The sequence below is a fragment of the Furfurilactobacillus curtus genome, assembly GCF_045862785.1.
In the GTDB taxonomy this organism is placed as follows: domain Bacteria; phylum Bacillota; class Bacilli; order Lactobacillales; family Lactobacillaceae; genus Furfurilactobacillus; species Furfurilactobacillus curtus.
Window position 1 is genome coordinate 1 of record NZ_BQXO01000006.1, and the last position, 57410, is coordinate 57410.

The 57410-nt window shown below is 44.0% G+C and carries 59 protein-coding genes, 1 pseudogene and 2 riboswitches (1 of these 62 running past the window's edge); of the genes and pseudogenes, 41 read left to right on the forward strand and 19 right to left on the reverse strand.

Annotated elements, in window-relative coordinates:
- From ACKTR2_RS08755 to ACKTR2_RS08765, 3 genes are all read left to right on the forward strand, one after another.
- Positions 1-304: MarR family transcriptional regulator (locus tag ACKTR2_RS08755; protein WP_407884558.1), on the forward strand; the 304-nt coding region annotated here is incomplete at its 5' end.
- 214 nt (positions 305-518) lie between these two features.
- Positions 519-2438 (forward strand): ABC transporter ATP-binding protein/permease, encoded by a 1920-nt coding sequence (locus tag ACKTR2_RS08760; RefSeq protein WP_407884560.1) that lies wholly within the window; start codon positions 519-521, stop codon positions 2436-2438.
- A 155-nt stretch (positions 2439-2593) separates the two neighbouring features.
- Entirely contained in the window at positions 2594-3616 is a 1023-nt protein-coding gene (locus tag ACKTR2_RS08765; RefSeq protein WP_407884561.1) for a lipoate--protein ligase, read from the forward strand.
- A gap of 64 nt (positions 3617-3680) precedes the next feature.
- Here ACKTR2_RS08765 and ACKTR2_RS08770 read toward each other — a convergent pair whose 3' ends face one another.
- A complete protein-coding gene (locus ACKTR2_RS08770) occupies positions 3681-4586 on the reverse strand; it encodes a LysR family transcriptional regulator (protein ID WP_407884562.1) in 906 nt (301 codons plus the stop codon).
- 1207 nt (positions 4587-5793) lie between these two features.
- Here ACKTR2_RS08770 and ACKTR2_RS08775 point away from each other — a divergent pair.
- The 14 genes from ACKTR2_RS08775 (at position 5794) to ACKTR2_RS08840 (ending at position 20332) form a co-directional block, all read left to right on the forward strand.
- The gene (locus ACKTR2_RS08775) at positions 5794-7065 is read left to right on the forward strand and encodes a NupC/NupG family nucleoside CNT transporter (RefSeq protein ID WP_407884563.1); all 1272 of its coding nucleotides are present in this window, start codon (positions 5794-5796) and stop codon (positions 7063-7065) included.
- Positions 7066-7623: 558 nt separating this feature from the next.
- Positions 7624-8184 carry a VanZ family protein gene (locus tag ACKTR2_RS08780; protein WP_407884565.1) on the forward strand — a complete coding sequence of 187 codons (561 nt, stop codon included), beginning with the start codon at positions 7624-7626 and terminating at the stop codon, positions 8182-8184.
- A 169-nt stretch (positions 8185-8353) separates the two neighbouring features.
- Positions 8354-9088: a 16S rRNA (guanine(527)-N(7))-methyltransferase RsmG gene (gene rsmG, locus ACKTR2_RS08785; RefSeq protein WP_407884567.1), complete on the forward strand. Its 735-nt coding sequence runs from the start codon at positions 8354-8356 to the stop codon at positions 9086-9088.
- Positions 9089-9114: 26 nt separating this feature from the next.
- On the forward strand, positions 9115-9957 hold the full coding sequence (noc, locus tag ACKTR2_RS08790) for a nucleoid occlusion protein (RefSeq protein WP_407884569.1): 843 nt from the start codon (positions 9115-9117) through the stop codon (positions 9955-9957).
- A 68-nt stretch (positions 9958-10025) separates the two neighbouring features.
- On the forward strand, positions 10026-10793 hold the full coding sequence (locus ACKTR2_RS08795) for a ParA family protein (protein ID WP_407884571.1): 768 nt from the start codon (positions 10026-10028) through the stop codon (positions 10791-10793).
- Positions 10783-11679, forward strand: coding sequence for a ParB/RepB/Spo0J family partition protein (locus ACKTR2_RS08800; protein WP_407884573.1), 897 nt, complete (start codon positions 10783-10785; stop codon positions 11677-11679). The genes ACKTR2_RS08795 and ACKTR2_RS08800 overlap by 11 nt, the downstream gene beginning before the upstream one ends.
- A 28-nt stretch (positions 11680-11707) precedes the next feature.
- A complete protein-coding gene (locus ACKTR2_RS08805; RefSeq protein ID WP_407884575.1) occupies positions 11708-11899 on the forward strand; it encodes a DUF951 domain-containing protein in 192 nt (63 codons plus the stop codon).
- 25 nt (positions 11900-11924) lie between these two features.
- Positions 11925-13028 carry a redox-regulated ATPase YchF gene (gene ychF, locus ACKTR2_RS08810; RefSeq protein ID WP_407884577.1) on the forward strand — a complete coding sequence of 368 codons (1104 nt, stop codon included), beginning with the start codon at positions 11925-11927 and terminating at the stop codon, positions 13026-13028.
- A gap of 29 nt (positions 13029-13057) precedes the next feature.
- Positions 13058-13810: a DUF1129 domain-containing protein gene (locus ACKTR2_RS08815; protein WP_407884579.1), complete on the forward strand. Its 753-nt coding sequence runs from the start codon at positions 13058-13060 to the stop codon at positions 13808-13810.
- Positions 13811-13984: 174 nt separating this feature from the next.
- Entirely contained in the window at positions 13985-14674 is a 690-nt protein-coding gene (locus ACKTR2_RS08820) for a response regulator transcription factor (protein WP_407884581.1), read from the forward strand.
- Between the two features lie 5 nt (positions 14675-14679).
- Positions 14680-15843, forward strand: a complete 1164-nt coding sequence (locus tag ACKTR2_RS08825; RefSeq protein ID WP_407884733.1) for a sensor histidine kinase — start codon at positions 14680-14682, stop codon at positions 15841-15843.
- 252 nt (positions 15844-16095) lie between these two features.
- A complete protein-coding gene (locus ACKTR2_RS08830) occupies positions 16096-18894 on the forward strand; it encodes a YhgE/Pip family protein (protein WP_407884735.1) in 2799 nt (932 codons plus the stop codon).
- Positions 18895-19197: 303 nt separating this feature from the next.
- The gene (locus ACKTR2_RS08835; protein ID WP_407884583.1) at positions 19198-20025 is read left to right on the forward strand and encodes an AzlC family ABC transporter permease; all 828 of its coding nucleotides are present in this window, start codon (positions 19198-19200) and stop codon (positions 20023-20025) included.
- The gene (locus ACKTR2_RS08840; RefSeq protein WP_407884585.1) at positions 20018-20332 is read left to right on the forward strand and encodes an AzlD domain-containing protein; all 315 of its coding nucleotides are present in this window, start codon (positions 20018-20020) and stop codon (positions 20330-20332) included. The genes ACKTR2_RS08835 and ACKTR2_RS08840 overlap by 8 nt, the downstream gene beginning before the upstream one ends.
- A 69-nt stretch (positions 20333-20401) precedes the next feature.
- On the opposite strand, the gene ACKTR2_RS08845 is transcribed toward ACKTR2_RS08840, so the two are convergent.
- Complete coding sequence (locus tag ACKTR2_RS08845; protein WP_407884587.1) at positions 20402-21601, reverse strand: class I SAM-dependent methyltransferase; 1200 nt, start codon at positions 21599-21601, stop codon at positions 20402-20404.
- 494 nt (positions 21602-22095) lie between these two features.
- Between ACKTR2_RS08845 and ACKTR2_RS08850 the strand changes: the two genes are divergently transcribed.
- The 3 genes from ACKTR2_RS08850 (at position 22096) to ACKTR2_RS08860 (ending at position 25253) form a co-directional block, all read left to right on the forward strand.
- Positions 22096-23250, forward strand: coding sequence for an ROK family protein (locus tag ACKTR2_RS08850; RefSeq protein ID WP_407884589.1), 1155 nt, complete (start codon positions 22096-22098; stop codon positions 23248-23250).
- 156 nt (positions 23251-23406) lie between these two features.
- Positions 23407-24474, forward strand: a complete 1068-nt coding sequence (locus ACKTR2_RS08855) for an AI-2E family transporter (RefSeq protein ID WP_407884591.1) — start codon at positions 23407-23409, stop codon at positions 24472-24474.
- Positions 24475-24566: 92 nt separating this feature from the next.
- Positions 24567-25253, forward strand: coding sequence for a 2,3-diphosphoglycerate-dependent phosphoglycerate mutase (locus ACKTR2_RS08860; protein WP_407884593.1), 687 nt, complete (start codon positions 24567-24569; stop codon positions 25251-25253).
- Positions 25254-25667: 414 nt separating this feature from the next.
- On the opposite strand, the gene ACKTR2_RS08865 is transcribed toward ACKTR2_RS08860, so the two are convergent.
- Positions 25668-26042, reverse strand: a complete 375-nt coding sequence (locus ACKTR2_RS08865) for a winged helix-turn-helix transcriptional regulator (RefSeq protein ID WP_407884595.1) — start codon at positions 26040-26042, stop codon at positions 25668-25670.
- A 141-nt stretch (positions 26043-26183) separates the two neighbouring features.
- Between ACKTR2_RS08865 and ACKTR2_RS08870 the strand changes: the two genes are divergently transcribed.
- The 6 genes from ACKTR2_RS08870 to ACKTR2_RS08895 all read left to right on the forward strand — a co-directional run bounded on the left by ACKTR2_RS08870 (position 26184) and on the right by ACKTR2_RS08895 (position 31161).
- Entirely contained in the window at positions 26184-27365 is a 1182-nt protein-coding gene (locus ACKTR2_RS08870; protein ID WP_407884597.1) for an NADH-dependent flavin oxidoreductase, read from the forward strand.
- Positions 27366-27763: 398 nt separating this feature from the next.
- Entirely contained in the window at positions 27764-28408 is a 645-nt protein-coding gene (locus ACKTR2_RS08875; protein WP_407884599.1) for an NAD(P)H-binding protein, read from the forward strand.
- A 14-nt stretch (positions 28409-28422) separates the two neighbouring features.
- Positions 28423-29133, forward strand: coding sequence for an SIR2 family NAD-dependent protein deacylase (locus tag ACKTR2_RS08880; RefSeq protein ID WP_407884601.1), 711 nt, complete (start codon positions 28423-28425; stop codon positions 29131-29133).
- A gap of 10 nt (positions 29134-29143) precedes the next feature.
- Positions 29144-29512, forward strand: a complete 369-nt coding sequence (locus ACKTR2_RS08885; protein ID WP_407884602.1) for a MerR family transcriptional regulator — start codon at positions 29144-29146, stop codon at positions 29510-29512.
- A 311-nt stretch (positions 29513-29823) separates the two neighbouring features.
- The gene (locus ACKTR2_RS08890; protein WP_407884604.1) at positions 29824-30708 is read left to right on the forward strand and encodes an NAD(P)H-binding protein; all 885 of its coding nucleotides are present in this window, start codon (positions 29824-29826) and stop codon (positions 30706-30708) included.
- Positions 30709-31161 (forward strand): hypothetical protein, encoded by a 453-nt coding sequence (locus tag ACKTR2_RS08895; RefSeq protein WP_407884606.1) that lies wholly within the window; start codon positions 30709-30711, stop codon positions 31159-31161.
- Between the two features lie 183 nt (positions 31162-31344).
- Here the strand turns inward: ACKTR2_RS08895 and ACKTR2_RS08900 are convergent, their stop codons facing one another.
- On the reverse strand, positions 31345-32838 hold the full coding sequence (locus tag ACKTR2_RS08900; protein WP_407884608.1) for an MDR family MFS transporter: 1494 nt from the start codon (positions 32836-32838) through the stop codon (positions 31345-31347).
- Between the two features lie 118 nt (positions 32839-32956).
- Here ACKTR2_RS08900 and ACKTR2_RS08905 point away from each other — a divergent pair, with 118 nt between their 5' ends.
- Both ACKTR2_RS08905 and ACKTR2_RS08910 read left to right on the forward strand, forming a co-directional pair.
- Positions 32957-33544, forward strand: coding sequence for a TetR/AcrR family transcriptional regulator (locus ACKTR2_RS08905; RefSeq protein WP_407884610.1), 588 nt, complete (start codon positions 32957-32959; stop codon positions 33542-33544).
- Positions 33545-33635: 91 nt separating this feature from the next.
- Positions 33636-34289 (forward strand): endonuclease III domain-containing protein, encoded by a 654-nt coding sequence (locus ACKTR2_RS08910; RefSeq protein ID WP_407884737.1) that lies wholly within the window; start codon positions 33636-33638, stop codon positions 34287-34289.
- A gap of 590 nt (positions 34290-34879) precedes the next feature.
- Here the strand turns inward: ACKTR2_RS08910 and ACKTR2_RS08915 are convergent.
- Positions 34880-35296 carry a pyridoxamine 5'-phosphate oxidase family protein gene (locus tag ACKTR2_RS08915; protein ID WP_407884612.1) on the reverse strand — a complete coding sequence of 139 codons (417 nt, stop codon included), beginning with the start codon at positions 35294-35296 and terminating at the stop codon, positions 34880-34882.
- 271 nt (positions 35297-35567) lie between these two features.
- Here ACKTR2_RS08915 and ACKTR2_RS08920 point away from each other — a divergent pair, with 271 nt between their 5' ends.
- The 5 genes from ACKTR2_RS08920 to ACKTR2_RS08940 all read left to right on the forward strand — a co-directional run bounded on the left by ACKTR2_RS08920 (position 35568) and on the right by ACKTR2_RS08940 (position 40153).
- Positions 35568-36536 carry a S66 family peptidase gene (locus ACKTR2_RS08920; RefSeq protein ID WP_407884614.1) on the forward strand — a complete coding sequence of 323 codons (969 nt, stop codon included), beginning with the start codon at positions 35568-35570 and terminating at the stop codon, positions 36534-36536.
- A gap of 234 nt (positions 36537-36770) precedes the next feature.
- Positions 36771-37679, forward strand: a complete 909-nt coding sequence (locus tag ACKTR2_RS08925; protein WP_407884616.1) for an ABC transporter ATP-binding protein — start codon at positions 36771-36773, stop codon at positions 37677-37679.
- Positions 37663-38409 (forward strand): ABC transporter permease, encoded by a 747-nt coding sequence (locus tag ACKTR2_RS08930; RefSeq protein ID WP_407884618.1) that lies wholly within the window; start codon positions 37663-37665, stop codon positions 38407-38409. The genes ACKTR2_RS08925 and ACKTR2_RS08930 overlap by 17 nt, the downstream gene beginning before the upstream one ends.
- A 4-nt stretch (positions 38410-38413) precedes the next feature.
- Positions 38414-39544 carry a sensor histidine kinase gene (locus ACKTR2_RS08935; RefSeq protein ID WP_407884620.1) on the forward strand — a complete coding sequence of 377 codons (1131 nt, stop codon included), beginning with the start codon at positions 38414-38416 and terminating at the stop codon, positions 39542-39544.
- A gap of 3 nt (positions 39545-39547) precedes the next feature.
- Positions 39548-40153 (forward strand): response regulator, encoded by a 606-nt coding sequence (locus tag ACKTR2_RS08940; RefSeq protein WP_407884621.1) that lies wholly within the window; start codon positions 39548-39550, stop codon positions 40151-40153.
- Between the two features lie 242 nt (positions 40154-40395).
- On the opposite strand, the gene ACKTR2_RS08945 is transcribed toward ACKTR2_RS08940, so the two are convergent.
- The 10 genes and pseudogenes from ACKTR2_RS08945 to ACKTR2_RS08990 all read right to left on the reverse strand — a co-directional run bounded on the left by ACKTR2_RS08945 (position 40396) and on the right by ACKTR2_RS08990 (position 46173).
- On the reverse strand, positions 40396-40866 hold the full coding sequence (locus ACKTR2_RS08945) for a phage tail protein (protein WP_407884623.1): 471 nt from the start codon (positions 40864-40866) through the stop codon (positions 40396-40398).
- Between the two features lie 581 nt (positions 40867-41447).
- A complete protein-coding gene (locus ACKTR2_RS08950) occupies positions 41448-41582 on the reverse strand; it encodes a helix-turn-helix domain-containing protein (RefSeq protein ID WP_407884625.1) in 135 nt (44 codons plus the stop codon).
- Between the two features lie 120 nt (positions 41583-41702).
- Complete coding sequence (locus tag ACKTR2_RS08955; RefSeq protein ID WP_407884627.1) at positions 41703-42140, reverse strand: nucleoside-diphosphate kinase; 438 nt, start codon at positions 42138-42140, stop codon at positions 41703-41705.
- A gap of 81 nt (positions 42141-42221) precedes the next feature.
- The gene (locus ACKTR2_RS08960; protein WP_407884629.1) at positions 42222-42569 is read right to left on the reverse strand and encodes a DUF2178 domain-containing protein; all 348 of its coding nucleotides are present in this window, start codon (positions 42567-42569) and stop codon (positions 42222-42224) included.
- 5 nt (positions 42570-42574) lie between these two features.
- The gene (locus tag ACKTR2_RS08965; RefSeq protein ID WP_407884631.1) at positions 42575-42796 is read right to left on the reverse strand and encodes a helix-turn-helix transcriptional regulator; all 222 of its coding nucleotides are present in this window, start codon (positions 42794-42796) and stop codon (positions 42575-42577) included.
- Positions 42797-42922: 126 nt separating this feature from the next.
- Positions 42923-43696: an ABC transporter permease gene (locus ACKTR2_RS08970; RefSeq protein WP_407884633.1), complete on the reverse strand. Its 774-nt coding sequence runs from the start codon at positions 43694-43696 to the stop codon at positions 42923-42925.
- Positions 43683-44600: an ABC transporter ATP-binding protein gene (locus ACKTR2_RS08975; RefSeq protein ID WP_407884635.1), complete on the reverse strand. Its 918-nt coding sequence runs from the start codon at positions 44598-44600 to the stop codon at positions 43683-43685. The genes ACKTR2_RS08970 and ACKTR2_RS08975 overlap by 14 nt, the downstream gene beginning before the upstream one ends.
- A gap of 2 nt (positions 44601-44602) precedes the next feature.
- The gene (locus tag ACKTR2_RS08980; protein ID WP_407884637.1) at positions 44603-44842 is read right to left on the reverse strand and encodes a DUF1048 domain-containing protein; all 240 of its coding nucleotides are present in this window, start codon (positions 44840-44842) and stop codon (positions 44603-44605) included.
- Between the two features lie 111 nt (positions 44843-44953).
- A pseudogene (locus ACKTR2_RS08985) lies at positions 44954-45264 on the reverse strand (PadR family transcriptional regulator).
- 165 nt (positions 45265-45429) lie between these two features.
- Positions 45430-46173 carry an SDR family NAD(P)-dependent oxidoreductase gene (locus ACKTR2_RS08990; RefSeq protein ID WP_407884639.1) on the reverse strand — a complete coding sequence of 248 codons (744 nt, stop codon included), beginning with the start codon at positions 46171-46173 and terminating at the stop codon, positions 45430-45432.
- Between the two features lie 102 nt (positions 46174-46275).
- On the opposite strand from ACKTR2_RS08990, the gene ACKTR2_RS08995 reads away from it, so the two are divergent.
- The 4 genes from ACKTR2_RS08995 (at position 46276) to eno (ending at position 51433) form a co-directional block, all read left to right on the forward strand.
- A complete protein-coding gene (locus ACKTR2_RS08995; RefSeq protein ID WP_407884641.1) occupies positions 46276-46731 on the forward strand; it encodes a MerR family transcriptional regulator in 456 nt (151 codons plus the stop codon).
- Between the two features lie 50 nt (positions 46732-46781).
- Complete coding sequence (locus tag ACKTR2_RS09000) at positions 46782-47327, forward strand: GNAT family N-acetyltransferase (protein WP_407884643.1); 546 nt, start codon at positions 46782-46784, stop codon at positions 47325-47327.
- A 62-nt stretch (positions 47328-47389) separates the two neighbouring features.
- Positions 47390-47449, forward strand: a riboswitch (Fluoride riboswitch).
- 288 nt (positions 47450-47737) lie between these two features.
- Entirely contained in the window at positions 47738-50098 is a 2361-nt protein-coding gene (locus tag ACKTR2_RS09005) for an HAD-IC family P-type ATPase (protein WP_407884645.1), read from the forward strand.
- A 54-nt stretch (positions 50099-50152) separates the two neighbouring features.
- On the forward strand, positions 50153-51433 hold the full coding sequence (eno, locus tag ACKTR2_RS09010; RefSeq protein WP_407884647.1) for a phosphopyruvate hydratase: 1281 nt from the start codon (positions 50153-50155) through the stop codon (positions 51431-51433).
- 100 nt (positions 51434-51533) lie between these two features.
- Here the strand turns inward: eno and ACKTR2_RS09015 are convergent, their stop codons facing one another.
- The 3 genes from ACKTR2_RS09015 to ACKTR2_RS09025 all read right to left on the reverse strand — a co-directional run bounded on the left by ACKTR2_RS09015 (position 51534) and on the right by ACKTR2_RS09025 (position 53409).
- Complete coding sequence (locus ACKTR2_RS09015; protein WP_407884649.1) at positions 51534-51905, reverse strand: rhodanese-like domain-containing protein; 372 nt, start codon at positions 51903-51905, stop codon at positions 51534-51536.
- 2 nt (positions 51906-51907) lie between these two features.
- Complete coding sequence (locus ACKTR2_RS09020; protein WP_407884651.1) at positions 51908-52435, reverse strand: MarR family winged helix-turn-helix transcriptional regulator; 528 nt, start codon at positions 52433-52435, stop codon at positions 51908-51910.
- Between the two features lie 221 nt (positions 52436-52656).
- On the reverse strand, positions 52657-53409 hold the full coding sequence (locus ACKTR2_RS09025) for a matrixin family metalloprotease (protein ID WP_407884653.1): 753 nt from the start codon (positions 53407-53409) through the stop codon (positions 52657-52659).
- A gap of 183 nt (positions 53410-53592) precedes the next feature.
- Positions 53593-53692, forward strand: a riboswitch (TPP riboswitch).
- 53 nt (positions 53693-53745) lie between these two features.
- On the opposite strand from ACKTR2_RS09025, the gene thiW reads away from it, so the two are divergent.
- Positions 53746-54306: an energy coupling factor transporter S component ThiW gene (gene thiW / locus ACKTR2_RS09030; RefSeq protein ID WP_407884655.1), complete on the forward strand. Its 561-nt coding sequence runs from the start codon at positions 53746-53748 to the stop codon at positions 54304-54306.
- 120 nt (positions 54307-54426) lie between these two features.
- Positions 54427-55467: a zinc-binding dehydrogenase gene (locus ACKTR2_RS09035; RefSeq protein ID WP_407884657.1), complete on the forward strand. Its 1041-nt coding sequence runs from the start codon at positions 54427-54429 to the stop codon at positions 55465-55467.
- 200 nt (positions 55468-55667) lie between these two features.
- Here the strand turns inward: ACKTR2_RS09035 and ACKTR2_RS09040 are convergent, their stop codons facing one another.
- Positions 55668-55943: an SHOCT domain-containing protein gene (locus ACKTR2_RS09040; RefSeq protein ID WP_407884659.1), complete on the reverse strand. Its 276-nt coding sequence runs from the start codon at positions 55941-55943 to the stop codon at positions 55668-55670.
- Positions 55944-56120: 177 nt separating this feature from the next.
- Between ACKTR2_RS09040 and ACKTR2_RS09045 the strand changes: the two genes are divergently transcribed.
- Together ACKTR2_RS09045 and ACKTR2_RS09050 are read left to right on the forward strand one after the other, a co-directional pair.
- Complete coding sequence (locus ACKTR2_RS09045; RefSeq protein ID WP_407884660.1) at positions 56121-57068, forward strand: quinone oxidoreductase family protein; 948 nt, start codon at positions 56121-56123, stop codon at positions 57066-57068.
- A gap of 254 nt (positions 57069-57322) precedes the next feature.
- Positions 57323-57410, forward strand: partial view of an EAL domain-containing protein gene (locus ACKTR2_RS09050; protein WP_407884662.1) — the 5' portion only. Its footprint extends 722 nt past the window's final position; 88 of the gene's 810 nt are visible here — the first part of the coding sequence; the start codon lies at positions 57323-57325; its stop codon lies beyond the right edge, outside the window.

The window sequence follows — 57410 nt, forward strand, 5'->3', positions numbered from 1 at the left end:
TTTGAATGAGAGTGCCTGGCGAATTTTGTTCACGGTCTATCAAAATGATAGTGTATTTGGTGTCAGTGAATTGGCCGACAAGTTACAGGTTCGTCGTTCTGTATTATCTAGCCAATTAAAGCGTTTATTACAAAGTGGTGCGTTAATTACAGAGCGTAGTGAAGTTGATCGTCGACGTGAGCAAGTTCATTTAACCGATGATGGCAAAGAATTAGTGTTGGATGGAATTAAGCGAACAGATGCGCGGTTGAATCAATTAACTGAAGATCCTCTTCAGCCCGTCGCTGATTATATTGGTAAATAGTTATTGAATATAGATAGATTGAATAATAAACCGCCCACCATGTGTGGACGGTTATTTGTTTAATCGGGTTAGATATCTTTCCTAAGGAAACAATTAATTAAGAAAGGGTAAGGGTTTGCGATCTCGTGGTCGATTATTTGTTTACCAACGGTGAGTTTGCTACTGTTAATGTCAATGGAATTTTAAACTTATAAAGGATTGTGAGGGCAATATTGTGAGCTTTCTGGAATTGAAGGACATTCACAAGTCCTATTATGTGAATAAAGAACCATTTCCTGTCTTAAAAGGCATCAGCTTAAAATTCGAACGTGGCGAATTTGTGTCGATTTTGGGTGAATCCGGTGGTGGGAAGTCAACGCTGATGAATATCATCGGTGGCTTAGACCGTAATTATGAAGGCGACGTGTTATTAGACGGAAAGTCAATGCATGCAGCTAATGATCGAGAGCTGGATAACTATCGCCGGCAAACGATCGGGTTTGTTTTCCAAAGTTTTAACCTTATTAGTCATCTGACACTCTTAGATAATGTCATGGTAAGCTTGGAAATGACGAATCTATCACATAATGAGCAGGTCAAACGCGCGACAGGTTTGCTAGAACAAGTCGGTTTGAGCGAGCACATCCACAAATATCCAAATCAAATTTCCGGTGGTCAAAAACAACGAGTGGCGATCGCTCGGGCATTGGCATCTGATCCAGACGTCATCATTGCTGATGAACCAACTGGCGCGTTAGATTCACAAAACACCCAAGAAATTTTGGAGTTGATGGACGGGATTGCTGAAAGCGGCAAGTTAGTCATCTGTGTGACTCATAGTGAAGCGGTAGCGGAACATGGGACGCGCATTGTCCACATGGAAGATGGCAAGATCAATGAAGATCGAGAATTAAAGCCGGCCTTTCCAGTTGAGGGTAAACAATTATCGACCCAGACTAAACATCTGAGTTTCCGTTCAACATTAAAGATGAGCTTGAAACATATGCAATATAATACCAAGCGCAATCTGTTGATTATCTTTGGTGGTTCAATTGGGATCTTTAGTGTCATTTTGATGTTGGCACTTGGCAACGGGGTCAAGGCCTATATGAATGATCAAATAACGAGTCAGATCAATCCAACGACCATTCAAGTGGCGAAGAAGACAAATCAAGAATCTCTCAAAGCAGTGGAAATGACTAAGGCGGATCGTGCTCGAATTGATAAAGTTAGCGGTGTCACGAACGTTGTGCCTGGTAGTTACGTCGCTAATGGGGTTCAAGTTGCTTATCAAGGCAAGACTCAAAAGATTTTCCAGTTCCAGACATGGAATAAAACGGAAAAAGTTCGCGATATCAAATTAGGTCATAAACCAGGAACCAATGAAATTTTGATCACTAAGACGACGGCTAAAAAGTTGAGTAAAGACTATAAATCGTTGGTTGGCAAAACTTTGAATTTCAGCATGACAACTGTTGATGATAATAATCAACCCGTTGGCTTACAACGCAACTTAAAAGTTTCGGGAATTATTAATTCTGGTACCGATGCTGTTTCTTATGGGACATTACAGAACATGTATACGGAAAAGCACGTGACTTTGCGGCCAAACTTTGCGGCTGTTTCTACGAAGGATGTGCAAACAACAAAGTCCGTTCAAAATAAGATCAAAGCATTAAAGACTAACGGTAAGACAGCCTTTACGATCACTGGGGTTGGGGCAATCTTAGATAGCCTAAATACCTATATTTCTTTAGCCTTCTATGTTTTGGCAGGGATTGCAGCTATTTCGTTGTTAGTTTCTGCGATCATGATTATCGTCGTGCTTTACATCAGTGTTTCCGAACGAACCAAAGAAATTGGGGTACTACGGGCATTGGGTGTTCGACGCAGTGACATTCGGAATTTATTTGTTTCAGAAGCCTTCTTTATTGGGTTATTCAGCGCTATCCTGGGCGTTATCCTCGCCTGGCTGGTTGAGTTGTTGATTAATCACTTTGCCAGTGGTGCCATCCACTTCGCAATCATTCAGATGACAGGTGGTTATGTGATCTTCGGTCTGTTGATTAGCGTCATTATCAGCTTGTTGGCTGCTTTGGCACCATCACATCAGGCGGCTAAGCTTGATCCGATTGAATCATTAGCTGTGGAATAAGCAAAGTTAACATTTTTAAAACGGCACTCGATCCAATCACCACTGTTAGTGGGGTTCAAATCGAGTGCCGTTTTTAATTTGAGCAAATGAAAGAACATTATTTTCGACCATTGTGGTAAAAAGTAGCCTACAATACCAGCAGAGGTGAATGATACATGAAATATTTAGCGAGCCAAAGTCGCGATATTCGTGAGAACTTAGCGATTGAAACCTATTTAATGGAACATGCTGACTTATCAGAGCCGATCCTTTATTTTTATATCAATGATCCTTGCATTATTGTTGGACGTTACCAAAATGTGTTGGAAGAAATTAATCAAGACTATGTTGATCAACACCACATTATTTTGACCCGGCGAACCTCCGGTGGTGGTGCTGTGTATGATGACTTGGGGAATGTGAGCTTTAGCTTTATTGCCCAAGATGACGGGGACGCGGTCGGTAACTTCAAGCGGTTCACTGATCCAGTGATTAAGGCACTCCATGAACTAGGCGCCACTGGAGCAGCGATGACAGGGCGCAATGATTTGACGAACGATGGCAAGAAGTTCTCTGGCAATGCGATGCACGCCGAAAACGGGCGAATGTTTTCTCATGGAACACTGATGTACGACGTGGATCAGTCGGTCCTAGCTAAAGCGTTAAAGGTGCCGGCGGATAAAATTGCGTCTAAGGGAATCAAATCCGTCCGGAGTCGTGTAACTAATCTAAAACCATACTTCAAACCGGCATATCAACAACTGACGATTGAATCATTTCGTGACACACTTGCTAAGCAAATCCTTGGTGTTAGCGATTTAAGTCAAGCCACGCCTTATGAATTAGACGCGCAAGGCCAAATGGGGGTACAACAACTGGTAACCGATTATTTCAAGAATTGGGATTGGATTTACGGCAAATCACCAGTGTTTAGCGTTCAGCGGCGCCGTCATTTTCCAGCAGGTACGGTAGAATTTTCATTTGACGTGGATGAAGGTCGCATCACCCAGATGTTGATTAGTGGTGATTTCTTCGGGCAGGCAGCGATCGGTGAAGTAGAAAAGCAGTTAGTCGGGACTCGCTATGATCGGCAAAGTGTTGCTGACGTTTTAAACAAACTGCCATTGACTAATTACTTCGGCAAGATTAGCGCTGATGAGTTGGTGGATTTATTGACAAAACAAGCACCGGTCGTTTAAAGCGCGATGGGTGACCAAAAAATCCGTTTCTTCGTCTTAATTACATTGCGAAGGAAACGGATTTTTATTTTTGCCAAAGTAATTGTTGTCCATATTGGGCTAACAGTTGTTGATGGATGACCTGCATCATTTTGGTCGTCGTAGGCGCTGTTGCTAAAGACTTATTTGCGACCACACACAAGGTGCGGTAGTGAGGCTCATCAAAGGGATAAATATTAACATCGCCAGTCACTCGCTTTAAGGCTAGATCAGGCAATACACCAAAGCCAAGACCAGCTTCGACCATGGAAATAATCGAGGCATCGTCGACTGAATAAGTGAGTGAGTTCGGGGTCACATTGTAACGATCAAGCGTCAGCTTTGTGTCACGGTCATAATCGGACTGCTGTAAAATGAAGGTCTGATTCGCAACGTCATTACTGGTCACGACCTGACCATTTTTGGGGACATAGTCTTTTGGGGTGATACAAAAAATTTCATCCTTAATTAAAGCGTGAATTTGCACGTTTTCTTCAATAGGAAGAGCAGAAAAGCCCACATCTAACGTGCCTAAACGAACTCGTTCGGCAATGTCATTGAAATTACCTTGATAGATACTGACATTGATTTCTGGATAAGCTTGATGAAACTCACGGATGATTCCGGGTAACCAATTCAGTAAGACCGATGAGAACGCACCTAGACGCAATGTCCCTTGGGTTAAGCCGTTGATGTTAGCCGCCTCTTGAGTCAGTCGATGTTCAGAATTAAGTATATCCTGAATAATCGGATAGACCGTTTCACCATCTGCGGTCAGCGTGACACCTGTTCGTCGTCGAATAAATAGTGGAAAGCCAAGCTGATTTTCCAACTGGCTGATTGAATGGCTGACAGCGCTAGGGGTAATATTGAGCGCTGTTGCGGCGGCTAAGAACGTATGCCGCTCAACGACTGTCGCAAAAACTTGGTACGCAAAAGATGAAACTGCCATGATCTGCCTCACTTGTCGTTTGTTTTCCTGATCATACCAAGAATGAGCGTAAACAAAAAGCCCTAGGATTTATATTTCCCAGGGCCTTTCTTAATGACATCAGTCACCGGTGTATCGGCCGAATTAACGAACGATAACCTTCACGTTGGCTGATGCCTTAAGATTATCTCCAATAGTCAAAGGGCATCACCTCCTTTTTTGATGTACACACTGTAACGCGTGGATGAATGGAAGTCAATTGATATGAACTCAGAGAGCGTGAACCAGTACGGGTGAGCCCGAGCACCAACGGACAATCGCAATTGGGCGCATTTTGCCCGGTTGTGGTTGTTGGTTGGACACAGGACTCAGGCCTAGCGAGCACGTTTACATTTAGGTTAGTGCTGGATTACTTAGATTGGCCTGCTACAGTTTTATTCACTGCCGACCAATCTGAACTTCACGGGCATTCGGCTGGAACGCCGTGGGCCTGCTATGAACCCGGAAGTACACCGGTTTCACAGTCAGGCCTTATCGTAAGCGAAGACCGCTAACGATAACGACACAGGCTGAGCCGATACCCGCTCCGTTCAGATTGGCCTACTTTTCGGTTTACTAACTTATATTTTGAAGCTAGACGCCATTTGAAGTCTACCAAGATTGACGCATCCTTGTGTCTGCAAAATAAACTGATCAGCGACTCAGTTGAATATTTTGCCAATTGAGCCTGGAGAATATAGATCGGGCAGAGAGTTCCCAACATTGGTGAAACGGCTTTGCTTTATTAACAATCATGAATTTCCATCACATACCTCAAAGATAAACATAACAGGTGAGTTGCGACGGATAAGCTCATTATTAACGGAGTTGTAAGTTTGGACAAATGTTAAAAATAAATGATAAAGGGCGATACTTGCCTTAGTTCGGAAATTACTAGTCGCAAGCGGTTTCAAACGGCTTTTTGGGCCACCAAAAATGGCTAGTCGTTAAAAAATGAGGGCACCCCCCGAATCAATGTTTACACATTCTGAAAATAACGGTACTATGAATTGGTCAGGATGGGTGTATCAGTTACTTCTTTACGGCGTGAACGACCTGCCATTATTTTGCTTTTTCTGATACGGTCATCTGTTCAAAGAGGGGTGAGATCTAAGCTGCGGTAGTTAGCTTGAATGGGAGCATTCAAGTGGAACATATCTCCAATCATTTTAGAAAGAAGGATATATTGATGTACTTAGTTGTTAACATCATTGGTGTGCTCGTTTACCTCTGTATTGCATGGGCACTTTCCAAGAATCGTTCCAAGATTAAGTGGCGTTCAGTTGGGATTATGGTGGTCTTGAACTTAGTCATTGCTTGGTTATTGACGAGTTTCACCGGTGGTCGTGATGCGGTTAAAGGTGCTGCTGACGGCTTTAACTGGTTGGTTCAAGTGGCTTACCAAGGGATTAACTTTGCTTTACCTAACTGGGTTGGGGCAACCGGGACGCATCCAGCACCGGTTAACTTCATCACTAGTGCACTACTGCCAATCTTATTGATTGTGCCAATGTTTGATATTCTGACTTACATCGGGGTATTGCCATGGATTATCAAATGGATTGGTCGTGGCTTAAGCTTTATTACAGGCCAACCAAAGTTCGAATCATTCTTTGCCGTTGAAATGATGTTCTTAGGTAACACTGAAGCGTTAGCCGTTTCAAAGTTACAATTGACAACCATGAAAGCAGAACGTGATGTCACTTTGGCAATGATGTCCATGAGTTGTGTGACAGCTTCCATTTTGGGTGCTTATACGCAAATGGTTCCAGGTCAATTTGTTTTAACGGCCGTACCGTTGAACTGTATCAACGCGTTGATCGTAACGAACATGTTGAACCCTGTTGACGTTGCACCAGAAGAGGACACGATTGCTAAAATCGGGAACGTTGCTGACGAACCTGGCGAAAGCGAAGCTGCTGCGCAAGAAACTGGCGCTGTAGAAGCTAACGGCAAACGTGAACCATTCTTCTCATTCTTAGGGGATTCGATCCTCGGTGCCGGCACGTTAGTATTGATTATTACTGCTAATGTTATTGCCTTCGTGGCTTTGGCAGCTTTAATCGATCGCTTATTGGGTTTGATTTGGAAGCCATTATCACTAGAAAGTATTCTTGGGGTTGTGATGTTTATTCCAGCTTGGTTGATGGGATTAAACGTTCACACTGCCTGGGACTTCTCTCAATTAATGGGTTTGAAGTTAGTAACGAACGAATTCGTTGTTATGGGTCAAGTGACTGGCAAGATTAACCATTTTGCTCCTCACTACCGTGCCGTATTAACGGTCTTCTTAACCTCGTTTGCCAACTTTGGGACTACCGGGATGATTATCGGTGCCTTCAAAGGAATGGTTGATAAAGAAAAGAACGACATGGTTTCCAGCAATGTTGGTTACATGCTCCTCTCAGGGATTTTAGTTTCACTACTTTCTGCCGGGATGGTTGGTTTATTCATCTGGTAAACTGATTTTCGTTAAGCTTAGATCAAAACTTACTCGTCAAAAATGTCCTCGATTATGGAGGGCATTTTTTGTTGGCTCAAATTAGGACAATCTTTTAACTATCAACCGCTGAAGTTAAATAATTTCTCAAAGCCAGACTCAAATTCAGACATTTTTAGGGACACGCGGTAAGCTTGAATTGTGGAAACGCGCTCGCCATCACTGAAACCTGTGCCCAACCCAAAATCCTGTTCGGGCTAAGACCGCCCGCTCATGATTTCCCGTTGGTGCTCGGCTTCACCCGTGATGGCTCACGCTCTAAAAAACGCGCTCGCAAGTCTTGAGTCCTGTGCACAATCAACAATTACTACTGGGTGAAGCCCAGCCGTCCGTAATTGTCCATTGTTGCTCGGACTCAAGGCGGTCCTGCTCACGCTCTAATCAAAACGCGTTCGCAAGACCTGAGTCCTGTGCCCAACCAACAATCACTACCGGGTGAAGCCCACCCGTCCGTGCCTGTCCGTTGTTGCTCGGACTCAAAGCAGCCTTGCTCACGCTCTAAAAAATGGAGGTGGCATCATGACCATTTTTAATGAACACGGAATGATCACGAGTGCCAGCTTGTGGTTGCCTTTAGGGATCTTATTTATTGGACTCGTCGTCATGGACTGGCGACACCAGCGGATCAGCTTCACGCGCTTGCTATTTGAAGGTTTGCTTTGCGTGTACTTATGGGTGTTGTTCGACATGACCTTGTTCCCGATTAATATCAGCCGCAGCACCGCCACACTAATTGCCAGTGGTGAAACATTTCAAGGGGCGATTGCAACCCATCCTTTGGCGCTTTGGTATAATTGGCAACAGCCAAGTAGTTTGTACCAAATTATTGGCAATGGTTTGATGCTAGCACCTCTGGTTTTGTTAGTCGGTGCACTTAGCGTCCGGATCCGGCAACTTCGACGAAGCCTGACACTGGCCTTCGCGACTTCATTATTTATCGAATGTACCCAACTATTGATGAATTATTTCAATCTTGGCGATCGAACTTTTGACGTCAATGATTTAATTTTAAATACCTGTGGCGGCCTAATCGGTTGGTTATTCTTACAGCTCGGGCTGTTAATCTGGCGGCGAATTTAGTTCGGCAATCTGTAATCAAATTGAGATATCAAAAACAATCGTTAACTGGTGCTAAAACAAGGTATAACCTGGTTTTGTCGCATCGGCTGACGGTTGTTTTATTATGTTTTTTTCGGTAAACTTAACAAGTACGTGAAACATGGAAGTTGTTTCACATTAAGGAGTTTAGATGAATCCAGAACAATTTGTCACTGCGTTGCAAGATCACGGCCTGACTGTGACCGAACAACAACGGACACAATTTGACCAGTATCTAAAGCTATTATTAACAACCAACCAGAAGTTTAATCTCACCACCATCACGGAACCAGGCGATGTTTACTTGAAACATTTTTATGATTCATTGACCGTCGCGATTTATGTGCCGCAACTCCAAACACAAGCTGCTTCGCTATGTGATGTTGGCGCTGGTGCCGGATTTCCGTCGATTCCATTGAAAATCATGTTTCCTAAATTGCAGGTAACCATTGTAGATTCACTGAATAAACGAATTGGTTTCCTGCAAGAACTTGTCGACACATTAGGGTTAACTAACGTAACGTTGGTGCACGATCGTGCCGAAACGTTTGGCGCCAAAAATGCGCCAGCGCGCGAGACCTTTGACTATGTCACAGGCCGCGCCCTGGCACGCATGAGTGTGTTAAGTGAACTCTGTCTACCACTTGTTAAGGTTGGCGGACAATTATTGGCGATGAAAGCTAGTGGAGCTGATGACGAATTAACACAAGCCTTGTTTGCCATTAAAACTCTCGGTGGCAAGGTGGCTCACAGTGATCAGTTTGAGTTACCTCTATCAGGAGATCCTCGTGAAATTATCGTGATTGACAAAATTGCGTCAACACCTAAGCGATACCCACGGCGACCGGGTACGCCGAATAAAGAGCCATTATTAAGCCGTCATTAGTGTGATTTGGAAAGGAAAGCAACGTCATGGCGTTTTCATTGTTCGGAAATCGCGGTAAGAGTGAAGAGAAACCGCAACAACGAATTGAACAAATTCCACTGACCGATATTGTGCCAAATCGGTTTCAGCCTCGACATACGTTTGATGATCAGGCGATTGTCGAGCTGGCCCAAACGATTAGTGACCATGGGCTTTTACAGCCGATTGTGATTCGTGAGTACGAGGATCATCAGTATGAAATTATCGCTGGTGAACGGCGTTTTCGCGCTGTCTCAATGTTGGGGTGGGCGACCATTCCCGCAATCGTCGAAACCATGGATGATCACGAAACCGCGTCATTAGCTTTGATTGAAAATTTACAGCGAGAAGCGTTGTCAGCGGTTGAAGAGGCGCAAGCTTATCAACAATTGATGAAGCTAAATCAGCTAACGCAGACTGAGTTAGCCAAAGGTGTTGGTAAGAGTCAATCCGCAATTGCCAATAAATTGCGATTACTAAAACTCAGTGATCCAGTTCAAGTGGCCATTAGTCAGCACAAAATTTCTGAACGCCATGGGCGGGCTTTACTACCGCTCAATGCTGAACAACAAAAAACAATTCTTCAACAGATTGAAGAGCGGGACCTCAATGTTAAAGCAACGGAACGCCTCGTCACTGATCTGTTGACAGAACATCCAGTGACACCGCGGCGACCGAAGAAACGATTACGCGGCTTAACCGCTGATACCCGGATTGCCGTCAACACGATTAAAGAGTCAGCAAAGATGGTTCGTGATGCAGGCCTAGACGTACATGTGCATGAAGAGGCCACCGCTGATGGCTATCGAATCGTGATTGATTTACCAAAAGATGGCGGGCATCAGGCATAAACAGGAAGTTATTTTTTAGAAGCTGAGTTATCAAATTAGGTTACAAAGGATATGAGGAGTAAACGTTGATGGGATACGTAATTGCACTCGCCAACCAAAAAGGCGGAGTGGGGAAAACAACGACTAGTGTTAACCTAGGCGCCTGTTTGGCTGACCAGGGGCAAAAAGTCTTGTTAATTGATACGGACGCACAAGGAAATGCCACGAGCGGTAGTGGCATTCAAAAGGCCACCATTCAAAGAGATATTTACGATGTTTTGGTCAATGAAACGCCGATCTCAGAAGTGATTTTGGCGACCTCACATCAAGGAATGGACATCGTTCCGGCAACCATCCAACTTTCTGGTGCGGAAATCGAATTGACCAACCTAATGGCCCGTGAAACGCGACTGAAGGATGCCTTGCAGGAAGTTATTGATGACTATGATTTCATTCTCATTGATTGCCCACCGTCGTTAGGTCTGCTTACGATCAATGCGTTTACGGCAAGTGATTCCATTTTGATTCCTGTACAAAGCGAGTATTATGCATTGGAAGGGCTGAGTCAGTTGTTAAACACGATTAAATTGGTTCAAAAGCACTTCAATCGTAGTCTGCGCATTGAAGGTGTCTTATTAACGATGTTTGACGCCCGCACCAATTTAGGAGCAGAAGTTAACGCCGAAGTGCAAAAGTACTTCGGGGATCGTGTTTATAAGACGATTATTCCGCGAAATGTGCGTTTATCAGAGGCACCAAGTCATGGATTAGCCATTATTGACTATGATCCGAAGTCACGTGGGGCAGAAGTGTATTCAGAATTAGCAGAGGAGGTCCTCGAAGCGCATGGTAAGTAAGAAAACAACCAGTAAAGGTTTGGGGCGTGGGATTGAGGCGCTCTTTGAAGATAATGGGCTAACGGAAAACCTAAATGATGTCACCGCCGAAAATGTCCAAGAATTAACGTTAACGGACATTCGACCAAATCCTTACCAACCGCGGACAAATTTTGATCAAAAGACATTAAAAGAACTGGCGAGCTCAATTGAGAAATCGGGGGTTTTTCAACCGATCATTGTGCGTCAACCGGACGCTAACTTAGCCCGTTATGAAATCATTGCCGGGGAACGTCGATTTCGTGCCTCAAAGTTAGCTAACAAAGCCACAATACCAGCGATCATTCGGACCATGAATGAGCAAGAGATGATGGAAGTAGCTGTTCTAGAAAACTTACAGCGAGAGGACTTAACCCCACTCGAAGAGGCAGAAGCTTACCAGACCTTGATGACTAAGCTCAACCTGACTCAGGCTGAAGTTTCCGCCCGTTTAGGTAAGAGCCGTCCATATATTGCGAACTACTTACGCTTATTGGGACTACCGGAAGCAATTAAGACGATGTTAGCCAATGAAGAGTTATCAATGGGGCAAGCAAGAACGTTGCTTGGTTTAAAGGATAAACGTAAAGTGGTTGCACTCGCTCGCCGGGTCGTTAGCAATGGGATGACTGTCCGTGAACTTGAAAAAGTGGTTGCGGAAATGAACAGTAATAAACCCGCGAAAACAACCAGGGCGCAAAAAAAGTCGCCTTATGTCCAAGCTTCTGAGAATCAGCTTCAAGAAAAGTTTGGGACAAAAGTGCAAATTTCTAATAGCACGGCTGGGCAAGGACATATCGAAATTGACTACATGTCTAACGATGACCTGACCCGAATCTTGGAAATTCTTGGCATCTCGCTGGATTAATGATGTGAAAAGCAACGGAGGAAAGTAAATGTACGATAAAGGCGACGTTGTGGAAATGAAAAAGCCGCATCCGTGTGGCGCCAACGAATGGGAAATTATGCGGATGGGTGCGGATATTAAAATTAAATGTTTAGGTTGCGGTCATCTCATTATGATGCCACGGCGTGAATTTGAGAAAAAGCTCAAAAAGATTCTCAAAAAAGCGCCTACGACCGACTAAATTAAGGAAAGTGTGAGTTTTAAACATGGCTTTAACAGCAGGAATTGTGGGGTTACCCAACGTCGGGAAATCAACGCTCTTTAACGCGATCACCAAGGCCGGTGCCGAAATGGCTAACTATCCATTTGCGACGATTGAACCAAACGTAGGCATGGTAGCGGTTCCGGATAACCGTTTGGATCGCATCCAGGCGATTGAACCAGCCGACAAAGTGGTGCCAACGACTTTTGAATTTACGGATATCGCCGGAATCGTCAAAGGAGCCAGTAAGGGTGAAGGACTGGGTAACAAGTTCTTAGAAAATATTCGGCAAGTGAATGCGATTGTCCATGTCGTTCGTGCATTTGACGATGATAATATTACCAGTGTGACAGGTACTGTTGATCCCTTAGAAGATATCGATACGATCAATACCGAGTTAATCATCGCTGATTTGGATGCCGTTAATAAACGGTATGCCAAGGTGGAAAAAGCAGCCACGAACGCTAAAGAAAAAGATGCAATGGCTGAATATAACGTGCTTAAGCAGATCAAGCCCGTGTTAGAGGCTGGCAAATCAGTGCGAACCCTGGAATTCGACAAGGACGAGCAGAAGATTGTCGATGGCTTATTCCTGCTGACATCAAAGCCAGTCTTATATGTCGCTAATATTGCTGAAGATGATATGGCTGATCCTGAACAATCAGCCTATGTTCAACAGATTGAAACTTTTGCAGCGACTGAAGGTAGCGGCGTGGTGGCTGTTTCTGCCCGAACGGAAGAAGAAATTGCTGAGATGCCTGATGAAGATAAACCAGAATTCTTAGCAGCTGAAGGTGTTGATGAACCTGGCTTGAATAAACTTATCCGCGCTTCCTATAAGTTACTTGGTTTAGAAACTTTCTTCACGGCTGGTGGTAAAGAGACGCGTGCATGGACGTTTAAGGCTGGTACTAAAGCACCACAGGCCGCTGGGATTATTCATTCAGATTTCGAACGTGGTTTTATTCGCGCTGAAGTGATGTCATTTAGCGATCTGGATGAGCTAGGCTCTGTGCAAAAGGTTCGAGAAGCCGGTAAGCTACGGGTTGAAGGTAAAGATTACGTGATGCAGGATGGCGATATTGTGGAATTCCGCTTTAACGTTTAGTCTGTTTGGCAAGGGAAAGGAAGAACAACGTGAGTGAAGAAAATCGGGAACGAAATGCCAATGCGAAGCAAACTCATCATGGTCAAATTCGCACAGATACAGAACAGTACAATAGCCTTGGTTTAACCAAACGTAATCAAGAATTTATGCATCAATTGAATAAAATTCTAGATCAGCGTGGTTTTGGCGGGGATAAACGAAGTGTTGGTGTGACTGACACATTGGCTAAATTACAAGAGGGTCAAAAGACTGGGCAGACGGCTAAACAGCTATTTGGCACGCCAACTGCATATGCGGAAATTTTGATCAATGGACCAGAAAAGGCTTCAGCAGCGGCTGGTGAACAGGCCGGCTTTTGGCCGACAATGGCAGATAGCGCATTGAGTATTTTGGCGATTTTCTCCGCGATGTATGGAATATTGGGCCTGTTTTCTAAGAGCCCAGCAGCTAGTTCTGGCCAAATGGGAATCGTCGGGATTCTGCTGGTTTCGGTTGTCTTCGGACTAGGTTGGGCTTGGTTAACGCCCATTTTGAACCCAAATGACAAACGCAAACGCTTGCCATTGTGGCGAATTTTGCTCTATATGGCCGCGCTATTGGTTGGAATTTTAGTCTTGTTTGCGGCGGTTAGCTTGCTACCACCAATGCTCAATCCAATTCTCCCAGCTGCCCTCTATATTGTCTTAGCAGTGGCCGCTTTTGGTGGCGATTTATGGATACGGCGACGGTTCAATGTAACCGGTGGGATGTTTGCCAGTCAGCGGAATCAACGGCGTCGGTAATTTTGTAGCGGCAACGATATGAATTAAGAAAGAGGAAGGATCCCGCCGATAACAGGGTATTCCTTCCTCTTTCTTAATTTGTCGACCACCGCAAACTCTAGTAGAATGAAACAAAAGGGGCTGTGCTCCGCAAGGCGTTGAGCACCCCTTAGGAATTCGGTGGAGGAAATAACCATGAAGATTTTAGTTGTTGATGATGATAAAGAAATCGCCCAGTTGCTGGAAATTTACATTAAGAATGAAGGCTATGAGCCAATCTCAGCATACACGGGCAAAGATGCCCTAACCAAGTTGAATACGAATCCGGATATTGGTTTGATGATACTTGATATCATGATGCCAGAAATGAGTGGTATTGAAGTTGTGAAACAAGTTCGCAAAGACTCACAAATTCCGATCTTGATTTTGTCGGCTAAAACGGGCGACATGGATAAGATTCAGGGACTGATTTCCGGAGCGGATGACTATGTGACTAAGCCATTTAACCCACTGGAAATCATGGCGCGGGTTAAATCACTATTGCGTCGCTCTGAAGATCATGTCACCTCAGACACACCAGATGTTTTAGACATTGGTCCTTTAACAATCAATAAAGATTCTCATGAAGTTAAGACGATTGATGGGCAAACCATTCAACTAACGGCCTTAGAATTCGGAATCTTATACTTATTGGCTAGTCACCCGAATCGGGTGTTCTCAGCCGACGATATTTTCGAACGGGTTTGGCAACAAGAGTCTGTTGTTTCGGCCAAGACGGTGATGGTGCACGTCAGTCACCTACGCGATAAGATTGAGGAAGCAACGAACGGCGAAAAAGTGATCGAAACTGTTTGGGGTGTCGGCTACAAAATTGAGGCGCACTAATCATGATGAAATTAACACCACGCGAGAAGTGGTCACTAATCTTTGAAGGGGTGGTAACCGTCGTGTTGCTGCTCCTTTTAAATCTATCATTAGTCATTATTCTAAATGATGTCTTACATTCCAATCCAGGAATTGCCGGCGGGGTCTACATGATTAAACGCTCGTTGGTCATTGGTGGTCGTTACATTTGGAGTTATCAAAATCTGTTCATTGCAGTGATGATTATCGTTGATTGCACCGTTTTGTACTGGCGACTGATTCGGCGCTATCATCTGTATCAAATGAATCACATCATCGCTGAATTACATTATATTTCTGATGGTCATTTGGAGCACCGGATTACGTTTAAATTGAGCAAACGGCTACAGCGAGTGGTTGATTCAGTGAACTCATTGGTTGATTCGGCAACGCAGTCCATGAATGATGAACGGCAAGCGGAGCGTTCGAAAGATGAGCTCATCACGAATGTTAGTCATGACATTCGCACACCGTTGACTTCCATCATTGGCTACCTTGGCTTAATTGAAGATCACCAGTATCAAACAGAAACGGATCTTACCAAATACGCCCACATTGCTTACCTAAAAGCGACGCAAATGAAGTCGCTGGTGGAAGATCTATTTGAATACTTGAAAATGCGCGGTGCTGAGACAGAATTAAATGTCAGTGATGTAAACTTCAGTCAGATGTTAGAGCAACTGGCCGCCAGTTACGAGCTAGAAGCTAGCCGTAAGCATCTCACAATTTCTTCGTCGACCCAACCTGATAACATCATGATGGAGGCAGATGCGGAGAAATTAGGCCGCGTCTTTAACAATCTCATTTCCAATGCATTAAAGTACGGCGAGCATGCAACCTTTATCGAGTTGACAGCCAAGTTGACTGGTCGAGAAGTGATGGTGAAGGTCTCTAATGATGGCCGAGAAATTCCAACCGCCGCCCTGAATCAATTATTTGAGCGGTTCTATCGTGTTGAAGAATCGCGTTCCAAAGAAACCGGTGGGACCGGTCTCGGCTTGGCCATTGCACAAAGTATTGTTGAGCGACATGGCGGCTATATTTATGCGGAATCTGATGAGAACCTAACTAGTTTTATCATTCACCTGCCTGTCCATCAAGATCGACCACTGCCACGGCCGGTACGACAGGATCCAAAGCTAACGAAGTAGTTATTGTAAATGCTATCCGCATATTAGCCGGATGGCATTTTTAATAACATAAAAATAGTTGAGGCCCTGACTGACTAAATATTGGCTAAAAATTATTGCGAGGAAGAGAGATTTAGTTGAGGTTTGTTAACAATCGGTGTATATTGTGGATTTGTAATGTCCTTAATGGCCGATTAAGTCAATCAAATCAGCTGTTTAACGTGTTTAATTGAATCAATTAGAGTGAGAGAAAGAGGTGGACCAGGAGTGAAAATGTTAACCAACGAATGGAAATTCATCGGCAAGAACCGGCTGATTTTAATTTCAGTTTTGGCGATTATGGTGATTCCGTTTCTATATAGTATTTTCTTCTTAAAGTCAGTTTGGAATCCATATGGGGAGACACAGCACCTACCAGTTGCCGTCGTTAATAATGACCGTTCCGTCAACTATCAAGGCCAGAAGCTAAGCGTTGGTGATCAAGCGGTCAAAGCCCTCAAAAAGGATCATCAGCTAGGCTGGCGGTTTGTTTCCGCCAATAAAGCTAAGCAAGGCTTGAAAGATAAGAAGTATTATACGATTGTCACGTTCCCTAAAGATACATCTAAAAACGCGGCGTCAGTCCTTAGTAAACACCCGAAAAAGATGAAGATTGAGTATGAAACCAATGGTTCATTGAACTACATCGGGGAAGTTATCAGTCAAATTGGCGCTACCGGGTTGAATGAAAAAATTCGTCAAACAGTGATTAAGGCATATGCAGACGCCACTTTCCAGCAGATTAAAAAGGTTGGCCAAGGAATGGGGACTGCAGCCAAGGGTGCCAAGAAGTTATCTAATGGTCAAAAGACATTAGGTAGTGGGATTGACACGTATACGGCAGCTGTCAGTCAAGTTAACAATGGCGTGCAGACAATGAAAATGAGTGTTGGTCCATTATCCAGTGGTGTTAGTCAATTGGCTGCTGGGGGTAACACGCTTAATAATGGTCTCCAACAGTTGAATGGTAGTACCGGTCAATTGGCTGGCGGGGTTGGTCAGCTAGCCACTGGTTCTAATCAGCTAGGTGCTGGGCTAACGACCTATACGAATGGTGTCAGGAGCTTGAACAATGGACTCGGTCAACTAAATGGCGCAACGGGTCAATTGGGGAGTGGCACAACTCAGCTCATGAATGGTTCTCAACAACTGTTAGACAATGCGACGGCGCTTTCGACCGGAGTTAGTACCTTGGGCCAAGGTGCCACCCAAGTTAATGCGCAGTTAGCTAGTTTACGACCACAACTTCAAGCCGCTCAAGCACTGATGAACGGCATGTCTGATAGTCAGACAACGATGCAGAATGTCCAGTCACTTCAGCAAGAACTGCAAAATGCTCACTTGAAACAAACCTTAAGTGCTTTGCAACCATTGATTAGTAATGCCACGCAGATCAAAGCGCAAATTGCTCAGTTGAATGCGATGAGTGGGCAATTAAGCCAAGCTCAACAGGGTGCATCAAGTATCCAAGCTGGCAACCAACAAGCGATTGATGCGTTAAATGGCGTCGCGGCTTCGGAATCTGACCCAACTCAAAAGGCGAAGTTACAAGCAATTTCAGCTGGATTACAGAAGTCGGCAGCTGGTGCAGGTCAATTAAGTGATCAACTTGGCGCTGCTGGTAAAGGACTTTCAGGGTTGAACGGCATTGCTGATCAGCTTGGTCAATTGACGATTTCTGATGCCGATATTCAAACATTGACGCAGATGCAGTCCCAATTGGATCAGATTCAGAATTCAAATACGGCGAAGACCTTGTCGAGCAAGCAAACAGCACAAGCTTTACAACAGTTGCCAACAGTCTTAAATGATGCTTTGAAGCAAGGCGGAACGCTAGACGGTTTACAAACCTTTGCCAATGGAGCTAGTCAATTAAATGCCAAGGTCAACCCATCACAAGGTCAAAGCTTAGTTGGCGGTGTTTCCCAACTAAATGACGGTTTGAAGTCGCTCGGAAGTAACGTACCAACCTTAACGAATGCAGTTGCACAATTAGCCGCTGGTTCGGCTCAACTAAACGCCAATTCAGGTGCTTTAGTCTCAGGTGCCAACCAGTTACGTGGCGGCCTAGGTCAATTGAATGCCCAAGTCCCTCAACTAGTCAGCGGTGTGAGTCAATTGGCTAATGGATCTTACCAACTTTCAGGCGGTTTGAACCAGTTGAATAACCAAATTCCGGCATTGACTAGCGGTGTAAACCAGCTGGCTGATGGGACGTCGCAATTGAATGCGAATTCGCCACAGCTTCAAAGTGGGTCTAAACAACTGGTTACTGGATCTGTAGACTTATCTGATGCCTTGGGTAAAGGAGCTAAACAGGTTAACAGTATTCCACTATCACAACGGACGGCTAACATGTTCAGTGCACCCACACAGTTGAAGCACAAGAGTTACAGTTACGTGGCTAATTATGGACATGCTTTGGCGCCTTATGTCTTATCAGTTGCTTTGTATGTCGGTGCAATTGTCTTCAACTTTGCTTACCCAATTCGGAAGATCTCAATGGAGGATCAAAGTGCGACCGCTTGGTTCTTCAGTAAAGCTTCAGTCGGTTTAGTTGTTGCTGTGGTTCAAGCAGTTGTCGAAACGGGCCTTATGCTGTTGTTCGGATTGATGGCTGACAACCCTGGACAAATGTTTGCCGTGGCCATTGCATTCTCGATTGCTTCAATGTTCCTAGTCATGTTCTTGTCAATGCTATTGGATAATCCAGGTCGTTTTATTGCGATGGTCGTCTTAATGTTGCAACTTGGTGGTTCAGGTGGGACCTTCCCGATGGAAGTGACAAATGGCTTCTACAATGCCATCCATCCGTTCTTGCCAATGACTTATTCAATTCTTGGCTTACGGCAAGGGTTAACTTCTGGTCTCGGTGCCAATACGGCATGGAGCGCAGTTGGCTTGTTGCTAGTCATGGCGGTAGTGTTTGCCATCCTGTTATGGCTTTCGATGATTTTCCTACAGCGGATTCATCTGCAAGGCTTTTCGCAATTAGACAATAATCAAAAGTTACAAGAAGTCGAAAAAAAATAAAGGTCAATTTTTGAAAAGCTTTCATTTGCATTCATGTAGATGAAAGCTTTTTTACTGCTGTGAATTTAGTTAGGTGATGGAGTTGTTTTGAACAAAAATGTTCCAGTTATTTAAAATAAAACCGCTTTCATTAAATCTTATGTTCGGGAATCTCGATTGGTGTGGTTACAATGAACTTTTAAACATGGTAAAATATATTCGCATTGTTTCAAGATTTTGATCGCACCTTAAGTAGGTTTAACAAGACCAGCTCATTGCGAGCGGTTCGAGACACAAACGTGTTTCACAGATGGAGGATGCATTTTGAAAAAGGAACAGGCAAACTGGCTGGCTGTCCTAAAAGTTGCGATGCCGCTATGTTTAAGCTATATTCCCATCGGGCTAGCGTGTGGCGTCTTATTACATGCTGGCGGGTTGAATACCTGGTTGATCGGCTTAGTCTCCCTGATTGTTTATTCAGGTGGGGCTCAATTTTTGATTGCCACGATGTTAACGATCCATGCCCCAATTTCTCAAATCGTGATTATGCTCTCTTTCCTTGAACTCCGTTACGCGCTATTGGGGTCAAGTTTGTCACATTATCTCAAAAAATCATCGCACCGGTTTATCCTCGGTTTTGCGTTTTCTTTAAATGATGAAAACTACGCCGTGAACTATTTGAAGTTTGCTACAGATAAGTTCTGGACGCCGGGGAACGCACTGTTGGTGGAGCACTATGCGTTGTACACATGGGCGCTATCTAACGTGATCGGAAGTCTGATTGGTTCCTCACTGACGATTAACTTAGTGATCGTTGATTTTGCGCTGACAGCGTTGTTCTTATTCATGGTTACAATGCAGGTCAAGCGACGGTTGACGCTGCTCACAGCGATCTTATCTGGGCTGTTGTCGGCCTTCTTCTGTGTGACGATGCAGAGTACCCTAGGGATCGTTATTGCGACCTTGTTAGCTTCCACAGCTGGGTTTCTTGCGGATCGTGTCATTCGCTCGATGGCGCCGGACAGTTCATTACTTTATAAAGTGCGCGGCCCTTCAGGAACCCGAGAAACGATTAATGACCAAGAGTTGACTGAAGAACGTTTGTTAACGGAACAACACAAGCAAGCAAAGGATGCAAACGACCATGAATGATTTAGTGTTGGTACTCTGCGCGGGCGTTGCCGCTTTTATTCCTCGATACTTCCCAATGCTATTTTTCTCCAAACGGAAAATTCCTGCGTGGTTTAACGAATGGATGGGATTTGTCCCGGTTTCCTTATTTACTGCTTTGATTGTTAAACAAATTTTTGTGACCTCGACATATGCTTTTTCAATGGGAAACATTGCGGCCATGATTTCAGCAGTAATCGTGATCTTGATCGCGTACTTCACGCGATCAATGACCTTATCCGTTGTGTTAGGGCTACTTATTATGTGGGCCTTGACCCTATTCTTATAAGATGAAGACAAAAGAAAAGACAGGATTTCCGATTAATTTTCGGTCATCCTGTCTTTTGTGTTGCTCTGGTTATTCGTTTGCTGTTGCAGATGGTTGGTCGTACATATAATCACGGGTCATTGGCAATACGTGGCCAGAGGCGCCTTTAGTCAACAAGAACTGGATTACATCGATATTACCGGATTGAAATGAAGCAGCTGAGGCTTGTAAATACAAGTCCCACATGCGCGCGAACCGTTCATCAAAATGCGCGACGATTTCATCGCGATGCGCATTGAAATTTTGATCCCACATTTCGGTTGTTCGTTGATAATGACGCCGTAAAGGTTCCATATCATCCAGTTGTAGACCTGCGTCGATCATATGCTCAATATTTTCAGTTAAGCCAGGTACGTAGCCACCTGGGAAGATATATTTGTCCATCCAGGCATTTGTCGCACCGCCTTGTTGACGGGTGATGCCATGAATGAGCGCCACGCCATTTTGCGTCAGGTATTTAGCGACACACTGGAAATATTCACCGAGGTTTTCTTTACCAACGTGTTCAAACATCCCAACAGAAGTGATGTAGTCCCATGTTTCGTTGCCAAGTTCACGATAGTCTTCTAAACGAACTTCAGCAACGTCTTGCAGATTGTCATCAATGATGCGTTGCTTCACTAAGTCGTATTGTTCTTGACTTAGGGTTATGCCCGTTACCTTTAAGCCATATTCTTTAGCAGCGGTGAGCATTAATGTGCCCCAACCACACCCAATATCTAGCAGACGTTTGCCAGGTTGTGGGTCGAGCTTTTGAATAATGTGCCGAACCTTATTCATTTGCGCTTGTTCTAAAGTGTCATCGTCGTGTTCGAAGTAGGCACAAGAATAAGTCAGCGTTGGATCGAGCCACAGTTCATAGAAGTCGTTGCCCACATCGTAGTGACTTTGGATATCTTGCTTAGAGTGGGATTCATTGTGCGATTGTTTGGGCATAAACTTCTTAAACTTACTATTGTTGAAGAAGCTGTCCGCACTCTCGTAAGCAGATTCAATTAATTTTTGAATACTGCCGTTGATTTCAATACGACCGTCCATCACCGCTTCCCCTAACGCTAATGATGCGTTGCGGGTTAGTGAACGCACTGGAACAACCTCGTTAAAGGTGACGGTAACTTCCGGTGTGCCATCACCGCCATAGACGTCTGAAGTGCCATCCCAGTAATTCACGCGGACGGGGATGTTAAAAGAGTGACTTAAAAAAGTTTTGTAAAATGTCTTGTCCAGCATATTCCTGTCCCTTCCCATAAAAAAGTTACTAAATTAGTATAACGCTGATGACAAATTCACCCAAGGAACCAACACTCGATTTTGTGACAATCCTTACAAGTAATTTGAAAATATTGCTAAATAATAGTCGTCCTCGGACCAATTGAGTGCTAAATGTTTGTTTATTCAACGAACAAACTGCGGTCTAAAAATCGCCGGTCTTGAAAAAAGTAACCAAGGCTTGTGCTAGCGGTGAGACAACCGGCTGTCTTTGCTTTTAAGAAGCGAACATTTATGCTGAAAAATTTTCTTCGTTGACGTAGAATGCAGCTTATCTGTGGGTATTTGACAAGTCATTTACTTGAAAGAAGAACAATACGATGATGAACCGTGTACAACGTTTATAAATCGTTTTATTATACAACCAATCTATTTATCTGCTTAAACCCGTGAAGGGGGGCAAATCAACGACTGGCAGGTGCGGGGAAACTTGGATAAGGCCGTTGTAAACAATCATGATTATCAATAAGCGAATCATGCGGAGTAGTAACGAAAAACAAGTCCTTCAACAAATTATTAACGAAGGACCTATTTCACGAAGTCAGATTTCCCGAAACTTAGCGCTGAATAAAGTTACCGTCTCTGATATTTATAACCAATTATTGCATCGAGGTATTATTCGTGAAATCGGCCTTGGGGCAAGCACCAAAAGTGGTGGTCGCCGTCCGCTGATGGGCATATTAAACACTGATCGTGATTTTGTCGTGGTGATTTCATTGCAGAAACGCCAGCTTGAATTATTGGTCGGCAGACTTGATGCTAGCGAAATCAGTCGTCAACAGATTCCCGTAGCTGGGATCAATTTAACCGCGGTCATGGACCTGTTAACTGCCAAATTAACCGCACTAGTGACTTCATCAGCAAAAGTATTAGTAGGGATGATCTTTGCCGTTGATGGAACGGTCGCAAGCAACCGAATTATCACCACCGAGTTAAGTGGATTAGAACATTTTGATTTAGCTAAGTACTTTCGCGATCAGTTTCAGGTCCCCGTAATTATTGAGAATAAAGCCAACCTAGCCGCGATTTTTGAACGGGATTTTGTTTCGCGACCTGATGAAGCTAATGTGTTGACACTCTGGCTGGATCATCAAGTGCAGGTGGGAATCGTTGCAGACGGCCGTTTGTATCGGGGCCATGAGGGAAGGGCAGGAGAAATTGGCAGTGCATATTTAAATGAAGCGTTAGCAGTGAGTGTTGACGAGCGTGTGAGTCAACAAGCGCTGATAGATCAATTGCAACCATTGCTCGACTCAGGAACGCTTAGTGAAGCATCACTGAAGCAAGCGATTAAAGCGCATGATGAGGCTGTTATGGCATGTTTGACAACGTGGAGTAAAGACGTCGCGGTAGTTATCCAACGACTGACGATTAATTTTGCCCCCGATGTGATTGTTTTAAATGCAGAAATTTTAGACTGGGATCCCAGTCTGTTAGCCATGATCCAGCATGAATTAAAATGGTTAAAGCCGGTTATCACAATCCCCGTTATTTTGACGCAGGATCATATTGAAACCATGTTACTAGGCGGACTAGCTGCGATCATTCATCATGCCTTAGGGTTGGATGAATTGACATTGAGATTTAAACAGCCAAGAAATGAGCCATAAAGATGAACTAAGGTTTGTAAATTGGAGCATAGGGATGCCCCAGCCTGCTTCACGCAGAATACTGATTAAAACTTTCCAAAGTCAGATACTAGCGGTGGTCGAACTTTCCTGGCTGCGGTACAGTTAAGCTAGCATAGTTAACGGGGGAAAGTTATTGTGAGTTATTATCAGCGCCTGATCCAAAATGTAGCCTTGCGCCGGTGGACCGTGTTGGGGCTAATTATTTTAGTCTTATGGCTCATGCGGTCAATGATTAGTATCGTATTGTTGACGTTTGTCTTCACATTTTTAGTGACACGACTGGTTCAGTTCATTCAACGATTCATTCACATTCCTGGGCCAATTATTGTGATCGCAATTTATTTATTGGTTATTTTAGGACTATATACAGGCGTAACGAGTTATTTGCCAAAGCTTGTTAATGAGACTGTTAAAATGGCTGATACTGTGTATGCGTTTTATCGTAATCCTTCTCATGATACGAATTATGTGGTCAATTTTATTACGCAATATGCCAAACGTTTTGACTTCATGAATCAGTTAAAGAATTGGGCGACGATTATTTTAAACTATGTGGGATACATTGGCGGAATGGCGCTGACGTTATTTTTCTCATTAATCTTGAGTTTCTTTTTTACTGTCGAAAGCAAACGAGTGAAAGAATTTTCCCACTTATTCTTAGATTCAACGTATGGGTGGTTTTTCCAAGACATCGCTTACCTGGCTAAGAAATTTGTTAATACGTTTGGGGTGGTTATCGAAGCACAATTCTTTATCGCATTGTGCAACACGGTGATTACCACGATTGCACTGGCGTTCCTAGCCATGCCACAATTGCCGACGCTAGCTTTAATGATTTTTATTCTCAGTTTGATTCCAGTTGCTGGAGTGATCGTATCAGTGGTGCCACTAGCGCTGATCGGTTACTCGGTGGGTGGTTTAGACACAGTTGTTTATATCCTCGTGCTGATTTTAATTGTGCATACCCTTGAAGCTTACGTATTGAATCCACAATTTTACGCGAGTCGCACGGAATTGCCGATCTTTTATACATTTGTGATTCTATTGATTGGTGAACGGCTCTTTGGCGTCTGGGGACTTATTTTCGGGGTACCGCTCTTTACCTTTTTCCTGGATCTGTTAGGAGTAAAGTCGATAGGGCATCAACGTCCGTCGATCAAACAGTTACGAGCGCGACGAAACGCAAAACGACAGGGAAACTAGAATGCTGAAAAATGATGGCCGCGCTGTAAATTATGGCTTATTTCGGGTATAATCAACGCGTAATTACTTATACGAGAAAGAGGTAAATTTACATGGCTAAATTAGTATTAATTCGTCACGGTCAGTCACAGTGGAACTTATCCAACCAATTCACCGGCTGGGTTGATGTTGACTTGAGTGACCAAGGTGTTGCGGAAGCTAAAGCAGCTGGTCAAAAGGTTAAAGAAGCTGGTTTGGAATTCGATTATGCATACACGTCTGTTTTGACGCGTGCCATCAAGACGCTGCACTACGTCTTAGAAGGTTCCGACCAATTGTGGATTCCTGAGACGAAGACGTGGCGCTTAAACGAACGTCATTACGGCGCTTTACAAGGCCAAAACAAAGCTGAAGCCGCCGAAAAATGGGGCGATGAACAAGTTCATATTTGGCGTCGTTCGTACGACGTGTTGCCACCATTGTTGAGTGCTGACGACGAAGGGTCCGCCGCTAAGGACCGTCGTTACGCCAACCTTGATCCAAAGATCATTCCTGGTGGGGAAAACTTGAAGGTTACCTTGGAAAGAGTTATGCCACTATGGGAAGATGAGATCGCCCCAAAGCTGCTTGATGGCAAGAACGTCATCATTGCTGCTCACGGTAACTCACTTCGCGCATTGTCCAAGTACATTGAAGGCATCAGCGATGAAGACATTGTGAATCTGGAAATGGCGACTGGCCAGCCGGTGGTTTATGACTTTGACAAAAAGTTGAACGTATTAAGTAAGGAAAAGTACTAGAATTTAAAGTGTAAAAAAAAGCCGCTAATCCGTTGGGATTGGCGGCTTTTTGAGTGGAATGGGCGCTAAATGGACGCTACCTAGGTTGAGATACCGTTACATAATTCGGGCAAAGTAGGGTAAAAAATTACCGTTGCGCTAAATTCAAAGCGAATGGAGACCGTTGGAACGTCACTTGCCACCGGTTAAGAGCCAAATTGGGCGAAGTCTCGAGGTCCTGCGGCTTCAGAAGTGAGGTCTTTGGTGCCCAAGTCAACTAATTTGACATTGCATTTGCGCTATGACCAAGTCACCTCGACGATCATCTTCTAAATTTTTTGTCGTCCATTCATAGTTATTCTGCGTTAATGTCATCGCGTACATGATGTATATGCCACGGCTAACAACATACTCCCCCCAAAAAACCAATGTCACTCAGTAATTCAAGTAGCCACTATAATCAGGATTCTTAAGCTCAATTAATTCGCCATTGGCCCGCTTTTGCGCAATCGTTGTTTCACCCCATTCGGACATTGCCACCAAGACATGTCCAAGGCTCTTGCCCTGTTCGGTGAGTGAGTATTCCACTTTTGGTGGCACTTGCGCATAGACTTTGCGTGAGATAATGCCATCCGCTTCTAATTCCCGTAATTGTTGCGTCAACATTTTTTGGGTAATTCCTTCAACTTTCCGATGTAATTGACCGGGACGCTGAGGCCCATTGCCTAAGTGACAAAGCAGTAAAGGTTTCCACTTGCCGCCGATCACTGCCAGCGTGGCTTCGATTCCCAGTTGATAAATTTTTGCCATAATGCCCACTCCTGTCCAATGCTTACTTTTTGGTGCCTATGCAACAAGAAAGTGGGTACTAGTTAAATTAAGCGAACCCGCTATACTAAGAACTACTCACGTACACTAACAAAAAATAAGTACGGTGGCAAGGAGAAAAGCATGACAAACGAATTTCTTAATGAGTATACTTTTAAATCTGGTTTGACAGTCAAGAATCGGATCATCATGAGTCCCATGACAACGATGACCAGTTTTTATAATGGGATGGTCACATCCGACGAGATCGCCTATTACCAAAAACGTGCAGGTGGCCCTGGAATGATTATTACGGGTGTCGCTAATGTTTCAGAGAGTGGTAAGGGGTTTGAGGGTGAGCTTTCTGTTGCCAGTGACGATATGATTCCAGGTCTCGCTCAAATCGCCGCCGCAATTCATCACAATGGGACTAAGGCAATTCTGCAGATTTTTCATGCGGGACGCAAAAGCACTAGTAAGATTCTTCGTGGTGCACAGCCAGTGAGTGCGAGTCCACTGGCTGCAACTTATCCACCAGATTCTGAAACCCCACGGGAACTGACAAGTGACGAGATTGAGACAATTATTGACGACTTCGGACAAGCAACACGGCGGGCAGTAACTGCCGGTTTTGATGGTGTTGAACTTCACGGAGCTAATACCTATCTGTTACAACAGTTCTTCTCACCCAACTCAAATCAGCGCAGTGATCAATGGGGTGGTGATCGCACACAACGATTAGCTTTCCCGCTGGCCGTAATCGCGAAGGCTCGAGCAGCGGCTAGCAAAGCCACTCGTCCATTCCTTGTGGGTTATCGGTTGTCACCAGAGGAGATCGAGACACCAGGCATTCGGATTGATGATTCACTTTTCTTTGCGGAACAGATTCGTGACAAGGTTGACTACCTGCACATTTCGATGGGGAGTTACAAACGGAGCTCACTGAATGACAAGTCTGATACAGAGCCTTTATTGGCTAAGTTCGCAGCCATTGTTAGTGGACACACGCCGCTGATTGGTGTCGGTTCTGTGGAGACACCCAAAGACGCTGATAATGTCCTTGCTCTCGGTGCAGACTTCGCTGCCATTGGGCGTGAGCTCATTCGCGAGCCTCAATGGGTTCAAAAGGTTGAAAATAATGACGGTGGAAGTATTCGCACCGAACTTAGTCCCTATGATATGACAGAACTTGCGATTCCAGCTGTCATGCAGGTTTACTTGAGTGAATCCTTTAAACCAGTCATGCACTTCACAACTGACACGGATCAAGCGCAAGACTACCAAAATCAGCTTGCACCAATGGAAGGTTTCGAAAAGAAGCTGTAGTTCAAATCTGAGTCGCTCTTTCTTAATTGTCCAACGTTGCCAAGAGTGATTCAAAATTTATAAATAGGTGCCGTGAGTCAAGTAATAGTTATTTGGTTCACGGCTTTTTGTATGGAATGGGTGCTACTTTGGTTGAGATATCGTTATATAATTTAGGCCAATGAGGCCAATATTGATGCTCGATAGGGCCTATAAACAGAGTATTCAAAGCTTTGGCTATGACCTGTCATGACGCAAACCATTCTCAGTTATTGTATCTATCCATCGAAAGTGAAAAAGTAAACGACGACAGTGATTTAAAAGTTATGGAGGCGGAGAGAATACTTGCTTGACTTGGAGTACACTCCAAGTGCTAAGTTCAATATATAATTTTAAATGAACTGCTGGAGGTTTTATAAATGGCAAATGTATTGATCTTAGGCGCAAATGGCAGTATTGCAAAAGTGGTGGAGCAGCAGTTGTTAGCAGATTCAAGTGACAAATTGACACTATTCATGCGCACACCTAGTAAGTTAGGGCGACCACTTGTTGATGGTCGTGAGCGTGTCATCCAGGGGGACGTAACAGACTACGAGGCCTTGTTGCCAGCAATGGTCAATCAAGATATTGTCTATGCGAATTTATTAGGAACGGACAGTAAATTACAGGCGGAGACGGTCATCAAAGCGATGCAGGCTAGTGGTCTCAATCGATTGATTTGGATCTCTGTGCTAGGCATTTATGATGAAGTGCCTGGCAAATTTGGCACGTGGAATAAAGCTGAAATTGAAGATGATTACATTAAGCCTTACGCCGCGGCAGCAAGCGTTATTGAAGGTTCTTCTATCCAGTACACGTTAGTTCGTCCGGCGTGGTTAACTGACGAAGATGAAGTAAACTATGAGATCACTCAGAAGGGTGAGACTTTTAAGGGAACCGAAGTCTCTAGACAGAGTGTCGCAGACTTTGTCGTCAGGGTGATTGGTAACCCGATATTAGAAGTCAATCATTCTGTCGGTCTGGATAAACCGGGTACGGATGGCGACAAACCGGCTTGGTTTTAAGTGAGGACAGCCACATGAATCAAAAACTTTCAGAGCAAGTGGCACAGTTGGCTGATAGCTTAACCAAGGCTAAGTTTGCGACGATTTTAACTGGAGCCGGTATCTCCGTTTCCAGCGGGATTCCGGACATGGAAATGATGGACGATGTGTTTGGCTTGTTTGCAGAATCAACCTTGGAATCCCGTCCGGAAGTATTCTATCAAGCTTTTCACCGCAACTTTATTGATCCTATTTTTGCTCATGGGCCTAATATCACGCATAGAACAATTGCCGAACTCGAAAGAAATTTATTCATTCATGGTGTGGTGACCACCAATGTTGATTATTTACATGAATTGGCTGGAAGTCATAATGTTGCCGCAATTTGGAGTTCGCTCAACGTCAATCATTGTTTAAATTGTGGCCGGATTTATGAAATAAGTGTTCTTAAAAATGTGGTACCACACTGTCCAGTGTGCGGTGGGCTCATTTCACCAGACCCAGTATATCGTCACATTGCCACGTTGCCGGATCAGGTTAGACAGGCGGATGAGTGGATGGATAGCAGTGATTTGACGATTGTCGTTGGGTCAAATGGATATTATAGTCATACTTCAACGCGCCAAATCATTAATATTAATCCTAAGGCCAATGCGTTTGATCACGAGGCAAAATTGGTCATCCGAGCTTCGGCTGAGGACACTTTTACCGAGTTAGCTCATCAATTAGAATTGAAGGTTGAATGAATTGAAAACGATGAAAGAAATCACTGAAGCGCTGGGATTGTCTGCGGACACGATTCGGTATTATGAGCGGATTGGCGTTTTACCATCGATACCTAGAAATCACGCAGGTAACCGGGTTTTTGATCAGACTACCGTGGATTGGTTGATTTTTATTCAAAATCTTAAAACGGCTGGACTCTCTTTAAGTGGCATTATTCAATATGTCACTTTAGCCCAAAAAGGCGACGGGACCATTCAAGAGCGCAAACAAATTCTGCTGGAACAACGACAGCAGACTGAGGCTCGAATAATGCGACTCCAGCAGACACTTCAGGCCATTAACCAAAAAATTGAGCATTACGATCAAGTGATAACGCCAGTTGAAGCGAAGAATAAGTGAATTTTCAAAACTTAAAGAGCACGCGACGACAACTTGCTTTTTAAATTAGCGCCCAGACCAATATGGTTGTGGGCTTTTTTGATGTCTGAACGTGATTAACCAGCAGATTGAAGACGATTAAATGCAACTTGCAGAAATTGTTGATCAGATCTATTTGACTTTTTATAGCACATGTACTATATTTTGTCTCTGCGTTATTAAAACGGTAAAGTATAGCTATTTTTTAAGAATAGTACATGTCAATGAAGAGGCTAATGATGATGAAAAAAGTTCTTGTTTTAGGCGCAACTGGCAGCACAGGGTAGCCAATCGTGAATGAACTGCTCGCTAATCAATATGAAGTCCGGGTGTTTGGTCGAAACAAAGCAAAGCTGCAAGCATTGTGGCCGGAGGTAGAAACGGCAATTGGTGATGTCTTTAATCAAGCCGATTTAATTCAAGCCATGCAGGGAATTGATACCGTCTTTCAGTGTGCCGCGATTCCTTACAGCCAAACTATTGCGAAACAAATGTCGCTGGGTCAAACGGTGATGGATGCCGCATTAAAGACACACACAAATGTTATTTTTATCGATGGCATTTATGTTTATGGTGATGCCAATGGCTGGGTCAATGAGGAAACAATTCATCAACCGATAAGTCACAAAGGGTCGGTTAAAGAACAGTTGACCAAACTGATTTTCAGTGAGCGTTATCAAGGAATCGATAAAATGATGTTGAGGTTGCCGGATTATTATGGACCATCTATGCGTGCAGGAAGCTATCTGGGCCCATTGCTCATTGCGATGGCTCAAAATCAGATTGGGTGGTATGTTGGGTCTAAGCGAAAAGTACGAGAATATATCTATTTGCCTGATGCCGCCCAAATGGCCGTTGAACTCGCTAAGGTTAAGGCTAACTATAATCAGAGCTGGAATTTGCCCGGCCAATTGATTCGCGGGCGAGACTTTATTCGAATAGCTCGTAAAGTTTCAGGGGTGCGCCGGCCAATGTTAACCTTTACCAAACCATTGATCCGCATGGTTGGTCGATCAAATCCAGATGTGAAAGAAATTGTGGAAATGTATTACTTAACGCAACGGCCAATTTATTTAAATGGTGATAAAGTTAAACGAGCATTGGGATCAGTTCCTAAAACATCATTTGAAACGGGTCTTAAAGTGACGTTAACGGCATTAAAAAGTGAGGAAAGTTAAATGGCACAAACCGCCGCGCAAAAACGAGCCCAACAAAAATACAACGAAAAAAACAAAGAAAAGCGAAAAGTGGCCTCGTACCGGAATTCTGCTCGCACGTTTATCAGAAGTTATGCAACGGATGAAGATTTAGCAGAATTTGCGGATTTGATCAAAGAACGAGCGCGGATTAATAAACTGTTGCGTCGTCTAGATGGGGTGCGCAGCTATATGAATCGGCCAGAATTTTTGGAAAAACAACAGCTCAGTATTGAAATTTGGCGCCGCCCGAAAGACTTGCTGGCCGATCGTGAAGCAAATGGTGATCCGAACGTGGACTGGCAAAAATGGTTTACAGCTAAAATTGCGCCCCGTTTTTCTAAAGAAGAACCCGTTGTCGAAATGGTCCATAACGGGCGCCACCATTTTTACAATGGCAACCGCGCTTATGATGTTTTAGATTGGTTAGATTAAATGATTGAAAAGCTTATCCGTTAGTTGTCATCGTTTAATTTATTTAGGCTACGGAGAACAACTTGGCGTTTTTAAGTCAGCCATAAATCTAAAAAACGTTCGTACTAAATAAAGTACGAACGCTTTTGTTGGGGCGCCGACAAGACAATCGTATTCGACCAACGCTTTTTATAATCTAGTGAGTCAATCGTTCAGATTTTTTTGCTGTTTTCGCTTATTGGTTAAGAATAACGCTGGTAAAAACATCAGCAGACTGGCTAGCGTGGTAATCAAGAAAGCATTTTGAAAAGCATGCAGTTGAATCAGAATCATATGATGATGAAGGAACGTTGCCATCTCAGCTGGCTGAACGTGATAATGCCCCGTTTTAACTTGGTGTTGAAAATGATTGAGATGAGCATGGACATATTTACTGATCAGCGTAGCAACGAAAGCTGAGCCTAAGGCACCACCAACGTTTTGTGTAATTCGAGTGCCAATTGAGGCCGCGGGAATTTGTATTGGCTGTAACCCGGTATAAGCATCGGTCATCAGTGGGGATAGGATACCGCCAACGCCGATCCCACGGACAAAGAGGACGATGGCAATCCAGATGACAGACGTTTTTGCACCAAACACGGTAAAGGGAAGCGTGCCAACAAATGTGAGGACTAGGCTGACTAAAACCACATCGCGGGACCCAATCGTGTCAATTAAGCGACCGATAGTCGGTCGGGCAACGAGCATACCCAGTCCTTGTGGAATCAGCATTAGTCCGGCGTTGATCACACTCATGCCCCGAACTTGCTGGAAGAAGAGGGGCAGCAATAGCATTGGGCCATTCATGACGACACCCGCTAAAAGTAATGAAATCATCGAAGCATTAAAGGATCGATGAGCAAATAATGATAAGGGTAAGACGGCCTTATTTTGTGCGCGCCAAGACCAGAGAAAATAAATCGCAAAGATAACAAGACCTACTGACGCAAATGTAAGCGTACTGTGGTTGGTGAAACTCGCTTTAGTTGAGGCTTGGACCACACCGTAAATAATTGCGCTGGATCCCGCTGCCAACAGTAGGGTTCCCGGCCAATCAAGCCAGGCCTGTTTATTTAAGGCTGGAAAATTGGGTAATTTCCAAATAATGATCCCAGCTGATAGTGCAGCTACTGGCGCATTGATCCAAAAAATCCACCGCCAAGAAAGGTATTTAAGAATGATCCCACCAATGACTGGTCCAAGGATGGGACCGAGTAGAATTGGCAATCCAACGACGGCCATTAATTGACCCATATGTTCTTGACCAGCGGTCTGAACGAGTAGGGTCGTTAATAATGGTACGATGATGCCAGCACCAAATCCTTGAACTAGGCGGTCTAGATTAAGTGCATTGATACTACCAGCGGTTGCCGAAAGTAGCGAGCCGATTAAGAAGATAATTTCGCCAAATAAGAAGACGAATTTTCCATTGAAACGATTGATCAGCCACCCTGAGAAAGGCACCGCAATACCAGTTGCGAGGACGTAACCAGTAATGGTCCATTGAACGGTGGCCACGGTACTGTGAAAACTGGTGGTTAATGAATGAATCGCAATATTTACCATTGTTGAATCGAGCATTGGTGCCAGTGCCCCAATGACTAAAATCCAAGCCACGGCCAGCGTGTGTCGTGACAGTTTTTGTGTATTTGTTGCCATATCGAGATCTCCCTTAATTAGAAACGAAAAGTTTCTTATACTGCAATGGGTTATAATAGGCTCATGGCAACAGCTTGTCAATAAGATACTAAAAGTTTCTAATACTAGGAGATTAATTATGGCTGATAAAAGACGTCGTGGTGCTGAACTTGAGCGAGCAATTTTTTCAGCAACCATCAAAATTTTAGATGAAGAGGGGTTGCAAGGACTGACGTTTCAAAAAGTTGCTGAGCGTGCTGGTACCAGCAAACCTGTTCTTTATCGTCGCTGGAATTCTCCTTTAGAGTTAGTCGTGGCGGCCATTAGGGAACCAGTCGTTAAAGTTCGTGGAAGCTTTCGAGACTATGAGACAACGGGGAACAGTCTCGCTGAAGACTTGTTTCAACTATTACAACATTTCGCAGAGATGATCAGCCAGTATCGCCAGCCTTTTGTCGCCACAACTTTGACCGCACTCAGTCAAAGTAATAATATCCAGCGAACATTAGGTGTGGCTGAGGACAGTGATCTTGTTTCGTTGGATCGCGTTTTGCAACGGGCTCGCACTCGTGGGGAAGCTGTTCGAGCTGATATTAGTCGCAAAGCCAAATTGATTGCGTTTGAGCAGATTCGGTACGAGGGGTTGTTTATTCAGAAATCAATTGAGGATGAAGACCTGCGGACGCTGATTAATGATGTTTTATTGAGATTGTTTTTAAACGATTAGCCCATAAGTTGAGGACTACTTGTTCAGGTGAAAGTTTGTAGATTCAATCAGCAATTGTTTTGCCTAAACTTTAAAAGGATGGTTGAAAGTGATGCTAACAGACAAACAAATCGCGTGGGCGATTCACCAGATGGAGGATGAAATTGGACCGGTCAAGGAGTCGTTGAAATCACGGACACCATTTCAATATTTGATCTCAGTTATTTTAAGTGCTCAAGCGACCGATGCGTCAGTCAACCAAGTGACACCGACTTTATTCGATCGATACCCAGATCCGGCAACATTGATGGACGCGAATATTGAAGATGTCGAAACGATCATTAGGCGCGTTGGTTTGTTTCACAACAAAGCCAGAAACATTATCAAAACCGCTCGAATTGTTCATGAAGATTTACACGATGTAATTCCAACCGATCGCCAGGGCATTATGGCCCTGCCTGGCGCCGGGCGCAAGACAGCTAATCTCGTGTTAAGTGACATTTTTAAGCAGCCAACTTTCGCGGTGGATACGCATGTTTCCGCTATTTCTAAACGATTGCATTTTGTTAGACAGTCAGCTTCAACGTTGCAAGTTGAGCAAAAGATTGTCAGTGTGTTAGCTCCAGAAGAACTTTATCAGGCCCATCACACGATGATCGAATTTGGACGCAAATATTCGATGAAGTTAGCGTCTGATCAAGAGGTGAGTCAGCTGATTATCGATTGCGATAAGCTGAATGAGGAAAATGAGGGGCTGATACAGTAGCAATGGCGATGGTCACCATCCGTGTTTCAGATAGTGAAAAGGCATGGTTAGAGTAATATGGTTGATTTTTAAGGAGGGCCCCTCAATGACGTCTCAGCTTGAAGTCACGAAAGACATTCAACTATTCAACCTGCGCTTTGAAAAATTGACAAGCGTCAAGTTACTTTGATTATCCATTGCTTGTATCAACGTGTTGCTGGAATTGAAAATGTGCAACCACTAGAGAAAAGTTAACAGCTGACCACTTGGGTGAGTTGTGATTTTAGACCGACAACTATCGGGGGACTGTTGATATTTCAGACGATAAATTAGCGGTTTTAGTGTTCAACATTGGCCATTTGGCGAAGCGCCGATGACTGGCTTAAATAATCAAAAAATGAGGGCGCCTAATTATCCAGATTGACTTTGGATAATCAGGCGCTCTTTTTCTTGGTGCTATTTATTATTAGGCAACGAATAGAAAGTGATTGTCTTACTGAGATAATGAGATATCGCTGATTACGTTGAAATCATTAAAATTCAACACCAATTTTACAAACCTACTTGGTGATAGGTGACGCTCTTTACTATCAGCCTTTTAGAACAAGCTGTCATTCCTGCAAATCCGAATAAGTAATCTCACCGGCCTCTCGCACCTTAACGGCTAACGAGGTGAAACGTAGAATGGCAGGATCCTCGTAATTAAGTGATTGCTGAAATTGGTTGAGTGTTTTTTGCCATTGATCTGGTAAAGTGGTGGGGCTGACAATGAGGAAACGTCCCTTTAGCATCAAAGAAGAGTGATTTTCTTCGGCGAAGCAATAAATGGCCGCGTTGGTTGAATTTGCTAGATTTTTAACGGTCGAAGAGCTGTGCGTTGTGTAGAAGAAAATGTTATCTAACGATCGATCCAAGGATAAGGGGGTCAATGCCACGATGTTAGGAAATCCAAGTGTATCGATAGTTGCCACTTGAAATACTGAAGCATGATCTAACATATGTTCGGCTCGTTTTATGGTCTCTAACATCATGGCACCTCCGTTTGACGATTTAATCGTGTTTAACTAATCCTATCGTAATTAGCTGCTTGGATGAAAAATAATGCCTTAAGGATCTGAATAAAATTTGTCTAAGAAGTTCTAAAGATGAAAATCCTTGATAGAATGGCCAGCGATGACGGCAATAATAGGTTAAGCTTAATGATATAATCAAATTTTAATTTCGATGGAAATTTAACCGATCTTTTGGTTAGTAGGAATTAACCAGTCTGAAATGCTGGTTTATTGTGGAGGTGATTTCATGATAACGATCGGCTTTTGTTCGCCGTCGACACCAATTACGGCAATTTCACCAATTCGATTTGCTCGTGCGAAGCAATATTTAAAAGGCAAAGGTGCGAAAATGGTTGCTGGATCATTGACGGGTCAGTCGGATCATTATCGCTCTGGAACAATTAGCGCTCGAGCGGCCGAAGTTAATGAACTTATTCATAATAAAGACGTTGATATTATGATGATGACAATCGGCGGCACTAACACAAACGCGATTCTGCCGTATATTGATTACGAGGCGTTAAGGCAGTCGCCTAAAACCATCGTTGGTTATTCAGACGCAACAGCGTTACTGCTGGCAATTAAAACGCAAGCACCAGCATGTCGCGTTTTATACGGTCCAGCGTTAGTGTCATCATTCGGAGAATGGCCGCCGTTTGTCGATGAAACATGGCGAATGTTTCAAGAAATCGTGCAAACGCCAATTGGGGGACGAGTGACAATTCAAAAACCGCAGTATTGGGATGATGAGGCGATTAATTGGGATCGATTTTTGCAGACTAAGCAACAACGCCCCAATCAATGGCAAGCGACTGATCAGACGGTACTCACTGGGCGAATTATTGGTGGCAATCTTAATACTATGTATGGCATTTTAGCTTCTCCGTATTTCCCCTCATTATCTAAAACCAATCTATTGTTGATTGAGGACGCTGAAAAAGACGCAGCAACAGTCGAAAAAAACTTTGCTATGCTGAAAAATGCCGGAATTTTTTCACAGATTGGTGGCATTATTTTAGGCAAACACGCCCTATTTGACGACTTGGGAACAGGGTGCCAGCCAGTAGATATTTTGCAGGAGGTTTTGGGTGATTTAAAATGTCCGATTATTTATGACTATGACAGTTGTCATACGGTTCCGATGATGACGACTCCCTTAGGGGCCATGGCAATCATAGACGCTGATCAAGGCCAGGTGACTTTTTCTGATTTTTGATTTATTCAGATTTTTTTGAAATTGAGTGTGTTGCTAATTTTTGAGTACATTCTTTGCTAGGGAGCATGGGAATATTAAAAAAATGCTTGAAAGATCTGCTAATATTTTTATTTGCAGGCCTTTTTCTGTGCACGAAAATCATGACATTTGTCACATAAATAGATGACAAATACATCTAGCTGACCTCGTTAACCCTAGGTAAACTCAAGCGTATTAAGTAAGGATGGTGAATTTATGATGCAACCAATTATTGAAGTTGGACAACTCAAAAAACACTTTGGAAACGTAGATGTAATTAACGAGGTCAATTTTACAATCAAAGCTGGTGAAACCATTGGCTTAATTGGCGAAAATGGTGCTGGTAAAACGACATTAATAAAGATGTTGTTGGGTTTGGAACAACCAACCAGTGGTACGATCAGTGTTTTTGGAGAAAAAGCAGGATCTCGCCTTGCTCGTCAAAAGGTTGGCGCAATGTTGCAGGAAAATACGGTTTTGCAGAGTGTTAATGTCACGGAACTGTTGCAATTAGTCACGAGTTTTTATGCAAAACCACTCCCCGTATCTGAGTTATTGGAACGAGCTCAGTTGACACATAAACGCACCGCGATGACGGATACCTTATCTGGTGGGCAACAGCGCCGTTTGTCATTTGCTATGGCTTTAGCTGGTAACCCAGATGTGCTTTTTCTTGATGAACCGACCGTGGGAATGGATGTCGCCGCACGAGCAGTTTTTTGGCAACAGATTGAAGCGTTAAGAAAAAAGGGTAAAACGATCTTTATCACTAGTCATTATTTGACAGAGTTAGAGGCGATTGCCCAGCGGTTGATATTTTTGGATGGTGGACATTTGGTCTTTGATGGGAATCTTTCCACGTTACGGACACAATATCAAGGCACTAAAATCTCCTTGCAAACGCATGTTTCAGTAGCTGCATTAACTGAAGATAAAGCGAACATTTTATCGGTGAACCAACAGGAAAATCAGGTGACATTAACAGTTCGGGATAGCGATCAATGGCTACTTGCGCACCAAGGAGAATTAGCAGAGTTTCATCAAATTAAGATTCAACCAATGTCATTAGAGGCTGCATTTAACGAACTAATTGGACAAGGAGATCGTCATGCAAACATTAATTAAACAAACAACGCTTGGATTTAAGCGGGAATTAATCCGTAACCCTAGTTTTCTTTTCTTTTCACTTGTTATGCCGGCTGGATTCTATCTGTTATTTACTAAGATTATGACTAATGAATCAGCCACGGAACAGAGCCACTTTGCGGTGGCATATATGAATAGTATGATTGTATTTAGCCTTTTATTGGGGATGATTTTTTCGTTCGCAAGCCTTTTGGGCGAGGATCATCGTCAAAATTTGTTAACGCTAATGGCGATTACACCCGTTAATCCACTGACTTACTATGCGGCCCTAGTTATCGTGATGAGTAGTTTAAACGTACTTGTAGTATTAGTGATCGAAGTACTAGCGGTAGTAATGAATCATGTTGACTTAACATACTCATCATTACTAGTTACGGCTGGTTGGGCTGTGGTCGGTGGAATTCCTTTGATGTTAATCGGCGCCACGATTGCTCAAAGCACGCGGCCAGCTACCATTAGCGCATTATGTAATTTAGTGGTCTTTCCAATGGCCATCGTGAGTGGACTTTGGTGGCCGCTATCGTTGTTACCGGACTGGATGCAGCAATTTGGCAAATTGATGCCAACCTATGCTGTGAGTCAATTATTGAATTCTGCTACGGGACAGGCGACGTTTTCCTGGCGATGGGTTATGATGTTAGCCAGCTGGGTGGTCGTAATCAGCATCACCTTAGGCTTGATTTTAAAGTGGCATCAGAAACGGAGTTAACGCAATGGCTTGGTTGCGAACCTACATTCTCTTTCCCAAGCGATTTGGGATTTATCCTTATTTTTGGTTGATTTTTCTAGCCTACCCACTTGCCATCGCAATCAATGAGCATGGGGTTCGCCGCCCATTTACCCTCGTGTTATTATTAGCGTTTTTAGTATGCTATCGAAATGGTTACGAGGTAACCAAACGCTTGCCTTGGGCGATCTTAGGACAACTAGTGATTAGTATTTATTTCGGTGTGGTTGCACAGTATCTGTGGTTGTTTGTCTTTACAGCGTGGCAAGTGGGGTCTTTACCACTAGCCAAAGGAACTCGTCGGCCTTATTTGGTTGTGTATTACCTCACGGCTGGCGTAACGTGTTTGACTTCATGGGCCCAAAATAATTCTAATCTTAATCAGTTGAACTTTTCTGTAGGGATTGATCAGTTGGTTTTATTGGCATTCATTTTTAGTTCTCCAATTGCGGCGATTTCAGTTTTTAAAACGGTGGCTGAATCTGAGCGAACTCGCCAAATTACGCGGCGAGTCGAAAATTTTATCCGCCAAAATGAACGACAACGGATCAGCCAAGATTTGCATGATACATTAGGACAATCATTTTCCATGATTACGATTAAAGCCGAGTTGGCGCGTAAGTTGGTCGTGATTGATCCTGATCAAACAGAGATTCAATTGGCGGACATTGAACAAGCTTCTCGAGAAAATCTGCAACTAGTGCGAAATATTGTTAACAATTTGCGTCAATTGAGTATTGCGGAAGTCCTGATTGCGCAACAGTCTAATTTAACCGCCGCTGGTGTCACGCTACTAACGGACCACGAAGAGATTAGTCAGAGCTGGCCACGTTCAGTCCAGGTGACAATCGGGGCCATCATCCAAGAAGCGATTACGAATATCATTCGCTATGCGCAAGCTAATCGGTGCTGGATCACCTTTAGTCAAAAAGAGAGTCTGGTCCATGTAGAGATTCGTGATAATGGTCGAGGGATTGAACAACGTCGGATCGGTAGCACGGGAATTTCTGGCATGAAACAGCGAATTAAGCAATTGCCAGATGGACATTTTCATTTAATCTCTGATGTAAAAGGAACGACGGTAGCGTTGGCATTTACGTTAAATGAAGGAGCATAAATTATGGTTAATTTGTACCTTGCCGAGGATCAAGCGATGCTCAATTCGGCATTGACAACGATTCTGAATTTAGAGCCAGATTTAACTGTGATCGGAACTGCTATGACGGGAACGGCTGCCTGGCAAGAAATTAATCAGTTGCGTCCCGATCTGGCGATTCTAGATATTGAGCTGCCCGGAGAGAGTGGTTTAATGATTGCTCAACAAATCGATCAGGGTGAGTTGTCAACGAAGACCTTGATTTTGACGACGTTTGCTCAGTCGGCCTATCTGCAACAGGCGTTAGCAGCAAAAGTGAACGGTTACCTTCTAAAAGATAGCCCCAGCGCAGAACTCGTCTCAGGCATTCGGGCAATTATGGCCGGGCAAACAGTGTACGCGCCAGAGTTAGTCCGGGGCATGTATGCTGCTTCACAGAATCCGCTCACACCACGAGAGATGGAGGTCTTGATGGCAGCAGCGAGTGGGGAAACTACTGGTGAAATTGCGCAACAGGTGTCATTGTCTGAAGGGACAGTGCGTAATTATTTTTCAGCCATTTTGAGTAAATTAGGTGCTCGTAATCGACTTGATGCTGTTCAATTAGCGCAAGCGAACAAATGGCTATAAATTAGTTCGTTTGGTTAAATAGGCAAGGGCATAATTTTAATCATTGATGAATAACGCGTTAAATTGGTGGAAAGTATGCGAATTAAAAGAGCGCTTCATGTGCTGGTGTTGTTTTTCCAACATCAGCACATGAAGCGCTCTAACACTTGATCCCGAAAAATTGATGGATTTTGGCCATCATGCTATTTTGTGTTGTTCAGTTAACCGATAGTCTGATATTTTAAATCTTCTACAATGAAAGACTATCGCCATTCTTGCTTGAGTTTAAAGAAACTTCCGCGGATGGACCCAGCTAACTTGGATTTTTGATGGGCAAATTTAAACTTGTCGACTAATTCAGTGGGTACATCCATCGCTTCACAGAGCTTAATTCCGACGGCCCGCTTAGGCTTATCGCCATCTTTTTCATACAGGACATTTAAAATCATTCCATTTTGATAAATGAATTCTGGCCAGTAGAGATGATCGTCTTCATACACGGCGACTTCAATAATCGGTGAACTAAATTCTAAATCGCGCTCGGTCTTGAGCAGTTGTTTCATCCACTCAACTTCAGTCTGTCGTTCTGACGCTGGGTAAACAGTATATGCAAACTTGTACTTGTTCCAGAAATAACGGGCCTCGTTTGCCCGTAAACCGGCTAGTGATTCAGCAACTGGCGACGTCTCTAAACCGGTGGTCGCCACATTTTTAAAATCAACTTGATAAGCCACGTCCCAATCCTCAATTCATTCGTTTTTCATAGTGTAGCACGCTTATCCTTTGTTGCAATGGCGATAAAAAGAAATTAACTGTGATTAAATCCAGCGATGACACCTTGTATGAAACTGATGATAAAATCCCAAACACTAGGAAAACTAAACGTAATAAAACAAGCAATGGATAGAATGTATACTTTTGTTGTTATCACTTGATTGAGTTTGCGCCAGTTGATTGAGAAAAATAACCAAATGAATAATCCAATGCCCAACGGTTGCAACCAATTACGTAAGCCGTCCACTGACAACTTGAGTAGCCCAGCGATTAGTGAACCGAGACTAATGACCATAAAGATCGTTATTACAGCAATATCACCACGTTTTGATGGCTGTTGTTCAAGATTCGCAAGTAGACGCGGGTCATCCTTAATTAAATCATCTAACGTTATGTTGAAAATCTCACTGAGCCGGACAACATTGGCGAAGCTGGGGAGGGCGGTCTCATGTCGAGCTCCACAAGCCTGATTTCTGTGCCTAGCCCACTGTCATCAATTGGCCAGGTGCGCCACTTGATGACAGTCAGCTAGTGCTCGAAATCACCCGGCTTGTTCCACTCTGAGTTTCTCCCACTTTGAGACCGACTCCCGCGAAATTGCTAATTTTTTTGATAGATCTGTTTGGGACCAGTGACGCTGCTCACGCTGTTGCCGGATTTGTTGACCAATGTTCATCAAGACCCCTCCTAACTTGATATCATTAGTGTAGCAGTCATGACTAAATTTGGTCGCTAAAGGGGGCGGACTTTTTGGTTGCGTTAGGTCATCAGTAATAAAAACGGTATTTAGCGCTAGTTACGATTCCGTAAGTTCGCTTAACTCCGGAAACCAAATGTCAATTTCATGAGCTGCGGCCTCGATACGATCAGAACTATGAACGACGTTTTTGATGGCGCCATCATCCCACAAGCGGCCGAAATCACCACGAATGGTGCCCGGCAGTGCCTCGCTGGGCTTCGTTGCACCGGCCATTTGGTGGCACGCGTGGACCACATCAGTTCCCGAAACAATCAAGGCAACTAGCGGACCGGATTGCATGTAACTGACTAGACCAGGGAAAAAGGCTTCATTTACCTTATCCGCATAATGTGCCGTCAACTGAGCGGTAGTGGCTTTTTGGACCACTTTTAAAGCCGTAATCGTAAATTGGCGCCGTTCAAGCCGGCTGATTACGTCACCGATATGTCCCGTTGCAACGCCATCAGGTTTAATCAACATTAAGGTTTGTTCCATTTTGCTCACTCCTTCGTCTTTGTTTTCAGTATAAGCGAGGTAATGGTCAAAAGACGACTAATGTGCGTTAAAACGTGATCTTTAAATTGTCTGTCGATATTGACGCCATAATGAAAGATCACCGGCGACTAAGGCGAAATCGTATTTATACATGGTGAATTGGGGTAGTAGGTAAGTTTTAGGTAATAAAAATTCGCCGATCATTAAGGTAGTCAGGACGATCGCCAGAGCGGTTAAATAGATGGTGTTCGTCCGCTCATCCATCGGGCCAATCTGTCGGTATAAGCGCCAGCCCCAAATTAAGGCTAAGACACTCAAAAGGCTACCGAGACCGACGAAAAGATTGAAATTAAAATTATTAAGCGCGCACCACTGTTTCAGTGGGTAAAAGAACCATTCTGGAATGTCAGCGATAGATTGAATTTTCATGGTGATTAATTCCTTTCATAACTAAATAAGTCATTAATGTCGACTTCAAAAAAATTGGCTAGCCGAAAAGCGAGTTTAAGCGTTGGCGAGTAATGGCCTTTTTCCATGACGAGAATCGTTTGCTTGGAAACGCCGACAGCTTGGGCTAATTCGGTTTGCGATAAATGGTGTAACACTCTAAATTCGTAGACGTGATTGTTAATGTCATCCTCATGATCATGCTTCATACTGAGCCTCCTTTAGTTGCATAGTAATATTTAGTTGCCAAAAAGTAAAGTTTTATTTACCACGTGGTGATCAAAAAGGCTCCAATGTGTGCGATTACCACAAGGGTCCAGAACTAGTTTTCAACTTTATGCCTTTAAATACAGTTGCCGATATCGATACTTGGCAAGTAAGCCCAAGCCGACGATCAAAAGGATCAACCAAATTGTTGAAGTTGCCAGCGTCTGTTGATTAATCACGCCATTTAAGAGTTGACGACTTGCATTGGCAATCGGTGTAAATGGTTGGCGTTGAGCAAACAGTCGCACTGGCTTGGCCATTCCCGTTGTTGGCATCAACGCTGAACTAGTCATAACTAACATAATCAGGAGGTAGGAAAACCCGGTGGCCCCCGCCGTCCCATTAGCCCTTAATGAAAATGGTAGGGCGATGATGGTAATCGCCACACCAAAGCTCACCATTAACGCGAAGGCCAGAACAGTGGTTGTCAAAGTGATGGTCGGTCGATAACCGATGAGTAATGCCGTCACCAATAACGTTATTTCGGAAAGCAACATGAAAATTACTGACGCCACCACATGGGCATTTAAAATGGCCCAACGTTTGATTGGCAGCGTATTCAAACGATCAAGCATTCCGCTGACTTTATCATTATTGATTCGCATGCCGGTGTAGGCCGATGCACTAACCATCGTGAATAGCATGAAGCCGGGAACTGCGTAGTTGAGATACAGTTGAGTATTGTGACCGCTTCCCGTATCAATATTGCCGCCGAAGACGTAAACGAAAAATAGCAAGAGCATGATCGGCATGACGAAGACAGTAATTAGCGTATCGGCATCGGTTAAATTCAGTCGTGATACGCGTTGGGTCAAAGTAACCAATTGCTTAAGCGATTTCATGCCGATCATGCTGGGTAATGGTTAAAAACAACTCTTCCAGATTATGTTCAACTCGCTGCAATGATTCAATTGGTTGTTGAACAGTGGTGATCGCTTGTAGTATCTGAGCGAGCTGATCAGTAGCAAAGATGACGGTGTTATCGGTAAATTGTAGTGGCAGGCCTTGAGCGTTAAATTGCGCGTGAAGTTGGCTGACCACTGCTGGAGTCACGGTTAATTGGTACTGGGCTTGTTGCTGGTGTTTGAGTTGGTCCGGGGTGCCATCAAGCACGATTTTGTCGTGGTGTAGAAAGGCAATGTGATCAGCCAGCGCATCGGCCTCGTCTAAGTATTGAGTGGTCAAGAAAATGGTTCGTCCTGTTTGCTTAATCTCTCGGATCATTTGCCATATTTCTAAACGAATCTTGGGATCAACACTGGTCGTAGGTTTATCTAAAAAGGTAATTGAAGCATCACCAATTAAGCTCATGGCAATGTCTAAGCGGCGTCGCATGCTACCAGAATAAGTGGCTACCTTTTGATCAACAAAGCTGGCGAGGTCAAAACGAGCGATTAGGTCATTGAGTGTTTGCTTGACATCTGGAACGTCACGTAATTTTGCGCTGAAGGTTAGATTTTGACGGCCAGTTAGATTGGCATCGACAGTTGTTGCTTGAGCATTTACACTGATCTGTTGGCGAATTTTGGCGCCATGACCAGTCAGCGAAAGATCGCCATAAAAGATTCGACCAGCATCGCTAGGAATTAGGGTGGTGAGAATCTCAATGAGCGTCGTTTTGCCGGCGCCATTTTCACCTAATAGGGTAAAAATTTCACCAGAATTAATCTTTAGGGACACATCTTGCAAGATGTGTTTTCGGCCAAAGCTTTTTTGCAAGTGATCAATTTTGATCGCTACTGTCATGATTAGGCCTCCAATTGTTGGAAACGATTTTGGAGCTTTGCTTGAGCTTCCCGCATCCAAGTCTCACTTTGATACTCGCATAACAGATCTTCAGCAAAAGCAACTGGGCCATTACCGACGATCTGGCTTAAGGGCTGGTGATCACTAGCGGCCTCTTGAAACAATTGGAGTAATTCATCCAGTAATTGCATGAAGGCATTGGTGCCCCCGAACTGAATTAAGTAATCCTGTAAGACCAACATCGCTTCTCAGTACGGGGTTGGTAATTGTTCAATTTGGCGGCGATAAGTTTTGTAATGTTGCTTAGCTTCACGACTTGCTGACACGATTTGCTGACCATTGTTTAAACATCATTAACGATCCTTTTTCAGTTGATTAATTGTTTGCTCCAAAAATTCCCAACGTTGCCAATATTGATTTAAATAATCTGTGCCAGCGGGGGTAAGTTGGTAGAATTTCCGGACGGGGGCCCTTATCTGAGGCGTTTGTTGACTTGTAAAAGTTGTTTTTTTCGAGTCGTAGTAGCACGGTATAGGGTCCCTTCGGAAATGTCGGTAAAGCCTAATTTACTTAGAAAATGGGTGATTTCATAGCCATACGTTTCACTCCAGGCAATTTTTTGAAGAATAATGCCTTCGAGAAGACCTTTCAGCATTTCTGACATGAATTGATGTTCCTTAGCTTTGGTACTCAGCATTAATTAGTACCGGTACATAGCAATGTGAAGTAGATGGGCTGCCAAGAACCACCAGCCTAATTAATGACGCAACACTAAAAAACTCAGTTCACGCTAGTAACGGGTGAACTAAGTTAAATTTGACGCGTTGGTTTAACGTTTGAAAAGTCCGGCGAAAAAGCCTTTAGCCACGGAAGATACGCCGGTTAGCTCGGGATAAATTTCAATGAATTGTCCCTGATGTGATTGACCATCATTGATAATCTTACTCATTTGGTTGGCAACATTTGCCGATGAATGGAAACCTGGTAATTTAGTATTTCCGTTTAAGTCAGTCGTGGTTGGTCCAGGGTGAATGCTAAAAATTTCAACGGGCAAATGCTGCTTGTTCAGATCTAATGCCAATGTCTGCATCATGACATTTTGGGCCGCCTTAGAAGCTTTGTAGGCCAGCGGATTCCAGTGTGGATTTGGCGCTGTTGGAATCGTGACATTGATGATGCGACCGTTACTTTTAGCTAACTGTGGCAATAGCCCTTGGGTTAACTGAGTAGTGCCAAAAAAATTGACTTGCATCGTTGTGCGTAAATCATCCATAGATTCGGTTAGACTATCTGCTTGACTGCCGGGAATGCCAGCGTTGTTGATCAGCAACGTCAAATTGGGGGCATGCTTGGTCAAGGTCTCAATCGCTGCCGTAATGCTAGTCGGTTCGTTTAGGTCTAAAGTGATTGCGGTTGGGTTCTCAATTCCGGCACTAGTTAATGCGCGGATGGCATTTTGACCGTGAGCGGTGGTGCGAGAACTAATGATGACTTGCCAGCCCTGTTGGCCGAGTGCTTGTGCTAGAGCAAAGCTAATCCCTTTATCACCACCGGTAATAAAAACTGTTTTCATAAGAACATCTCCTAGTTTTAATCAAAACGTTTATGCGTTAAGGTTAGCCTACAACCTCAACCATAGTCTAGGTCAATGCTTTTAAGCAAGAAGGTCGATAACATGGAAACTTATTCAATTCATCAAGTCGCAGAACAATTACAACTTAGTATTTCAACCATTCGTTATTATGATCAGCAAGGATTATTACCCTTTGTGACCAAAAATAAAGCGGGTCACCGGGAATTTACCGTCGCTGATTTAGGCTTCATGCGGACGATTACCTGTTTAAAGCAAACGGGAATGGTGTTACGAGACATTCGTCAATATATTTTGTTGTGTATGGCTGGTGCCAGTAGTATCCCAGCCCGGCGACAATTATTGGCCGCCCATCGACAAGCAGTCATGGATAAGCAGGCACAATTGACCGCTGGGTTAGTGGAGATTGACCAGAAGTTAGTGCGCTATGAAGCGCCAGATGCCAAACAGTTAATTAATCAGCAAGTTACTTTTGCGATTAGTGAGAAAGAGCAACATGGTTTAGCTAATCCATTTGCAACCGATGCGTTAACGAAGTAGGGAGGTTATGGCGATACTGATGGCAAATTACTAAAGGGGAAGATGAACCCATGCACAAGATTCGGTTAGATACTTTACAACCTGAACAAGTCGCCGACTTTTGGCAGTTAGCGTTTGCTGATCCGACGTCGGAATGGACAAAATGGAATGGCCCGTATTTTCATGACCAATTGCCGAGTCAAGCGGAATTCGTCGAACAAATCGCTTCTGAGTCATATATCAATCAACCTTTTCGTCAAGTGATTTGGGTCGGTCAACAAATGGTGGGGCTGGTGTCAGCCTACTATGAAGATGACCCCTTGAAGCGGTGGTTAGATATTGGCATCGTCATCTATGATCAAAGTATTTGGCATCAAGGAGTCGGTGCACAAGCCCTTCATCTGTGGGTTAACCAACTCTGGCAGTTAACGGATTTACCTCACCTTGGCTTAACCACTTGGTCAGGTAACAAGCGGATGATTGCCTTAGCGGAAAAGGTTGGATTTACGCGAGAAGCAACGATTCGAAAAGTGAGATATTGGCAGGACCAGTATTGGGATTCGGTGAAGTACGGGCTCCTACGCGAAGAGTGGCTTGATAAAGAAAACGCTTACTAGAAAATAAGTTTAATTTACTTATTGCAATCAGACGCTTAGCGCTGTACGCTGAACTCGTAAAAAAGTAAACAGGCGATGACGTTCGCCAAAAAAGCAATCAAGCTGATGACGCCTACCACATGTAATTGTGTGGTAGGCGTCTTTTCTTTTTGTCGAGCTACACCAGCTTGTTACCTGTGCCTAGCTCAGCCTGATCAATTGGCAAAGAGCGCCAACAGCTCAGGCTCCACTAGTGCTCGGTAACACCCAGCTGGTTTCGCTTTGATTTGTTTGTCGAGCTACACCAGCTTGTTACCTGTGCCTAGCTCAGCCCGATCAATTGGCAAAGAGCGCCAACAACTCAGGCTCCACTAGTGCTCGGTAACACCCAGCTGACTGCGCTCTGATTTCGTAGATAGGAAGTGGTGAAAATGGTCGAACGGATACAGATTAATCAGCAAAATAATTTTCAATCACTTGAACAAAGCTATGTTGGTCAAGGCCTGAGTGATCAAGAACGTTTAGCCGAACGGAATGCTAGTGGTGATAACCGGATGGTGACACAGGGATTTTCTTGGCGTCAAAGCTTATTAACGCGATTATGGGGCCCAATTCCATGGTTATTGGAATTCGCCATTATTTTTGAAATTGGCTTAGGAAAATGGATTCAAGCGCTGGTTGTGATTGGGCTATTATTGTTCTCCGCGATTGATGGGGCAATTCAAGAACGAAGGGCACAACGCGCGTTAAAGATTGTCCAAACGGATCTGGTGACGACTAGTCGAGTGTTGATTGACCAACATTGGCAGTCGCGTACATCGGATGAATTAGTTGTTGGGGATTTAATTCATCTGACGGCTGGTGATCTGGTGCCGGCTGATTTACGAATCGTAGCCGGCCAAGCACAAGTGGATCAATCGGCAGTGACCGGTGAGACGGTTGCTGAAAGTCGTCGTGTCGGTGAGACACTCACAGCTGCTAGCTTAATCGTCACTGGTGATATCATTGCCCAAGTGTCGGCGGTAGGCGCGGCTAGTAGTTACGGGCGAACGGTAACCTTGACCCAGACGGCTGCGGCCCCGGGACGATTAGAGCGATTATTGTTTACGGTTGTTCGGTATCTGGCATATTTAGACGCTGGTTTAACAGTTCTGCTCGTTATCGGGGCAGTGATTTATCACATGAACTGGCAGGAAATTTTGCCGTTACTCGTAATCCTGATTATTGCGACCATTCCCGTTTCGATGCCATCAAGTTTTACGGTTGCTAACGCGGTTGAAGCGCAAGTCTTAGCTAAGAAACATATTTTGGTCACGGGCTTAAGTGGTATTCAAGAAGCTGGGACGATGGATGTCTTACTAGTGGATAAGACCGGCACACTGACGAAGAATCAGCAACAGTTAGTCAGTGTCGTCCCTGTGGGAGACGTCAAAGAAGCACAACTCATCCAATGGGCCAAAGCAGCCACCAATCCACAAGCCAAAGATGCGATTAGTCTGGCATTGAAGCAGGCAACCAAAGCAGTCAAATTGCCTTTTGAGATTCAAAAACAGCTGCCGTTTAACGCGACGACAAAAGTAGCCCAAGCTATTATTTCCGACGCAGAAATAACGGAGACTGTCACGCTAGGTGCGCCGCAAGCGATTCTTAAGACAGTAAATCCTAAATTCACCGATGAGACTATGGCTCGCCTGGCTAAGCAAGGTCAGCGGGTACTCGCGCTAAGCATCGAAAATGACGGACAGCCACAGTTAGCCGGATGGCTTGGTTTCTCCGATACAATCCGATCCGATACGGCTGAGCAACTTCGGGCCTTACGATCCGCTGGTATTCGGGTCGTAATGCTCACGGGCGACGACCGCTTAACCGCTCAAGCGATTGGTCATGAACTGGGACTATCTGGAAAATATGTCGCAGGTGGATTTTCCGATGATGGATTAGATCATTTGGTTGGGATCGCCAATGTCTATCCTGATGATAAGCAGCGGCTGGTCAAACAATTTCAACAAGCTGGTCACGTTGTCGGCATGATTGGCGATGGCGTAAATGACGCTGCCGCATTGCGACAAGCCGACGTGGGGATGGCAGTCGCAAATGCGCGCGATATTGCTAAACTGGCGGCCCGTGTCGTCCTTGCTCATGCTGGATTAGATGACGTACTAACCGTGGTCAATAGCGGCCGGCGAGTATATCAACGGATGATGACGTGGACCATTACAAAATTATCGCGGACGGCTGTTTTAACGGCTTTATTGACCCTAGGATTCTTATTGACGGGTACCTTTCCAATCTCATTAAGTCTGATTGTGGTAATCGTCGTCTTGAACGATTTAGTGACATTAGTATTAGGAACCGACCAAACAGTAGCGTTGTCGACCACTCCGCGATGGACGTTGCCACGGGTAGCAAAATTAGCAATGATGTTGGCGAGTGGTTGGTTAGTAGTTGGCTTGGGCATCGTTGGTTTGAATCACTGGTTGTGGCATGCTTCGGCCGGCTGGTTGAGTTCCATCTTATTCATGTACTTGATGTTTTCATCAATGATGACGATTTTAATGACGCGGACGAATCAGTCTTGGTGGCAGAACCAGCCAAGTCGCTCTGTGGCAGGCATGATTGGCTTTGATGTGATTCTAACGAGTGTGATTGCCGCAAGCGGCTGGCAAAGTGGCGCGGTGAGCTGGTCGGTGATTGGCTTGATGATTCTGCTAGTTGTATTGGTTGGCACTGGCTTAGATGTGATTAAACAGCATTTTTATCAGCAAAAGATCATGAATCGTGGCGCTACCTAGGTTGCGATTAAATAATTGTTGTTAGCAAAGGCAAAGTAGAAAGGAAATTTAGTCATGAAACAAGTGATTGAGGTTGTTAAGGCACGAGAAATTTTTGATTCACGCGGGAACCCAACCGTTGAGGCAGATGTTGTCCTGAGTGATGGGACTTGCGGTCGCGCCGAGGTTCCTTCAGGTAAATCTACCGGTGAAAATGAGGCGGTTGAATTACGTGATGGTGGTCAACGGCTAGGCGGTAAAGGAGTTAGCAAGGCGGTCAACAATGTTAATACTGAAATTAATGAAGCCTTACACGGACGGTCACCGTTTGATCAGAGCCAAATTGATCAAGTTATGATTGATTTAGATGGAACGCCAAATAAAGCGCGTCTGGGTGCAAACGCAATTTTAGCGGTCTCAATGGCGACAACACGGGCAGCAGCCAGCGCGAATCAAGAGCCGTTGTATCGCTATCTTGGTGGGGTGGATTTAGAATTGCCGCAAACCTTCCATAACGTGATTAATGGTGGCGAACACGCCGATAATGGCATTGATCTTCAGGAATTTATGCTGACACCGATTAAACGGACAAGTTTTCGCGATGGTCTTGAGAAGATTGTGACGACTTACCATCAGTTAGCCAAACTCATTGAAGCGGCTGGTTATTCCACGAGTTTGGGCGATGAGGGTGGTTTTGCGCCAGATTTAGATAACAGTGAAGCAGCGTTGAAATTATTGCATGAAGCCATTGTGGCTGCCGGGTATCAACCCGGCATTGATATTGGGATTGCTTTTGATGCGGCGGCTAGCAGCTTTGCTCAACCAGATGGGCAGTATCAATTTGAAGGTCAGAGCCGTTCAGCTGATCAAATGGCCGCTTACTATGAAGGATTGTTAGATGACTTTCCAGAGATTGTGTCTATTGAAGATCCATTTGGTGAAAACGATTGGGAGAACTTTACTAAATTTACCCAAGCTAATGGGCAACGTGTGCAGATTGTCACTGACGATAATATCTGTACTAACCCGGTGTTGATTCGTAAGGCCATTGAAATGGGGATGGCCAATTCGTTGCTCATTAAGCCCAATCAAATTGGTACGGTCACTGAGACATTAGAGGCCATTAGATTAGCCCGTAAGAATAATTACACGACGATGATGTCACATCGATCGGGGGAAACCGGTGATCCATATATCGCTGACTTGGCTGTGGCGACTAATTCAGGTCAGATTAAGAGTGGTGCGCCAGCTCGCAGTGAGCGGGTAGAAAAGTACAATCAATTTTTACGGATTGAAGAAGAATTGGGCGCCACTGCTCGTTTAGCTCATTTTCCGAACCAAGTTTCCTTAGACTAGTGTGAACGCGATGGCCTAAAAGCAAAATCGACCTTAAAGGATGCCAGACTTGGCGTCTCTTTAAGGTCGATTTTAATATAGTTGCAGGATAATTAATAAATTAGTCAGCTGCCACCGGTTCAATTGGTAAGTGCATGCCTTTCCAGCCTTCTAAGGCGCTGGCTAATTCAAAAGCTTGATAGCCATTAGAGAGCAAAATTAGCAAGGCAGTTTTACCCAATGTTGTGCCGGCTGTCCAGTCATAAACGACGTAAGTCTTATCTTTAGGCAGCGTAGCTAGTTGGGCAGTCAAATCTTTGGCGGCAATGGCCCGCGCACCCTTGATTTGATCCTTTTTGATGGCAGCCGGTGCATTACGAATGTCGAGAACAACGTAGGGAGAATCAGGATCGTCTAAGTGCTCGACGATTTCTTGATGACCAATGTAGAGGCTGAGGTAAGTTTTTAAAAAATCGATTTTTTCATTTTCCATAATTATGACATCTCCTGTGAGTGAGTTAATGATTGAATACCTTGATCAAGAGTCCCCAGTAACTGGGTGAGCGTGGTGCGATCAGCTGGATTAAGACCGGTCATCATCGTATTAACCGTACTAAAATTGTGTGGTAAAAAGGCCGCCAGTTTTTGTTGACCAAGTGAAGTACTTTTTACCACAGTAGCACGTTTGTCAGCTTGAGATGGTGTTTGAGTCACGAAACCTTGTTTAACGAGAGCATGAACAAGCTTGCTGGTCGTTGCCTTAGTAACACCCAATTTTTCAGCGATGGTTGAAACACTCAAGCCTTCAGTACCTGCTCGTTTCAAGAACATCAGAATGATGAATTTAGACTCCGATAAATCAAATTGAGCCAAGACGTCATCGTAAGCGCTTTGTAGGCGTCGAGCGACTTCTTGAAAGCGAAGAAATAAAACGACCGTCTCCGCATCTAGGTTTCCATACTCAGCGTTCATCTCTGTGACCCGATGACTCGTTGGCCGATCCTTGAAATCAATGTGATCCATGCAAACCTCCTCGTAATTTAGTTAGCCGGCTGACTAAATGAGTATAAAACTTTTCACTAACCTTGTCAAAATTGCGCAATAAAACTAGTGAGAAGCTTAAGCAGGGCCTTCTAAGCATAAAAACGGGTGAAGCAGCCAGGGTATTAATCAAAGAAAAGATAATAAATCACACTTGTCAGTTACCCAATTATTTAATCCTCAGCGACCGCTTGCCGAGATGGCTATTGTTGATAAATTTGTTTTAAGGCGTTAATGTCGCCATCACTCAAGGCTGTTTTACCTTGATCAATGGGATACATGACTGAGTTTTGATCAGGACTGTGATCTAGACCTAAAGCGTGGCCTAGTTCATGAACCGACACGGATAAACTAACTGATTGGTCATAGGTGATATTGAGTTGGGCGGACCCATGATTGATCACCACATCAGAAGCGCCTGGACCAACTTGTTCAATGAGTTGTGGGCCGCCTTCGCCGAGCTCGATCGAGCCGAGTTGTGCCGCGGTCATTTGCTTGTGGTAGGTGCCGAAGGCCAGTTGATTCTGCAAGTTAGTTCCTTTACCGGGACGAAGCTTAACGACACCGGTTGCATTGTAAAGTTTAACGGCTTGCTCAAATACGGTGTGAACATTATTCGGCGTGCCGGTGTCGTAGTGATAATAATACGTTGAACTTATTTTCTTGCCTTGCATAATTGGTAAGATTGGCGTCGCGTTAACTGCACTGGTGGCTGAATGGTTAACTGCGACGGAACTTTGTTTAGTCGTTGACTGGCTGGTGGCCTGAGAGGTCGAGCGAATCGATGGTTCATTGAGTTGCGTGATTTCTAGACGGGCATTTTGATAAAGCTGATTGAGTCGTTGTTGCCACGCATTACGTGTCACTTGCGGAATTGGGCTATGGGGGTTACCAAATAAAAAGGCGCCGGCAGCCAAAATAATCATGAAACTGATAAAGCCGCGATGTTGGTGCATAAATAATCCTCCAGAAAATTTCTACCAAGTTTAACGCTTGGTTCAATTAAACGGGCATTAGTTACTTCAATGTGATAAAAAATTAAGTGTCATTGTTAGCTGGAAGGGTAGCTATTTAAACGACCGGGTCTGATGATTCATTATTGAGGTCAATATGGTAGAATAGCTTTAAACTTAATCGAAAATTGTCACTAGGGGCGCTATTTGCTGAGATGGGTTAAAACCCGGTCCCTTTGAACCTGATCTAGTTAACACTAGCGGAGGAAAGTGGCTGACGTGTCGTGAGTTCTGTAAGTAACGGCAAGCTGGCCCTTTCTGTCTGGAAGGGCTTTTTTGGTGGCTAAGATTAGATTAATTGTTGTTGTCACTAAAGCAAGCGAGGACTGTTATATGCAACGAGGCGTTCAATTACGCAAAGGGTTATTCACCATCTTTAGTAGTCTGATTGGATTAGTTTTATCCACCATTGTCGTATTTCCCAATATGGCCCCGTTCCAACACATGGTTGATGTTATCTTGGCAATTTTAGTCGGGCCAGTTTACGCGACGGCGGCCGCCATCATTGTTGGTTTGATTCGCATGTTACTTGAAGGACGACCAGCGGTTGCCGTTACAAGTATTTTAGTCGGACCATTGCTGGCTTGGCTCGCATATCGGATATTTAATCGGTCGACGCTGGCCGCTGCATTTGGTGAGACACTCGGTGTCGGCTTATTTGGCGCAATGATTTCTTTTGTCGTGATGCAGGTCGGTTATGGTTTGAAATTACCCAGTTTCTGGTTTTATGTCCCATATTTCACGCCATCGGCTCTTGTTGGCAGCCTATTGGGTGCCTTCGTTGTTAAAGCATTACGCCAGTTGACGATGATTAAAAAAAGCGATTTTTTAGATAAATGATGAAAATAGTAATACTTATAGAGCAACACCATTGAATGGGTTTCTCGAGTTGAATCACCTAACCATAAGACCGATAATCATAGTGAGTTGAAATTAACGCAGAAAGCGAAGGAAATTCAAATGAAATCGACAATGTTTATGGAACCCGGGAAAGTTGCGATTGAAAATATTGACCGGCCAACAATTCAAGCGCCGGACGATGTTATTTTGCATGTGGTTAGAACTTGTGTCTGTGGTTCAGATCTATGGGCTTACCGTGGTTTGGAAGATAAACCTCACCATTCAGAAAATGGCGGTCATGAGGCACTAGGAATCGTCGAAGCAGTCGGCGATAAGATCACAACTGTTAAACCAGGTGATTTTGTCATCGCCCCATTTACACATGGTTGTGGCCATTGTGCGGCCTGTCGAGCAGGCTTTGATGGTGATTGTCAAAGCCACACGGACAATTTTAGTCATGGCGTGCAAGCTGAGTATGTTCGGTTTGAACATGGCGAATGGGCCTTGGTTAAAGTTCCTGGTCAACCCGTAGATTACAGTGAAGCGATGCTTGATTCATTATTGACGTTAGCAGACGTGATGGCGACTGGCTATCACGCCGCCCGGGTGGCCAATGTCCAAGCCGGCGACACAGTTGTCGTTGTAGGTGACGGCGCGGTTGGCTTATGTGGTGTTATTGCTGCCCAGATGCGTGGGGCCAAACGAATTATTGCGTTAAGCCGCCACGAAGATCGACAACAATTAGCCACTGAATTTGGCGCAACCGACATTGTTGCTAGTCGGGGTGATGAGGCTGTTAGCGAAGTACTGGCGTTAACGAATGGGGCCGGTGCTGACGCAGTCTTGGAGTGTGTTGGTACTGAATTGTCTAATGAAACAGCGATGCAAGTTTGCCGCCCCGGAGGCATTGTCGGACGTGTTGGCCTGCCTCATGAACCTAAAATGGATATGTCTAGTTCTTTCTATAATAACCGAATTATCGCTGGGGGCCCGGCATCCGTGACCACGTATGATAAGTCAGTTCTCTTAAAGGCCGTTTTAGATGGGCAGATCCATCCGGGTAGAGTGTTTACAAAGCGGTTTGGATTAGATGAGATTGATGCAGGTTATCAGGCAATGACCAATCGAGAAGCAATCAAATCTTTAATCGTTGTCGATTAATTGCATACTAATTATGGATAAACAGGTTTGTCATCGTAAAGTCGGCTAGCGAAGAAGCCCTTAAGCCTCGCTAGGCGATAGATAAAACCCTTTATTGATTTTCCAATCAAAAGAAACCCATTTCCTTGCTGGAAGGTGGGTTTCTTTTAGGTTCTGCTTCATTTACTAATTCATCCAGATCAACTGTCACCATCTGCAGTTTAATGATCGAGTAAATTAGCTTTCCGTGTTTTATAATCTTCGTCGCTGACATTACCCTTGGCGTATTCTTCATCCAAGATTTCAAGCGCTGATTTATAGTTGCCATAATGGTGAGCATCGCCGTGATGGTGCCGCGGATTCCAACCAAAGAACATGTGACCAAGCCACATGAGTGCGAAGATAAACATAAAGAGAAAGAACGGAATCATCATAAAATTCCACCAGCCAAAACCACCATTCATCATTGGAAACATCCACGCGTGCGACATCATCATTAATTACCTCGTTTGATTTAAATAAACTGATTTTGACAGACAGTATACGCTCTTTTCGATGGTTCGACGAAGATTACGGCTTTTAAATTTTGACCACTTGATTGGGGCGTATACGTTGAATTCATTTTGCGGGACGTTTACGATGACGATACAATTACTTTTAAAAAGAGGTTAATTATGAAAGCAGCTGTTTTAAATGCTTATGGACAAGTACCCCAATATCAAGATTTTCCAGCTCCAACACCACAAAACGATAATGAAATTTTGGTTCGACCTAAGGCGGCATCGATTAAGCAATTAGATATCATCAAAGCCGCAGGTAAACACTATACGAATTTTGATCCACTACCAGCAGTGATGGGGATGGATGGCGTTGCCCAGTTGAATGATGATGTATTGGTGTACGCAAATGGCGTGACCGGTATGATGGCCGAACAGGCGATAATTGATAAACGCACAATGTTGCCGCTACCAGATGGCTTGGACATAGCGGTCGCGGCATCGATCCCTAATACGTTATCTGGATCCGATGGCGCTTTAACCATTCAAGGAAAAATCAAATCCGGTGATGTCGTCTTGGTTAATGGAGCAACTGGTGCGACTGGTACGATGGCTGTGCAGATGGCCAAGTATCGTGGCGCTAGTTTTGTCATTGCCACTGGTCGTAATGAAGCGACTTTGGCTGAGCTCCGGCAGCATGGCGCCGATGCGACAATTAATTTGCAGCAAGACGATGAACTTGTTAAAGCTGATTTGAAACAAATATATGCCCAAAGTCCAATTGACTTGGTTGTTGACTATTTGTGGGGTCGGCCCGCAGAATTGATTTTATCAACTTTTGGTGAATTACAATTGAGTGTACCAGTGCGTTATGTTAGCATCGGTCAAATGGCAGGAGCGACGATTACGTTGCCTTCACAATTATTGCGCAGTCGTAATGTGACATTAGTTGGGTCTGGCATCGGGAGCATTCCAGCTCCAATCTTACATGATTATCTGCAAAAGACGCTGCCAGAAATTTTTGATTATGCTGCGGCCGGACATCTTTATCTACAGCCAAAGGTGGCTTCATTGAATCAAGTGGCGCAAGTATGGTCAAAAGGGCAAAGTGTACTGGAAATGTGACTAATGGACTCATAAATTAAATAGACTTGGTGAGATCTGCTCGCGATGATTAGAGATAACGTGCGAGTAGATCTTTTTATAACTAAAAAGGAATATTTTTTGTCAAGTAAGTGTAATCGTTAAGTGATGCTATTTAGGAAAACCACTGATATAATAATTATCTATAGCTAGAATTAATTTATTTGTTAAACATAATTTATATGTGAAAATATTTCGATGATGCGAGTCTGATTTGTGAGGTTGTGGTTGTCTTGATGAATTTAGTAATTGAATTAACTGAACTTGCGATTGTTTTCTTAGGAATCTCGGCTACGACTGTTGGAATCGTATTCTTTCGAACAC

Excerpts from the sequence above, each read along its gene's own strand:
- ACKTR2_RS08895 (WP_407884606.1), top strand. The coding sequence starts at position 30,709 with ATGGCACAAACCGCCGCGCAAAAACGAGCCCAACAAAAATACAACGAA.
- ACKTR2_RS09020 (WP_407884651.1), bottom strand. The coding sequence starts at position 52,435 with ATGGATCACATTGATTTCAAGGATCGGCCAACGAGTCATCGGGTCACA.
- ACKTR2_RS08875 (WP_407884599.1), top strand. The coding sequence starts at position 27,764 with ATGGCAAATGTATTGATCTTAGGCGCAAATGGCAGTATTGCAAAAGTG.
- eno (WP_407884647.1), top strand. The coding sequence starts at position 50,153 with ATGAAACAAGTGATTGAGGTTGTTAAGGCACGAGAAATTTTTGATTCA.
- ACKTR2_RS08870 (WP_407884597.1), top strand. The coding sequence starts at position 26,184 with ATGACAAACGAATTTCTTAATGAGTATACTTTTAAATCTGGTTTGACA.
- ACKTR2_RS08905 (WP_407884610.1), top strand. The coding sequence starts at position 32,957 with ATGGCTGATAAAAGACGTCGTGGTGCTGAACTTGAGCGAGCAATTTTT.
- ACKTR2_RS08940 (WP_407884621.1), top strand. The coding sequence starts at position 39,548 with ATGGTTAATTTGTACCTTGCCGAGGATCAAGCGATGCTCAATTCGGCA.
- ACKTR2_RS09000 (WP_407884643.1), top strand. The coding sequence starts at position 46,782 with ATGCACAAGATTCGGTTAGATACTTTACAACCTGAACAAGTCGCCGAC.
- ACKTR2_RS08880 (WP_407884601.1), top strand. The coding sequence starts at position 28,423 with ATGAATCAAAAACTTTCAGAGCAAGTGGCACAGTTGGCTGATAGCTTA.
- ACKTR2_RS08915 (WP_407884612.1), bottom strand. The coding sequence starts at position 35,296 with ATGTTAGAGACCATAAAACGAGCCGAACATATGTTAGATCATGCTTCA.
- ACKTR2_RS08980 (WP_407884637.1), bottom strand. The coding sequence starts at position 44,842 with ATGTTGGTCTTACAGGATTACTTAATTCAGTTCGGGGGCACCAATGCC.
- ACKTR2_RS08885 (WP_407884602.1), top strand. The coding sequence starts at position 29,144 with ATGAAAGAAATCACTGAAGCGCTGGGATTGTCTGCGGACACGATTCGG.
- ACKTR2_RS08830 (WP_407884735.1), top strand. The coding sequence starts at position 16,096 with ATGTTAACCAACGAATGGAAATTCATCGGCAAGAACCGGCTGATTTTA.
- ACKTR2_RS08840 (WP_407884585.1), top strand. The coding sequence starts at position 20,018 with ATGAATGATTTAGTGTTGGTACTCTGCGCGGGCGTTGCCGCTTTTATT.
- ACKTR2_RS09005 (WP_407884645.1), top strand. The coding sequence starts at position 47,738 with ATGGTCGAACGGATACAGATTAATCAGCAAAATAATTTTCAATCACTT.
- noc (WP_407884569.1), top strand. The coding sequence starts at position 9,115 with ATGGCGTTTTCATTGTTCGGAAATCGCGGTAAGAGTGAAGAGAAACCG.
- rsmG (WP_407884567.1), top strand. The coding sequence starts at position 8,354 with ATGAATCCAGAACAATTTGTCACTGCGTTGCAAGATCACGGCCTGACT.
- ACKTR2_RS08765 (WP_407884561.1), top strand. The coding sequence starts at position 2,594 with ATGAAATATTTAGCGAGCCAAAGTCGCGATATTCGTGAGAACTTAGCG.
- ACKTR2_RS08860 (WP_407884593.1), top strand. The coding sequence starts at position 24,567 with ATGGCTAAATTAGTATTAATTCGTCACGGTCAGTCACAGTGGAACTTA.
- ACKTR2_RS08960 (WP_407884629.1), bottom strand. The coding sequence starts at position 42,569 with ATGAAAATTCAATCTATCGCTGACATTCCAGAATGGTTCTTTTACCCA.
- ACKTR2_RS08935 (WP_407884620.1), top strand. The coding sequence starts at position 38,414 with ATGGCTTGGTTGCGAACCTACATTCTCTTTCCCAAGCGATTTGGGATT.
- ACKTR2_RS09015 (WP_407884649.1), bottom strand. The coding sequence starts at position 51,905 with ATGGAAAATGAAAAAATCGATTTTTTAAAAACTTACCTCAGCCTCTAC.
- ACKTR2_RS08995 (WP_407884641.1), top strand. The coding sequence starts at position 46,276 with ATGGAAACTTATTCAATTCATCAAGTCGCAGAACAATTACAACTTAGT.
- ACKTR2_RS08930 (WP_407884618.1), top strand. The coding sequence starts at position 37,663 with ATGCAAACATTAATTAAACAAACAACGCTTGGATTTAAGCGGGAATTA.
- ACKTR2_RS08825 (WP_407884733.1), top strand. The coding sequence starts at position 14,680 with ATGAAATTAACACCACGCGAGAAGTGGTCACTAATCTTTGAAGGGGTG.
- ACKTR2_RS08950 (WP_407884625.1), bottom strand. The coding sequence starts at position 41,582 with ATGAACATTGGTCAACAAATCCGGCAACAGCGTGAGCAGCGTCACTGG.
- ACKTR2_RS08850 (WP_407884589.1), top strand. The coding sequence starts at position 22,096 with ATGATTATCAATAAGCGAATCATGCGGAGTAGTAACGAAAAACAAGTC.
- ACKTR2_RS08910 (WP_407884737.1), top strand. The coding sequence starts at position 33,636 with ATGCTAACAGACAAACAAATCGCGTGGGCGATTCACCAGATGGAGGAT.
- ACKTR2_RS08900 (WP_407884608.1), bottom strand. The coding sequence starts at position 32,838 with ATGGCAACAAATACACAAAAACTGTCACGACACACGCTGGCCGTGGCT.
- ACKTR2_RS08805 (WP_407884575.1), top strand. The coding sequence starts at position 11,708 with ATGTACGATAAAGGCGACGTTGTGGAAATGAAAAAGCCGCATCCGTGT.
- ACKTR2_RS08780 (WP_407884565.1), top strand. The coding sequence starts at position 7,624 with ATGACCATTTTTAATGAACACGGAATGATCACGAGTGCCAGCTTGTGG.
- ychF (WP_407884577.1), top strand. The coding sequence starts at position 11,925 with ATGGCTTTAACAGCAGGAATTGTGGGGTTACCCAACGTCGGGAAATCA.
- ACKTR2_RS08970 (WP_407884633.1), bottom strand. The coding sequence starts at position 43,696 with ATGAAATCGCTTAAGCAATTGGTTACTTTGACCCAACGCGTATCACGA.
- ACKTR2_RS09040 (WP_407884659.1), bottom strand. The coding sequence starts at position 55,943 with ATGATGATGTCGCACGCGTGGATGTTTCCAATGATGAATGGTGGTTTT.
- ACKTR2_RS08775 (WP_407884563.1), top strand. The coding sequence starts at position 5,794 with ATGTACTTAGTTGTTAACATCATTGGTGTGCTCGTTTACCTCTGTATT.
- ACKTR2_RS09025 (WP_407884653.1), bottom strand. The coding sequence starts at position 53,409 with ATGCACCAACATCGCGGCTTTATCAGTTTCATGATTATTTTGGCTGCC.
- ACKTR2_RS08845 (WP_407884587.1), bottom strand. The coding sequence starts at position 21,601 with ATGCTGGACAAGACATTTTACAAAACTTTTTTAAGTCACTCTTTTAAC.
- ACKTR2_RS08800 (WP_407884573.1), top strand. The coding sequence starts at position 10,783 with ATGGTAAGTAAGAAAACAACCAGTAAAGGTTTGGGGCGTGGGATTGAG.
- ACKTR2_RS09045 (WP_407884660.1), top strand. The coding sequence starts at position 56,121 with ATGAAAGCAGCTGTTTTAAATGCTTATGGACAAGTACCCCAATATCAA.
- ACKTR2_RS08965 (WP_407884631.1), bottom strand. The coding sequence starts at position 42,796 with ATGAAGCATGATCATGAGGATGACATTAACAATCACGTCTACGAATTT.
- ACKTR2_RS08865 (WP_407884595.1), bottom strand. The coding sequence starts at position 26,042 with ATGGCAAAAATTTATCAACTGGGAATCGAAGCCACGCTGGCAGTGATC.
- ACKTR2_RS08920 (WP_407884614.1), top strand. The coding sequence starts at position 35,568 with ATGATAACGATCGGCTTTTGTTCGCCGTCGACACCAATTACGGCAATT.
- ACKTR2_RS08770 (WP_407884562.1), bottom strand. The coding sequence starts at position 4,586 with ATGGCAGTTTCATCTTTTGCGTACCAAGTTTTTGCGACAGTCGTTGAG.
- ACKTR2_RS08795 (WP_407884571.1), top strand. The coding sequence starts at position 10,026 with ATGGGATACGTAATTGCACTCGCCAACCAAAAAGGCGGAGTGGGGAAA.
- ACKTR2_RS08925 (WP_407884616.1), top strand. The coding sequence starts at position 36,771 with ATGATGCAACCAATTATTGAAGTTGGACAACTCAAAAAACACTTTGGA.
- ACKTR2_RS09035 (WP_407884657.1), top strand. The coding sequence starts at position 54,427 with ATGAAATCGACAATGTTTATGGAACCCGGGAAAGTTGCGATTGAAAAT.
- ACKTR2_RS08990 (WP_407884639.1), bottom strand. The coding sequence starts at position 46,173 with ATGAAAACAGTTTTTATTACCGGTGGTGATAAAGGGATTAGCTTTGCT.
- ACKTR2_RS08975 (WP_407884635.1), bottom strand. The coding sequence starts at position 44,600 with ATGACAGTAGCGATCAAAATTGATCACTTGCAAAAAAGCTTTGGCCGA.
- ACKTR2_RS08955 (WP_407884627.1), bottom strand. The coding sequence starts at position 42,140 with ATGGAACAAACCTTAATGTTGATTAAACCTGATGGCGTTGCAACGGGA.
- ACKTR2_RS08820 (WP_407884581.1), top strand. The coding sequence starts at position 13,985 with ATGAAGATTTTAGTTGTTGATGATGATAAAGAAATCGCCCAGTTGCTG.